Origin of the sequence: Streptomyces sp. NPDC057474 (genome assembly GCF_042802555.1) — a bacterium.
Classification (GTDB): Bacteria; Actinomycetota; Actinomycetes; order Streptomycetales; family Streptomycetaceae; genus Streptomyces.
Map to the genome: position 1 here is coordinate 1 of NZ_JBHVDX010000009.1, position 57,671 is coordinate 57,671.

A 57,671-nucleotide genomic window follows, 5' to 3' on the forward strand; every position below is an offset into this window, starting at 1 on the left:
GTGCGATGTTTCACGTGAAACATCGCACCGCGCTGCTGTCCACCAAAGGCGGCAGAGAACCCGCCGTCACGAATTCTGCGACGTCTGGGCCCACCACTCCTTGAGCGCTGTCACCGCCTCGTCGTGTTCCATCGGCCCGTTCTCCAATCGCAGCTCCAGCAGGAACTTGTACGCCTGCCCGATCACCGGCCCGGGTCCGACGCCCAGGACCTCCATGATCTGGTTGCCGTCGAGGTCCGGGCGGATGGCGTCCAGTTCCTCCTGCTCCTGGAGCTGGGCGATGCGCTCCTCCAGGCCGTCGTACGCGCGGGACAGAGCATTCGCCCTGCGCTTGTTCCGTGTCGTGCAGTCGGAGCGGGTCAACTTGTGGAGCCGGTCCAGGAGCGGGCCGGCGTCGCGCACGTAGCGGCGGACGGCGGAGTCCGTCCACTCGCCGATGCCGTACCCGTGGAAGCGCAGGTGGAGTTCGACCAGGCGCGAGACATCCTTGACGAGTTCGTTGGAGTACTTGAGGGCCGTCATGCGCTTCTTGGTCATCTTGGCGCCCACCACCTCATGGTGGTGGAACGAGACCCGGCCGTCCTTCTCGAATCGACGAGTGCGGGGCTTTCCGATGTCGTGCAGCAGAGCGGCAAGCCGCAAAGCGAGGTCCGGTCCGCTGTCTTCGAGCGCGATCGCCTGCTCCAGAACGATCAGCGTGTGGTCGTAGACGTCCTTGTGCCGATGGTGCTCGTCACGTTCCAGCCGCAGCGCCGGCAGCTCGGGCAGGACGTGCTCCGCGAGACCGGTGTCGACCAGCAGACTCAGGCCCTCGCGGGGGTGGGCGGACAGGATCAGCTTGTTCAGCTCGTCCCGTACCCGCTCCGCCGAGACGATCTCGAGACGGCCTGCCATGTCGCTCATTGCCGAGACGACCTCGGGGGCCACCTCGAAGTCCAGCTGGGCGGCGAAACGCGCGGCCCGCATCATCCGCAGTGGATCGTCGGAGAAGGAATCCTCGGGGGTGCCGGGGGTGCGCAGTACACGCGCCGAGAGGTCCTCGAGCCCACCATGGGGGTCGATGAACTCCTTCTCCGGAAGGGCCACCGCCATCGCGTTCACGGTGAAGTCACGGCGTACGAGATCTTCCTCGATCGAGTCGCCGTACGACACCTCGGGCTTGCGCGAGGTCCGGTCGTACGCCTCGGAGCGGTAGGTCGTGACCTCGATCTGGTAGCCGTCCTTCTGCGCCCCCACCGTGCCGAAGGCGATCCCTACCTCCCAGATCGCGTCAGCCCAGGGACGCACGATCTTCAGCACGTCTTCGGGGCGAGCGTCCGTCGTGAAGTCCAGGTCGTTGCCGAGCCGGCCGAGCAGCGCGTCCCTGACCGAACCGCCGACCAGGGCGAGCGAGAACCCGGCCTCCTGGAAACGGCGGGCGAGGTCGTCGGCGACAGGGGATACTCGCAGCAGTTCACTCACCGCGCGGCGCTGCACCTGGCTCAGGGCACTGATGTCTTCGTTGGCGTTCGGCACAACAGAAAAGGGTACGTGGCGCCGGTGGCAGCGGTCGCCTCCATTGAACGTACACAAGGGCCTCGCGCAGGTGACCCCATCGTCTACCCCTTTGATACGTGCACATACGGGGACAGCCCGGCCTCGTACCCGATCTTGTGGAGCGGACCGCGGCACTTCCCCTCAGCGCGCATCGTTACCATGCGTGGACGCACATTCCGACGACCACTGACGATGACTAGGGACGGGCGAGCGCGTGGCCGAGGCGGCAGACTTCCAGGGGACGAGTCCCTCAGCTGCCCGCCGGTGGCTGCTGCGCACCGGAGCGCTGTTCGCCGGGGCGCCCCTGCTGGCCGGTCTGTTCCAGTTGCCCGTGACCCCGCACGCACAGGCGGCGCCGAAGGCTTCTCTGGCCGAGACCACGGGGTCGAACACCGTCGAGGTCTCCCTGGACTCGCTCAGCCCCAGCGTGCCCACCGACGGCGACACGGTCACCGTCTCCGGCTCGGTCACGAACAAGGGCAAGCAGACGGTCACGGACGCCCATGTGGGCCTGCGCGTGGCCTCGGCGGCCGTGACAGGCCGCTCGGCCATCGATACCGCGGCCAAACGCACCGGCTTCGACCAGTTCGCCGACGGGACGGAGATCGGCGGGAAGTACGTGGAGAAGTTCTCCGAGCTCGCCTCCGGTGTGGCACAGCCCTTCACCATCTCGGTGCCCGTCAAGGAGCTGGACCTCGGCTCGGACGGTGTCTATCAGCTGAGCGTCTCGCTCTCGGGCAAGACCGCCGCCGCTCAATACGACCAGGTCCTCGGCATCCAGCGCACGTTCCTGCCGTGGCAGCCCGACGAGGCGGGTACCAAGACGAAGACGACGTACCTCTGGCCGCTGATCTCCACCACCCATCTGACGGCCGAGACCGGTCCCGGCGAGCAGCAGACGCCCTTCTTCCTGAACGACGACCTGGCCAAGGAGATCTCGGCCGGCGGACGCCTGGAGCAGATGCTGACGCTGGGCAAGGATCTGGACATCACCTGGGTGATCGATCCGGACCTGCTGGCGTCGGTCGTCGCGATGACGGAGAGCTACCGGGTCCGGAGCGGGGGCACCACCGTCGCGGGCACGAACCAGGCCGTCGCCAAGGAGTGGCTGGCGGAGCTGGAGACGGCGGTCCAGGGCGAGGAAGTGATCGCCCTCCCCTTCGCCGACCCCGACCTCGCGTCGTTGGCCCACAACGGCAAGACGATCACCGGCTCCCTCAGCCGGCTGAAGGACGCCACCGATGTGGCCTCGGACACCGTCCAGAACATCCTCCGAGTGGTACCGGACACGGACTTCGCCTGGCCCGTGAACGGCGCCATCGACCCGTCGATCGTCAAGGTAGCCATCTCCGCGGGCGCCGACAAGGTGATCGCCCGCAGCGACAGCCTGCAGGAAGGCAGCAGCCTGTCCTACACGCCCAACGCGGCCCGGCCCATCGGCGGCGGCACTACGGCGGTGGTCGCGGACGCCCGGCTGTCGACAGCGTTCCAGGGCGACATGACGAAGGCCGAGAGCTCAACGCTGGCGGTGCAGAGGTTCCTCGCCCAGAGCCTGATGACGGACCTCCAGAACAACAAGCAGCGAAGCGTCGTGATCGCCCCGCAGCGCATGCCGTCGGCGAGCCAGACGCAGACGATGGCGGAGGCTCTGACAGCGCTCCAGGGTGGAAACTGGTCGCAGCCCCAGGAGCTGACCGCAGCCGCCGCCGCGAAGCCCGATCCGAGCGCCAACACCAAGATCCCGTCGGACTCGGACCTCTCGTCGCTGCAAAAGCAGGCGCTGCCGAAGTCGGCGTTCGAGGAGATCCAGGCCGCGCAGGCCGACCTCGACCGCTTCAAGGTGATCCTCTCCGACCAGTCCCGCGTGGTCACGCCGTTCGGCAGGACCATGGACCGGGAGATGTCCACCTCCTGGCGGGGCCACTCAGTCGAGGCGGCCGTCTACCGCAACGACGTGCAGACGTACCTCGACTCGCTCACCGAACAGGTCCGGCTGATCGAGAAGTCCGAGACGAAGCTCTCGGGCCGCAGCGCGACGATCCCTGTAACCGTGCAGAACAACCTCGTGCAGGGTGTCGACAACCTGACACTGCGCCTCACGTCGAAGGCCCCGAAGCGTCTGAAGATCGGTGACGACGACTTCGACGAGCAGTCCGTCGACATCTCCGGTGGGCACAGCGAGTCGGTGAAGTTCACCACCAACGCCGAGGCCAACGGCAAGGTCGACGTCGTCGCCCAGCTCTACACGGCGGACGGCGAGAAGTACGGTGACGAGGTCAGATTCACGGTGAACGTCACCGAGATCACGCCCACGGTGATGTTGGTCATCGCCGGTGGCGTCCTGCTCCTCGTCCTCGCCGGATTCCGGATGTACACACAGCGCAAGCGCGCCGCCGCCCGGCTGGAGGCGGAGGGAATCTCGACGGACGACGACGCGTCGGAAAGCGCTCCGGCGGACGAGGACGCGAACGCCGAAGCGGCCTCAGTCGTACACACTGCCGAGGAGGAGGTCCCGGCGAAATCCGGGACGGACGAGCCGGAGCACCCGAGTGACCCGGCACCGGACACCGCTCCGGAAAGCGCCGACCCGTCCGGCACGGGTGAGAGAGTGGACCGTTGAGCGATTGTCGTGGCCGGTTGGCCCGGGGACGATGAGGTGGGGTAGCCATGAACGCGCCGTACGACGGTGACCGCGGCCAGGGCGCGGCCGACTCGGGGTATCCCGACGGCCCGCTGCCCGGGCCGGGCCAGGTCCCGCCGCAGCCTCCCGCGGACATGTACCTCCAGGACGCCTACGACCAGGACCCCTTCCGCGCGCGGGATCTCGCCGCCCAGGACCCGGTGGCCGAGGCTCTCTACGACCGTGCCGCGCACCCGCCGCCCGCTCCGGGCACGTACCAGCCGCAACAGCCGCTCTACTCCCAGCCGTCGGCGCCGCAGTACGCCCCCGACCCGCGCGTGTGGGCGCAGACGCCGGCGCCCGAGCCCGAAGGGCCGACACGGCATCTGCCGTACGGCGACGACGCACGAACGACCCAGTTCGTCGGCGTGGACGACCTGATGACCCAGGCCGGCGAGGAGCGCCACGAGCCGGACGCGTTCGCCCATCTCTTCCGCGACCAGCAGCAGAGCGGCCACACCCCCATGGGGCAGCCCTCCGTTCCCGGGCCGACCCCCGCCCCTGTCCCCGGTCCGGGTCGCCCGGCGTACGAGGAGCCCGCACCCGCTCCGACACCCGCGCCTGCCGCCAAGAAGGGCGGGCGGGCCTCGGGCCTGCTGAAGTCCAGCGCCGTGATGGCGGCGGGCACCATGGTTTCGCGCCTCACCGGCTTCATCCGCTCGGCGATGATCGTCTCGGCGCTGGGCCTCGCCCTCCTCGGTGAGTCCTTCCAGGTCGCCTACCAGCTGCCGACGATGATCTACATCTTGACCGTCGGCGGTGGTCTCAACTCCGTCTTCGTGCCGCAGCTCGTCCGTGCCATGAAGGACGACGACGACGGCGGAGAGGCGTACGCCAACAGACTGCTGACCCTGGTCATGGTGATCCTGGGCCTCCTCACCGCACTCGCCATGTTCGCCGCGCCACTACTCGTCCGCGCGCTGTCGACACCCCTCGCCACCAACGCCGAGGCCAACGACGTCGCCGTCACCTTCACCCGGTACTTCCTGCCCTCGATCTTCTTCATGGGCATCCACGTGGTGATGGGGCAGATCCTCAACGCCCGTGGCCGCTTCGGCGCGATGATGTGGACCCCGGTCCTCAACAACATCGTCATCATCGTCACCCTCGGCGCGTTCCTCTGGGTCTACGGCAGCGCGGCCGACTCCCATATGTCGGTCGAGAACATCCCGCCGGAGGGAGAGCGACTGCTCGGTATCGGCATCCTCCTGGGCCTTGTGGTCCAGGCCCTGGCGATGATCCCGTACCTGCGGGAGACCGGGTTCCGGATGCGGCTGCGCTTCGACTGGAAGGGTCACGGTCTCGGCAAGGCCGCGATGCTCGCCAAGTGGACGATCCTGTTCGTGCTCGCCAACCAGGCGGGTGCCCTCGTCGTCACCCAGTTGGCGACCGCCGCGGTCACGGAGACGAGGATCGCCGGCACCGGTTTCAGCGCCTACGCCAACGCCCAGCTCATCTGGGGCTTGCCGCAGGCCATCATCACCGTCTCGCTCATGGCCGCCCTCCTGCCGCGCATCTCGCGCTCGGCCGCCGAGGACGACCCGGGCGCCGTTCGTGACGACATCTCACAGGGCCTGCGCACCACGGCGGTCGCCATCGTGCCGATCGCCTTCGGCTTCGTCGCGCTCGGCATCCCGATGTGCACGCTGATCTTCGGTTCCTCCGGCACGGGCGCGGCCACGAACATGGGCTTCATGCTGATGGCCTTCGGGCTCGGCCTGATCCCGTATTCCGTGCAGTACGTCGTCCTCCGCGCCTTCTACGCATACGAGGACACCCGGACCCCGTTCTACAACACAGTCATCGTGGCCGCCGTCAACGCGAGCGCCTCCGCGGTGTGTTTCTTCGTGATCCCGGCCCGCTGGGCCGTGGTCGGCATGGCGGCCTCGTACGGTCTGGCGTACATGATCGGTGTCGGCGTCGCCTGGCGTCGGCTCAAGAAGCGGCTGGGCGGGGACCTGGACGGATCCAAGGTCATGCGGACGTACGCGCGGCTGTCCATCGCCTCGCTGCCCGCGGCGCTGCTCAGCGGCGCCGCCTGCTACGGCATCAGCCGGACCCTGGGACAGGGCGTCGGCGGCTCGATGCTCGCACTCGTCGGGGGAGGAATCGTTCTGCTCGGTGTCTTCTACGTCGCCGCGCGACGCATGCGCATCGAAGAGCTCAACTCGATGGTCGGCATGGTCCGCGGACGGCTGGGGCGCTGAGGCTGGGGTACGCGCACAACCATCGTCCGCCGCCGCGTGTCGCTCATAGCGGCGGACTGTGGGCACAATTGGCTTTGGCGTTTCAGAGCGCTCAACGGATGGGGAGGCAGGAACGACGGTGGCGGAACGGAGCACGGCTGCCGTCGACGTGGCAGACAACAGCGGCGACGAGCCGCTGACCGCACAAGCGGACCAGTCCACGGCCGACGGGGAGGCCCAGAACCGGGAGCGGGACACGGAAAGCTCGGCGAGCGAAGAGGCACAGGGGAGCGGCGGTACCGAGAGCCCTTCGAAGACGACACCGCCCGAACTGCACAGCGGCCACAAACTCGCCAGGCGCTACCGCCTCGAAGAGTGCGTCACCCGTCTGGACGGCTTCAGCAGTTGGCGTGCCGTGGACGAGAAACTGCGTCGCGCGGTCGGGGTGCATGTGCTGCCCGCCGACCACGCGCGCGCTCGTTCCGTGCTGGCGGCGGCCCGATCCTCAGCGTTGCTGGGTGACCCCCGCTTCGTCCAGGTGCTGGACGCGGTCGAGGAGAACGACCTCGTGTACGTGGTGCACGAATGGCTGCCCGACGCCACGGAGCTGACGGCTCTGCTGGCCTCCGGCCCGCTGGAACCGCATGACGCGTACCAGATGGTCACGCAGATCTCCCACGCCATGGCCGCTGCGCACCGCGAGGGCCTCTCGCATCTGCGGCTCAACCCGAGCGCCGTGCTGCGTTCCGCCTCCGGGCAGTGGCGCATCCGCGGTCTCGCGGTGAACGCCGCGCTGCGCGGCATCGGCTCGGACACCCCGCAGCGCACGGACACGGAGGCGATCGGCGCGCTGCTGTACGCGGCGCTCACCCAGCGCTGGCCGTACGAGAACGACGCGCACGGCCTCTCCGGGCTCCCCAAGGGCGTCGGGCTCATCGCGCCCGACCAGGTCCGTGCGGGAATCCACAGGGGGCTGTCGGAGCTCTCCATGCGCGCGCTCGTCAACGACGGTGCCACCGCCTCCCGCCACGAGTCTCCGTGCACGACGCCGGAGGAACTGGTGAAGGCGGTAGGTGAGATGCCACGCATTCGCCCGCCGGAGCCCGCGTTCACCGCGCCGCCCGACTACCAGCGCACGACGTACCAGCAGGGGACGTACGGCCGTCAGGCACCGCACCCCGGCGTCACCCAGCCGCTGCAGGCCCCGCCGCCCCCGCTGCAGAGCCGGACCGGCAAGGCCCTCAAGTGGGCCGTCTCGGCCCTGCTGATCGCCGCACTCGGTCTTGGCAGCTGGCAGCTGGCCGACGCGCTCATGAGCCGTGGGGACCAGTCCAGCGAGCCGGACACCAGCCAGACGACGGACGGCAACGACAAGGGCACCGACAAGGCCAAGCCCGTTACGGCGCTCAGCATCAACGGCGCCGCGGAGTACTACCCGGACGGGAAGCCCCAACACGCCAACGACGTGGGCCTGACGTACGACAAGAGCGCGTCGACGTACTGGCGCACCTACTCCTTCACCGGCGGCCCCACGCTGGCTCCGTACAAGCAGGGCGTCGGCATCGTCTACGACCTCGGCTCGGCGCAGGAGGTGTCGGCGGCCTCAATAGGGCTGTACTACTCCGGCGACCACACCACGGCCACGCTCTACGCGGCCGACTCCCTGTCGTCGTCCGCTCCGCTCAGCTCCATGACGAAGATCGCCACGAACAAGACGACCGGGACGGAACTGACGATCTCCGCCAAGAAATCGGTGAAGACCCGGTACGTTCTCGTGTGGCTCACCGATGTGCCCAGGGCGGACGCCGACCAGTTCAGTCGCGCCGGCTACAAGCAGGCGATCACCGATGTGAAGTTCACGGGCTGAGAGTTCACCGAGGGAGGGGGTCAATGGCGCACGGCGCTGATCACAGCGGGGTGAGCGATCAGGATCTCCTGGCCCGGCATGTCGAGGGCGACCCCGACGCCTTCGGTGAACTCGTACGGCGGCACCGGGACCGGCTGTGGGCGGTGGCGCTGCGGACTCTGGGAGACCGCGAGGAGGCCGCTGACGCCGTTCAGGATGCGCTGGTGTCCGCCTATCGGGCCGCCCACACCTTCCGGGGCCAGTCGGCCGTCACGACGTGGCTGCATCGCATCACGGTGAACGCCTGCCTGGACCGTGCCCGCAAGACTGCGTCCCGCAAGACGTCGCCCGTCGACGACACCGAGCGCCTGGAGCAGCTCCTGGAGCCGCACGAGTCGGCTTCCGCTCCGGCCGAGCGCAACGATCTGCACCGCCAGCTGCTGAAGGCTCTGGGCACCCTGCCGAAGGATCAGCGGGCGGCGCTCGTCCTGGTGGACATGCAGGGCTACCCGGTGGCGGAGGCCGCGCGAATCCTCGACGTGCCGACCGGCACGGTGAAGAGCCGCTGTGCCCGTGGCAGAGCCAGACTTCTGCCGCTCCTGACCCATCTCCGTACGGATGGCGAGGGTGACGGCGGCAAAAAGTCGGGGAGTGGAAGGAACCGGGCGCAGGGGACATCCGTCCCACCCGCAGCGGGACCACATGATGCAGGGCCAAGCGATTCAGCTGCTGTGAAGGGCGGAGGTGGGCGAGCGTGACATCCACGACCGACACGGCCGGGCACCCGGAAGTCGCGGAGATCTCCGACCTCAGCGAAGGTCTGCTCCCGCCGACCCGCACCGCGAATGTCCGTCAGCACCTGGACGAGTGCCCCCTCTGCGCCGACGTGTACGCCTCGCTGGAGGAGATCCGCGGTCTGCTCGGCACCCTGCCGGGCCCTCCCCGTATGCCCGACGACGTGGCGGGGCGGATCGATGCCGCCCTGGCTGCCGAGGCCCTGCTGAACGCCACGGCACCCGAGCGCGATACCGCCGAGGAGTCTGCCGCGGCCAGCGCCTCCCGCACGGCGGCGAGCGAGGACGGCGCGCATGTTTCACGTGAAACATCGTCCGTCGTGAATCGCCCCGCCGGTCATCCACGCGCGTCCACCGGCCCGGGCCGCACGAGCCAGAAGCGCCGCAACCGTCGTAGGACGGTCATCGGGGCCGTCTTCGCGATCGTAGCCCTGGGTTTCGGTGCTGTCCTTCTTCAGTCGATCGGTGAGAGCGACGGTCCCACGAGCGCGGCTCCGACACCGACCTCCGCCACTTTCTCCGGCGGCAAGCTGGAGACGCGGGTCAATGACCTCCTGGGCAAGGCCGAGACCCCGAGCTCGCCTGAGAAGGATCCCTTCGGGACTGCGGCGACACCGGACAAGAGTAAGAACACGGTCCTCAAGGCCGACGTGCCCGTCTGTATCGCAAAGGGTATCGGCGACACCACGGGCGCTCTCGCTTCCGAACAGGGCACCTACCGGGGAGCGGACGCCTATCTCGTGCTGGTGCCCGACCGCTCCGACGACTCGCGCGTCACCGCTTACGTCGTCGATGCGTCCTGCTTGGACAATGCTTCGGAGCCCGCCGGCGACATTCTCGCGAAGCACTCCTTCGCCCGCCCCTGAAGACCGTCTCTCGCACTGTGCCACCCTTGGCGCCACTGTGCGGCGCCTCGTCTCCGTGTGCCCGGACACACCGGGAATGTACGCCCCTTAGGATCCGTTGGGTCGGGTGAGAGTTCCGAGAGCAGCTCCCACCGGCAGTACCCAGCAGTCTCCAGAGACGAGGAATCAAGCCGTGAGCGACGTCCGTAACGTGATCATCATCGGCTCCGGGCCCGCCGGCTACACGGCGGCGCTCTACACCGCGCGCGCGTCGCTGAAGCCGTTGGTGTTCGAGGGCGCCGTCACCGCAGGCGGCGCGCTGATGAACACCACCGAGGTGGAGAACTTCCCCGGATTCCGAGACGGGATCATGGGCCCCGACCTCATGGACAACATGCGGGCCCAGGCCGAGCGCTTCGGTGCCGAGCTCATCCCGGACGACATCGTCGCCGTCGACCTGAGCGGCGAGGTCAAGACCGTCACGGACACCGCCGGCACAGTGCACCGTGCCAAGGCCGTCATCGTCACCACGGGCTCCCAGCACCGCAAGCTCGGGCTGCCCAACGAGGATGCTCTCTCCGGCCGCGGTGTCTCCTGGTGCGCCACCTGTGACGGGTTCTTCTTCAAGGACCAGGACATCGCCGTGATCGGTGGCGGTGACACCGCGATGGAGGAGGCCACTTTCCTCTCGCGGTTCGCCAAGTCCGTGACCATCGTCCACCGCCGGGACACGCTGCGTGCCTCCAAGGCCATGCAGGAGCGCGCGTTCGCCGACCCCAAGATCTCCTTCGTGTGGGACAGCGAGGTCGCCGAGATCCAGGGCGACCAGAAGCTCGCCGGACTGAAGCTGCGCAACATCAAGACGGGCGAGACCTCCGAGCTGCCGACGACGGGTCTGTTCATCGCGATCGGCCACGACCCGCGCACGGAACTCTTCAAGGGTCAACTCGACCTGGACGACGAGGGCTACCTGAAGGTGGCTTCCCCCTCGACCCGGACGAACCTCACCGGTGTCTTCGGCGCGGGTGACGTCGTCGACCACACGTACCGCCAGGCGATCACCGCGGCCGGCACCGGCTGCTCCGCCGCTCTCGACGCCGAGCGCTACCTCGCCGCCCTCGCTGACGGCGACCAGGCCGCCGAGCCCGAGAAGACCACCGTCTGACCCCCGTCCGCCCCACCGCACCAATCAGTTAGGAGCCCTCAGTGGCCGGCACTCTGAAGAATGTGACCGACGACTCCTTCGAGCAGGACGTCCTCAAGAACGAAAAGCCCGTCCTGGTGGACTTCTGGGCCGCCTGGTGCGGTCCGTGCCGCCAGATCGCGCCGTCCCTCGAAGCGATCGCCCAGGAGTACGGCGACAAGATCGAGATCGTCAAGCTCAACATTGACGAGAATCCGGCCACGGCTGCCAAGTACGGCGTCATGTCCATCCCGACGCTGAACGTCTACCAGAGTGGCGAGGTAGCCAAGACCATCGTCGGCGCCAAGCCCAAGGCAGCGATCGTGCGTGACCTCGAGGACTTCATCGCCGAGTGATGTTTCACGTGAAACACGAAGGGGCCAACCCGCTCGGGTTGGCCCCTTCGCTTTAGAGCGGTCGCAACGCGGGCTCCTTCTGAACGGCTCCCAGAAGCCGGTCCAAGGCCAGCTCGACGTCCTCCTTCCAGGAGAGCGTCGTCCGCAGCTCCAACCGCAGCCGGGGACAAGAGGGGTGAGAACGGACCGTCTTGAAGCCCACGGCCGTCAGATGGTCCGCGGGAAGGACACACGCCGGTTCCTCCCAGCGGGCGTCACCGAAGGCCTCGATCGCCTTGAAGCCCCGCCGCAGTAGATCCTTGGCAACCGTCTGGAGCATCACACGGCCGAGTCCCTGGCCCTGGTAGCCCTGCATGATGAAGGCGGTCATCAACTGCACCGCGTCGGGAGACACCGGACTCGTGGGGAACGCCATGGAGCGGGGCACATACGCCGGAGGCGCGTACAGCACGAAGCCCACCGGTACCTCGTCCACGTAGACGACTCGACCGCAGGACCCCCAGTCCAGCAGGACGGCGGAGATCCACGCCTCCTTCTCCAGGGCGGGGGTGCCCGCCTTTACCGCGGCCTCGCCGCTGACTGGGTCCAACTCCCAGAAGACGCACGAGCGACAGCGCTTGGGAAGGTCCTGAAGGTTGTCCAGCGTGAGCGGTACGAGCCGACGCCCCATGAAGGCTGTTCCTCGCTTCCTTCGCCCGCAGCGTCGCGAGCGGCTGTCAGAGCACTCCGCTCCCTGAGCAGACTGCCGACGAATCCGCCGACCGCTCCCAGTCCCAGTCCTGCGGTCACCAGTCCGGAACGGCTCACGGTTCGCATGGCCCCGCCTCTCCCAAGAAGATCCGCCAGGTCGATGCGCCATACCCGAACGCATCGTATCCACGATGCGATTGCCTAGATACCGCCTGAAAGCAAAGAGCGGGCTGTGTCCGGTATTCATCGGACACAGCCCGTTCATGCGGTCGACGAGCTGAAGGCCGTCCTACCAGTCGAAGGCTCAGGCCTCCGTCTCGTCCGAGTCGTCGTCCAGGAGACTCTTCTGTAGCGCCAACTTCTCGCCCGGGGCAAGCGTGCTCAGAATCCGCTCGAGGTCCTCCGTGGACGCGAACTCCACGGTGATCTTGCCCTTCTTCTGGCCCAGATCGATCTTCACCCGCGTCTCGAAACGATCCGAGAGCCGGGTCGCGAGTTCACCCAGTGCCGGAGAGGGCACGGAGCCGGCCCGTGGGCCCTTGGACCGTGCGGCGGCCTTCGGACCCGAGCCCATGAGGGTGACGATCTCTTCGACGGCTCGGACCGACAGCCCTTCGGCCACGATCCGATGAGCGAGCTTGTCCTGCTCCTCCGAGTCCTCGACGGAGAGCAGCGCCCGGGCGTGCCCAGCCGAGAGAACACCGGCAGCCACACGACGCTGGACCGCGGCCGAGAGCTTCAGCAGACGCAGAGTGTTGGAGACCTGAGGGCGGGATCGACCGATACGGTCCGCCAACTGGTCGTGCGTGCAGTTGAAGTCCTTGAGCAACTGGTCGTAGGCGAACGCCTCTTCCAGCGGGTTCAGCTGGGCACGATGCAGGTTCTCCAGAAGCGCATCGAGAAGAAGCTTCTCGTCGTCCGTGGCCCGCACGATCGCCGGGATCGCCTCCAGACCGGCCTCATGACAGGCTCGCCAGCGCCGCTCACCCATGATGAGCTCGTAGCGGGCCGGACCCACCTGCCGTACGACGATAGGCTGGAGAAGGCCGACCTCCTTGATGGAGGTGACGAGTTCTTGGAGCAGGTCCTCGTCGAACACCTCGCGCGGCTGGCGCGGGTTCGGGGTGATGGAGTCGAGAGGCAGTTCGGCGAAGTAGGCGCCGATGGGCGCTGCGGGAAGTTCCACCGCGCCGTTCGGCGACTGCTCCTCTGTTTCACGTGAAACAGGCGGGAGAGTGACCACCTTCGAGGCCACCACCCCACGCTCAGGGATGAAGACAGATGTCGCCGCCGGTGGTGCGGATGCGGGTGCTCCCGCTGCCGGGGATTCCTTCTCTCCTGTCGCGGCTGCTGGGATCAGTGCGGCGAGACCACGGCCCAACCCCCTCCGTCGATCACTCACTGGATCCCCTCCACCACGCTCGGATTGTCCTGAGCACCGATATGGGCGCGCGTCGGGTCGTACCCCACGCCCACGCCCCTCAGTGCGATTTCTCGTGCCGCCTCAAGGTAGGAGAGGGCACCGCTCGATCCTGGATCGTAAGTCAGCACCGTCTGCCCGTAGCTCGGCGCCTCGGAGATACGGACCGAGCGGGGAATGCTCGTCCGCAGCACCTCGTCGCCGAAGTGGGTGCGCACCTCGTCGGCTACCTGGGACGCCAGACGCGTCCGGCCGTCGTACATGGTGAGCAGGATGGTCGACACATGGAGGACGGGGTTGAGGTGTCCCCGCACCAGGTCGACATTGCGGAGCAGCTGGCCGAGGCCCTCCAGCGCGTAGTACTCGCACTGGATCGGGATGAGGACTTCCTGGCCGGCGACCAATGCGTTCACCGTCAGCAGGCCGAGCGAGGGCGGGCAGTCGATGAGGATGTAGTCCAAAGGCTGCTCGTACGCCTGAATCGCGCGCTGCAGCCGGCTCTCTCGTGCCACCAGAGACACCAACTCGATCTCCGCACCGGCGAGATCGATCGTGGCAGGTGCGCAGAAGAGACCCTCTACATCGGGAACGGGCTGGACGACTTCTGCCAGCGGCTTGCTGTCGATCAGCACGTCGTAGATGGACGGCACGTCGGCGTGATGGTCGATCCCCAGGGCGGTGGACGCGTTGCCCTGGGGGTCGAGGTCGATCACCAGGACACGGGCACCGTGCAGAGCCAGCGAAGCGGCGACGTTGACCGTCGTCGTGGTCTTGCCGACGCCGCCCTTCTGGTTGGCGACCACCATGACTCGGGTCCGCTCAGGCCGCGGCAGGCCCTCGCCGGCGCGGCCCAGAGCCTCTACCGCCAGTTGGGCAGCACGACCGATGGGAGTGTCGTCCATCGGGGGCGGTGTTTCACGTGAAACATCCTCCCCCATCGACTCGGTACGGGGACCGGGGACCGGATCGGTCATCGGTCCCGCGATGTTGGCGTCGGACCGCAAGGATTCACTCTCCTCGACTTCAGGCTCGCAATGAACAGAGCCTCCCATGTCTTCGGGGTCGTGAACCAGTGAGGCCTTGTGTTCTGTGGAGAATTCCACCTTTGTGGAAAACTCCGTTACCTCTCCGAGTGACCCGAGAGGCTTCCGGTCGCGCGGTTCGGCCGCGGCGCGGCCACGACTGATGATGCCGTGCAGCAGTGAGCGACGTTTCACGTGAAACACGATGCCTAGCGGCACAGGCCATGCTCGCGCGACACTCCGAGATGCATAGGTTTGGAAGCTTGTGTGGAGTACGACTCGTCGTCAGGACGGATCAGCGAACGTCCTAGTTCAATGCCTAGCGGCGTCGACGTGCTCGCCCTGCCTGAGCCGCCTTCGCCCGCTTCGCCGCGAAGCGCACGCCACCCGGGCTTTCCCCGACCTCCACGCGGACCACCGTGGACAGTGGATCGACCACCCCCTCGCCGACATGGAGGATAGAGGTCTCCACCGCGCCGAGCTTGCTCAGGGCCGTGCCAGAGCTCTTCAGCTCCTCCTCCGCGGTGTCGCCCTTGAGCGCCAACATCTCTCCGTACGGACGCAGCAGCGGAATGCCCCAGGCAGCCAGGCGGTCCAGCGGGGCCACGGCCCGAGCCGTCACCACATGGACCGGCTGCAGCGTTCCAAGAACCTCTTCGGCTCGGCCACGGACAACGGTCACGTGGTCGAGACCCAGGAGCTCGACAACCTCAGTCAGGAAGTTCGTGCGCCGCAGCAGTGGCTCCAGCAGCGTGATCTTCAGATCGTCCCGGACGAGGGCCAACGGAATGCCGGGCAGGCCGGCACCGGAGCCGACATCGCACACCGTCACCCCCTCGGGCACGACCTCGGAGAGCACCGCGCAGTTCAGCAGGTGCCTCTCCCACAGGCGGGGTACCTCCCGCGGGCCGATGAGCCCTCGCTGCACTCCCGCCTCAGCCAGGAGCTCGGCGTACCTAACCGCGTCGGCGTAGCGATCGCCGAATACGTCGCGCGCCTGCTCGGGCGCAGGGGGGAGCTCCGCTGCCTCCGTCACGGGGACCGTCCTTCCGTACCGCAAGAGCGCACTGGGCGCTGACATCAGAACAACAGGCTGACAAAGTTCGGCCCCGCCTGCGGGCAGACGGGGCCGGAGAAACGTACGTGCCGAATCAGGCGGGCAGCACGATGACGAAGCGCTGCGGCTCCTCGCCCTCTGACTCGCTGCGCAGGCCCGCGGACTTGACCGCGTCGTGCACGACCTTGCGCTCGAAGGGCGTCATCGGCTTCAGCTTCACGGGCTCACCGGTACTCTTGGCCTCGGCCGCCGCCTTGGCACCCAGTTCGGAGAGCTCGGCACGCTTCTGCGCGCGGTAGCCCGCGATGTCCAGCATCAGACGGCTGCGGTCACCGGTCTCGCGGTGCACGGCCAGACGCGTGAGCTCCTGGAGCGCCTCGAGCACCTCGCCCTCCCGGCCGACGAGCTTGCTCAGATCGCGGCTGCCGGAGTCGCTGATGATCGACACAGAGGCACGGTCGGCCTCGACGTCCATGTCGATGTCGCCGTCGAGATCGGCGATGTCCAGCAGACCTTCCAGGTAGTCCGCCGCAATCTCACCTTCCTGCTCCAGGCGGGTGAGGGTGTCGCCACCCTCGGAGGCGGTGGAGGTGGTGCCTTCCGTCACGGGATGGGCTCCTTCTTACTTCTTGGACGGGGACTTGGGGCGCTGCTGGCCCTTGCGCTGACCGGACTGGGCCTTGCTGCGGCCACCGGCACCGGGCTTGGGCGCGGCCTTCTTGGCAGCGGCCGCCGGCTTGGCATCCTCCGGCTGGTCGGACTTGATCAGCGAAGTGGGCTCGGTCTTGGGCTCGTCGTCGTCGGCGGTCTTCGCACCCCCGGACTGACGCTGGGCCTTGGTCTGGCGCTTGGGCTGCTGACGCTTGGGGGTGCCGGACGTCGGCGTACCGTCCTCGGCCATGGCGACGGCCGAGGCCTCGCTCTTGGCCACGGTGCCGTCGCTCTGGGCCGCGAGGCCCTCCTTGCCCAGGCCGGTGATGAACTTCCGCTCGTGCTCGTTGCGGTCACGGCCCTTGGCGACGATCGCCTTGACGATGGCGCGCTCACGGCGGTTGCGGGTCTTGCCGTGCCGCGTGACGTGCTTGAAGAGGCGCTCCAGGTAGGCGGCCTGGGCCTTGGACCCCGGGGTCGGGTTGTTGTGGATGACGTACATCTGCTGACCCATGGTCCACACGTTGGTGGTCAGCCAGTAGACGAGGACACCGACCGGGAAGTTGATGCCGAAGACGGCGAACATGACCGGGAAGACGTACATCAGCATCTTCTGCTGCTGCATGAACGGCGTCTTCACCGTGGTGTCGACGTTCTTCGTCATCAGCTGGCGCTGCGTGTAGAACTGCGACGCCGACATCAGGACGATCATGACCGCGGTCACGACGCGGACGGTGATCAGCGAGGCGTCGAGCGCGGCGACGTCCGAAGAGCTGTCGGTGAACTTCGCGGCCAGCGGAGCACCGAAAATGTGCGCCTTCTGCGCGCTCTGCAGCAGGCTCTCGTTGATGACACCAATGGTGTCGTTGTTCGCGATGCTGTTGAGCACGTGGTACAGCGCGAAGAAGAACGGGGACTGCGCCAGGATGGGAAGGCATGAGGAGAGCGGGTTGGTACCCGTCTCCTTGTACAGCTTCATCATCTCTTCGGACTGGCGCTGCTTGTCGTTCTTGTAGCGCTCCTGGATCTTCTTCATCTCGGGCTGGAGCGTCTGCATCGCCCGGGTCGCCTTGATCTGCTTCACGAAGAGCGGGATCAGGCAGATACGGATCAGGATCACCAAGGACACGATGGACAGGCCCCAGGCCCACCCGGTGTCAGCGCCGAAGAGGGCGCCGTACACCTTGTGGAACTGGACGATGACCCAGGAGACAGGTGTCGTGATGAAGCTGAAGAGACTGGCAATCGTGTCCACTAATCATGCTCCTTGGGCATGGGACGGGCTCTCGGCGGCCGGGCTCGAAGGAACGTGCCCCTCGGTGGCCGGTTCGGCGGCGGAGGACCCGCCCTTGCGTGCGCGCCACGTACCACGCAACATCTCGTGCCATCGCGGGCGCTTGCGCGGCGGGACGTGGTCCACACCGCCGAGCGACCACGGATTGCACCGCAGGATGCGCCAGGCGGTGAGTGCCGTTCCCTTAATCGCACCGTGCCGGTCGATGGCCGTGTAGCCGTAGTGGGAGCACGACGGGTAGTACTTGCACACCGGCCCGAGCAGCGGACTGATCGTCCACTGGTACAGCTTGATCAGCGCCAGCAGCGGGTACTTCATCGTGCGCCCCCTCCCAGCAACCGCCCTATGGCGGCATCCAGGTCTTGGGCCAGTTGTACGTGGTCGGCGTCACCCGCTCCGGGCAGCGCTCGTACCACTACCAGGCTACCGGGGGGCAACAGGGCGACTCGATCCCGCATCAGGTGGCGAAGCCTGCGCTTCACCTTGTTGCGTACGACCGCGCCGCCGACAGCCTTGCTCACGACGAAACCCGCACGCGTCGGGGGAGCGCTCTCCCCAGGCGCGTGCGGGTCCGTGGCACCGCTACGTAGGTGAACGACGAGGAGCGGGCGTCCGGCCCGGCGTCCTCGTCGTACCGCGGTCGCGAAGTCCTCGCGCCGCCTCAGCCGATGCTCGGTAGGCAGCACGACGTCATGACCTGATCGGGATCAGGCGGAAAGGCTGGCGCGACCCTTGCTGCGGCGGTTCGCGAGAATCGCGCGGCCTGCACGGGTACGCATCCGCAGGCGGAAGCCGTGGGTCTTCGCGCGACGACGGTTGTTCGGCTGGAAGGTGCGCTTGCTCACTCGGGGGCTCCAGAAAGAAATCGGTGTTTGCGGGTGCCGTCCTGGCTGTCACCGTGCGCCCACGAGTAGCTCGTATAAACGCCCGAGTGCACCGCTGTCCGATCACCTGACGCGATCTGTGCCCATCGGAGGCAGGCGGCAGCAGCCATCGACAACTCGACCTGGTTACGGTACGCGCGGCTACGCCATCCGGTCAAACCGGAGGTCGCAGGGAGACACTATCCACAGGCTGGGGACAACAACTTGAACCGTACCGGTCGCCGTGACTACCGTGACTGAACTCCGATTCGTTCCCTTTCCTTTGGCTGCTGGGCCCGAACCCACCCACCAGCACCTCGTTCCGAGCGCCCCACCCGAGTTCCAAACCGACCTGTCCCAGAACCACACGTTCGTGGGACCTGTGAGAGAGCGTGCCCTGTGGCTGACGTACCTGCCGATCTTGCCGCAGTGTGGCCACGAGTACTGGAGAAGCTCCTCGGTGAGGGCCGCGGTCAGGGCGTCGAGGTGAAGGACGAGCGCTGGATCAAGCGCTGCCAACCGCTCGCACTGGTCGCGGACACGGCTCTTCTCGCCGTCCCGAACGAGTTCGCGAAGGGCGTACTCGAGGGCCGTCTCGCGCCGATTGTCAGCGAGACCCTGAGCCGGGAGTGCGGCCGCCCGATCCGTATCGCGATCACCGTCGACAGCTCCGTCGGCGAGCCCTCGCCCCCGCCGGTCCAGCACCGCTTCGAGGAGCCCGAGCTCCCCTCCGTCCCGGCACAGAACCGCGACGCCTACGACAGCAGGAACACGTATGACGGCCAAGGCCGCGATGCGCGCGGCGGGTACGAGAACCAGAACGCGTATGAGGCCCAGAACGGCTATGACGGCCAGGCCCGCGATCCCTACGAGGGGTACGGCCGCCACCGGGCCGACGACCGCGGTCCGGGGCGCGGCGAACCCCTGAGCGGCGGGCCCGGTGACCAGCTTCCGCCCCCGCGTACGGACCAGCTCCCCACCGGCCGCTCGGACCAGCTTCCGACCGCGCGCCCCGCGTATCCGTCCGAGTACCAGCGGCCCGAACCCGGCGCCTGGCCGCGGCCGTCGCAGGACGACTACGGCTGGCAGCAGCAGCGGCTGGGTTTCCCGGATCGGGACCCGTACGCCTCGCCGTCGTCGGACTACCGCTCGCAGTCGCGGGATCGGCCGCCGTACGACCAGCCTCGCGGCGACTACGACCGGCCACGTGCCGACTCCGACTATGGGCGGCCGGACCGGCGTGAGCTTCCCGATCCGCCGCCGGGCTCGGGGCATGTGCACCGGGGCGGCCCGGCGAGCAGCGCGCCCGGCCCGCTGGCGGCGCAGCCCGCGCCGGCGCCCGGTCCTGGTGAGCCGACGGCACGCCTGAACCCGAAGTACCTCTTCGACACCTTCGTCATCGGCGCCTCGAACCGTTTCGCGCACGCGGCCGCCGTGGCCGTCGCCGAGGCGCCGGCGAAGGCGTACAACCCCCTCTTCATCTATGGGGAGTCGGGACTCGGCAAGACGCACCTGCTGCACGCGATCGGGCACTACGCGCGCAGCCTCTACCCGGGCACGCGGGTGCGGTATGTGAGCTCGGAGGAGTTCACCAACGAGTTCATCAACTCCATCCGCGACGGCAAGGGCGACAGCTTCCGCAAGCGGTACCGGGAGATGGACATCCTGCTCGTGGACGACATCCAGTTCCTGGCGGACAAGGAGTCGACGCAGGAGGAGTTCTTCCACACCTTCAATACGCTCCACAACGCGAACAAGCAGATCGTGCTCTCCAGCGACCGGCCGCCGAAGCAGTTGGTGACCCTGGAGGACCGGCTGCGGAACCGTTTCGAGTGGGGTCTGATCACCGACGTCCAGCCGCCCGAGCTGGAGACGCGTATCGCGATCCTCCGCAAGAAGGCGGTGCAGGAGCAGCTCAACGCCCCGCCGGAGGTACTGGAGTTCATCGCGTCCCGTATCTCGCGCAATATCCGCGAGCTGGAGGGCGCGCTGATCCGGGTGACGGCGTTCGCGTCGCTCAACCGGCAGCCGGTGGACCTCGGTCTTACCGAGATCGTGCTCAAGGACCTGATTCCGGGCGGCGAGAACGCGTCTCCCGAGATCACCGCCACCGCGATCATGGGCGCGACGGCCGACTACTTCGGGCTCACGGTCGAGGACCTGTGTGGCACCTCGCGCGGCCGCGCCCTGGTGACCGCCCGCCAGATCGCCATGTACCTGTGCCGTGAGCTGACCGACCTGTCGCTGCCCAAGATCGGCGCGCAGTTCGGCAACCGTGACCACACCACCGTCATGCACGCCGACCGCAAGATCCGCGCGCTGATGGCCGAGCGGCGCTCCATCTACAACCAGGTGACGGAGCTGACGAACCGCATCAAGAACGGCTGACAAAAGGGCCGTCGTAGTCGCTGAGGGCGCCCCGGGACGAGTTCCCGAGGGCGCCCTCTGTGTTTCGGAGAACTCTTCCGGTGGCCCAGGACCGCTTCTGCGGGCGCTTCCGAGGGCGCTTCCGGCGTGCCGCGCACACGTGCCGAGGGCTGCGTCCGTCGCCGGGCCGTCATCAGGTGTTCGAATTCCTGCCGCGTTACGGCCTCCCTCCACAGATTCGGGGACTTTCTCTCGTCCACACCCTGGGGACCGGGAAGTTATGCAGATCGTGTCCACAGGGCCGACTGTTCAGGGATCATCAGACCAGGTCATCTGCCTGTGGATCCGTGGACGAAAGATCTCCACAGGCTGTGGACAAAGCGGGGATCCACAGGCTGTGGACGGAGTTGTCCACCGACGCCCCACAGGCGGCGACCGGTTGTCCCCAGTGATCGTCGGCTTCTCCACATGCCTGTCCACTGTTCGGCAAGCCAACGCGCCTTCTCACCGTGTCGAGTGAAAGCCGTCACACGAAGTTGCCTGGTTGGGCTGTGGGAAAGGTGGGTAAACCTGGGGACGCCGCTGGGGAAAAGTGCCCCGGGGCTGTGCACGGTGTGTGCAGAACTTTCTGTTCTCCACAGATACCCCCGGTTGTCCACCGCCTCCACCCACAGGCACGGTGGACAAAATTTGCCGCCTGAGCTGCGAAAACGGGGTTATCCACGGTTTCCACAGGCCCTACTACTACTCCCAACTAGAGAGAGCTGGGAATCCGTTTCGAAGTGGGTCCTGTGCACAACTCGCTCCGGGCTGCTCGACCGCGCCTCGTCACGACTTGACCCCGAGAGGCTCCGAGTGTCAGTGGTGTGCGTCAGACTGTTCCCCGGTGTCCTTCCCCTCGCAGGAACCAGCGACACCGAGACAGACGACGAAGCCAGGCAGGGCGAGAAGCGCCGGCAACAGCAGGAGGCGGCAACAGTGAAGATCCGGGTGGAACGCGACGTACTCGCGGAGGCAGTGGCCTGGGCGGCACGCAGCCTCCCGGCCCGTCCGCCGGCGCCTGTCCTCGCCGGCCTCCTTCTGAAGGCCGAGGAAGGCCAGCTGAGCCTCTCCAGCTTCGACTACGAGGTCTCCGCGCGGGTTTCCGTGGAGGCGGAGGTCGACGAGGAGGGCACGGTGCTCGTCTCCGGTCGACTTCTCGCCGATATCTGCCGCGCCCTTCCCAACCGCCCGGTGGAGATCTCCACAGACGGTGTACGGGCGACGGTGGTCTGCGGCTCCTCGCGGTTCACGCTCCACACACTGCCTGTGGAGGAATACCCGTCCCTGCCGCAGATGCCGAACGCCACGGGCACCGTTCCTGGTGAGGTCTTCGCCTCCGCCGCCGCCCAGGTGGCCATCGCAGCCGGGCGCGACGACACGCTGCCCGTCCTCACCGGTGTGCGCATCGAGATCGAGGGCGACACGGTCACGTTGGCCTCCACCGACCGCTACCGCTTCGCGGTCCGCGAGTTCCTGTGGAAGCCGGAGAACCCCGAGGCGTCCGCGGTCGCCCTGGTGCCCGCCAAGACGCTCCTGGACACCGCCAAGGCCCTCACGAGCGGCGACAGCGTCATCCTGGCGCTCTCCGGCTCGGGCTCGGGCGAGGGCCTGATCGGTTTCGAGGGCGCGGGCCGTCGTACGACCACGCGGCTGCTGGAAGGCGACCTCCCGAAGTACCGCACGCTGTTCCCGACGGAGTTCAACAGCGTGGCCGTCATCGAGACCGCCCCCTTCGTGGAGGCAGTCAAGCGTGTGGCCCTGGTCGCCGAGCGGAACACCCCGGTGCGGCTGAGCTTCGAGCAGGGCGTGCTGATCCTGGAGGCCGGCTCCAGCGACGACGCACAGGCTGTGGAAAGGGTCGACGCCCAGCTGGAGGGCGACGACATCTCGATCGCCTTCAACCCGACGTTCCTGCTGGACGGTCTGAGCGCCATCGACTCCCCGGTCGCCCAGCTGTCGTTCACGACGTCCACCAAGCCCGCGCTGCTCAGCGGCAAGCCGGCCGTGGACGCCGAGGCTGACGAGGCCTACAAGTACCTGATCATGCCGGTGCGGCTCAGCGGCTGACCGGCCCGACGCCCCCGCGCCCGAGCCGCCGGAGGTCGTCCACAGCGCTGTGGGGCCCGGTGGATCACCGGGCCCTCTGCGCGAAGCCGCAGGTCGGGGCGTACGTATGAGCGGGTATGCCCACAAGTGTGCGTGAGCGTCCGGGTTTAGGCTCGTGCGTGGGTACGCAGGTGCCCTCATGCCACGTCGCAACCTAAGGAACAACTGATGGAGCTCGGTCTCGTCGGCCTCGGCAAGATGGGCGGCAACATGCGCGAGCGGATCCGCCGCGCGGGCCACACTGTCATCGGATACGACCGGAACCCGGATCTCGCCGATGTCCACAGTCTCGAAGAGCTTGTGCGCAAGCTCAAGGGCCCGCGGATCGTGTGGGTGATGGTCCCGGCCGGTGCCGCCACCCAGTCGACCGTCGACGAGCTGGCCGAGCTGCTCCAGCCCGGTGACGTCGTCGTGGACGGCGGCAACTCGCGCTGGACGGACGACGAGAAGCACGCCGAGGAGCTGGCGGCCAAGGGCATCGGCTTCGTCGACTGCGGTGTCTCCGGCGGCGTCTGGGGCCTGGAGAACGGCTACGCGCTGATGTACGGCGGCGACGCGGAGAACGTCGCCAAGGTGCGGCCGGTCTTGGACGCGCTGAAGCCCGAGGGCGATCTCGGCGCGGTGCATGCCGGCAAGGTCGGCGCCGGGCACTTCGCGAAGATGGTCCACAACGGCATCGAGTACGCGATGATGCAGGCGTACGCCGAGGGCTGGGAACTGCTGGAGAAGGTCGACTCGGTGACGGACGTCCGCGAGGTTTTCCGGTCCTGGCAGGACGGCACTGTCATCCGCTCCTGGCTGCTCGACCTGGCGGTGAACGCCCTCGACGAGGACGAGCACCTGCACGGGCTGAAGGGCTACGCACAGGACTCCGGCGAGGGCCGGTGGACCGTGGAGGCAGCCATCGACCACGCCGTGCCGCTGCCCGCGATCACGGCCTCCCTCTTCGCGCGGTTCGCGTCGCGCCAGGAGGACTCTCCGCAGATGAAGATGATCGCGGCGCTGCGGAACCAGTTCGGCGGCCACGCGGTCGAGAAGAAATAGCCCACCCGCACAGCAGACAAGATCGAACGTACGAACGGTCGACGAGAAGTCGTCCGCAGGGCCGCACGGCGGTCCACAACCCTGGGGAGGTCGGCACCCGACCATGCACGTCACGCATCTGTCGCTGGCCGACTTCCGCTCGTACGCCCGGGTCGAGGTCGCTCTCGACCCGGGCGTCACCGCGTTCGTGGGACCCAACGGGCAGGGCAAGACGAACCTGGTCGAGGCGGTCGGCTATCTCGCGACCCTCGGCAGTCACCGGGTGGCGTCCGACGCGCCCCTGGTCCGCATGGGCGCCGACCGCGCGGTGATCCGGGCGCAGGTGCGGCAGGGCGAGCGTCAGCAGCTGGTCGAGCTGGAGCTGAACCCCGGCAAGGCCAATCGCGCGCGCATCAACAGGTCCTCGCAGGTCAGGCCACGTGATGTGCTCGGCATCGTGCGGACGGTGCTGTTCGCGCCGGAGGATCTCGCGCTGGTCAAGGGCGACCCCGGTGAGCGGCGGCGCTTCCTCGACGAGCTGATCACCGCCAGGGCCCCGCGCATGGCGGGCGTGCGCTCCGACTACGAACGGGTCCTCAAGCAGCGCAACACGCTTCTCAAGACGGCCGCGCTGGCCCGTCGGCACGGCGGCCGCTCCATGGACCTGTCCACGCTCGACGTGTGGGACCAGCACCTCGCGCGCGTGGGCGCCGAGTTGCTCGCCCAGCGCCTGGACCTGGTCGCCGCGATCCAGCCACTCGCCGACAAGGCCTATGAGCAGCTGGCACCCGGCGGTGGCCCCGTGAGTTTGGAATACAAACCTTCTTCGCCCGGCATCGTCGGCCACGCGCGCGAGGAGCTGTACGAGCAGCTGATGGCCGCTCTCGGCGAGGCCCGCAAGCAGGAGATCGAGCGGGGCGTCACCCTCGTAGGGCCCCATCGAGACGATTTGGTTCTCAAACTCGGTCAGCTGCCCACCAAGGGATACGCCTCCCACGGCGAGTCCTGGTCGTACGCCCTGGCGCTGCGGCTCGCCTCGTACGACCTGCTGCGGGCCGAAGGCAACGAGCCGGTGCTGATCCTCGACGATGTCTTCGCCGAGTTGGACGCCCGTCGGCGGGAGCGCCTGGCGGAGCTGGTCGCGCCGGGCGAGCAGGTCCTGGTGACCGCCGCGGTCGACGACGACGTACCGGACGTACTGACGGGGACGCGGTACTTCGTGTCCGACGGGACGGTGGAGCGCGTATGAGCGGATCCGAAGGAACCCCGAAGCCTCCCGAGCCCTCCGGCGTGGACCTCGCGCGTGTGGCGCTGCGCGCCGCGAAGGAAGCCGCACGCGCGCGTGGCGAAGCCACCCAGCAGCGAAAGCAGGCCAGGCGTGGCGGCGGACTGCGCTCCGGCGCGCGTGCCGACGGCCGTGACCCGATGCCCCTCGGCCCCGCGATCAACCGCCTGATCACCGAGCGGGGCTGGGAGACGCCGGCCGCCGTCGGCGGGGTCATGGGCCGCTGGCCGCAGATCGTCGGCGACGACCTGGCCAGAAGATGCGTACCGGAGCGGTACGACGAGGACGAGCGGGTCCTGCATGTGCGGTGCGACTCGACGGCGTGGGCGACGAACGTGCGGCTGCTCGCTCCGCAGTTGATCGCCCGGCTCAACGAGGACCTCGGGCACGGCACCGTGCGGCTGCTGAAGGTCCACGGCCCCGCCGGATCCACCCGTCGCTACGGGCCTCTGCGAGCCCCGGGCAGCACCGGTCCCGGCGACACCTACGGGTGACCGTAGTCACATTCCCGGGCGCTTCCGTGCCCATGGCCGGGGGTCCTCCGCTGCCTGGCGAACGGTCGTGTGCCCCGGCGCGCGCGTTCGCATGCGGTTGCGAACGGCGACCTGACCCGGGAGTAGCAAAGGGTTGACACCCGGAAGCGCTGAGTGGCGCTGTGAGCCTCTTGGAGCCCCGCTCCGCATATGGGGAGTCGGGAGAGACCGGTTCAGGGCGGCACATGCGGACTCAGGTACCGGCAAACCCCCATCACTGTCGGCGCTACCGGTAGACTGGAAGCTAATCCCGCCCCATTCGTGGGGACCGCTTCGGAAACACTGTTCAAACGCTGACAAAGGCTTCCACCGCAACACGCCGCAGCCGCTCCGGCAATCCGCCGGGAGCCTGGCTTGTGCTGTGCCAGAAAGGGCGCTTCGTGGCCGATTCCGGCAACCCCAACGAGAACATCCCGTCCACCGACGCCGGCGCCAACGGCGAGGTCACAGCCTCGTACGACGCCAGCGCCATCACCGTCCTCGAAGGGCTGGACGCGGTCCGCAAGCGGCCCGGCATGTATATCGGCTCGACCGGCGAGCGCGGTCTGCACCACCTCGTGCAGGAGGTCGTCGACAACTCCGTGGACGAGGCCCTGGCCGGGCATGCGGACACCATTGATGTGACGATCCTCGCCGACGGTGGCGTCCGGGTCGTCGACAACGGCCGCGGCATCCCGGTGGGCATCGTCCCTTCGGAGGGCAAGCCGGCCGTCGAGGTCGTGCTGACGGTGCTGCACGCGGGCGGCAAGTTCGGCGGCGGCGGCTACGCGGTCTCCGGCGGTCTGCACGGCGTCGGTGTCTCCGTGGTGAACGCCCTGTCCAGCAAGGTGGCCGTCGAGGTCAAGACCGAAGGCCACCGCTGGACGCAGGACTACAAGCTGGGTGTCCCGACGGCTCCGCTGGTCAAGCACGAGGCGACGGACGAACACGGCACGTCGGTGACCTTCTGGGCCGACGGCGACATCTTCGAGACCACGGAGTACTCCTTCGAGACGCTCTCGCGGCGCTTCCAGGAGATGGCGTTCCTCAACAAGGGCCTGACGATCAACCTCACCGACGAGCGTGAGTCCGCGAAGGCCACCGCGGGGGCGGACGAGGCCGGCGAGGACGAGAAACACGAGGTCAAGGCCGTCTCGTACCACTACGAGGGCGGCATCGTCGACTTCGTGAAGCACCTCAACTCCCGTAAGGGAGAGGTGGTTCACCCGTCCGTCATCGACTTCGAGGCCGAGGACAGGGACAAGCTCCTGTCCATCGAGGTCGCGATGCAGTGGAACAGCGGTTACAGCGAGGGTGTGTACTCCTTCGCCAACATCATCCACACGCATGAGGGCGGTACGCACGAGGAGGGCTTCCGCGCGGCGCTTACCGGTCTGATCAACCGCTACGCGCGCGACAAGAAGCTGCTGCGCGAGAAGGACGACAACCTCACGGGTGACGACATCCGCGAGGGTCTGACCGCGATCATCTCGATCAAGCTGAGCGAGCCGCAGTTCGAGGGCCAGACCAAGACCAAGCTGGGCAACACCGAGGCGAAGACCTTCGTACAGAAGGTCGTGCACGAGCACCTCACCGACTGGCTGGACCGCAACCCGGTCGAGGCCGCGGACATCATCCGCAAGTCCATCCAGGCGGCCACCGCGCGCGTGGCGGCCCGCAAGGCCCGTGACCTGACCCGTCGCAAGGGCCTGCTGGAGACGGCGTCCCTGCCGGGCAAGCTGAGCGACTGCCAGTCGAACGACCCCGTCAAGTGCGAGATCTTCATCGTCGAGGGTGACTCCGCCGGCGGCTCGGCCAAGTCAGGCCGCAACCCGCAGTACCAGGCGATCCTCCCGATCCGCGGCAAGATCCTCAACGTCGAGAAGGCGCGGATCGACAAGATCCTGCAGAACCAGGAGATCCAGGCGCTGATCTCCGCCTTCGGTACGGGCGTGCACGAGGACTTCGACATCTCCAAGCTCCGCTATCACAAGATCATCCTGATGGCGGACGCCGACGTCGACGGCCAGCACATCAACACCCTGCTGCTGACCTTCCTGTTCCGCTTCATGCGGCCGCTGGTCGAGGCCGGACATGTCTTCCTGTCGCGTCCCCCGCTCTACAAGATCAAGTGGGGTCGCGACGACTTCGAGTACGCCTACTCGGACCGTGAGCGCGACGCCCTGATCGAGCTCGGCCGGCAGAACGGCAAGCGCGTCAGGGAGGACTCGATCCAGCGCTTCAAGGGTCTCGGCGAGATGAACGCCGAGGAGCTGCGCGTGACGACCATGGACCAGGACCACCGCGTCCTCGGCCAGGTCACGCTCGACGACGCCGCCCAGGCCGACGAGCTGTTCTCCGTCCTCATGGGCGAGGACGTCGAGGCCCGGCGCCAGTTCATCCAGCGCAACGCCAAGGACGTCCGTTTCCTCGACATCTGAGTCGGTCTCAGCTGACCGCACCAGGAAGGATCCCCACCAGCAATGGCCGACGAGACCCCCAATCTTTCTTCTGGCCCCGTCACGCCTGACGAAGGCGGCGAGACGACCCTGCGCATCGAGCCCGTCGGGCTCGAGACGGAGATGCAGCGCTCGTACCTGGACTACGCGATGTCCGTCATCGTGTCCCGCGCGCTGCCCGACGTACGCGACGGTCTCAAGCCCGTTCACCGCCGCGTCCTGTACGCCATGTACGACGGCGGCTACCGGCCCGAGAAGGGCTTCTACAAGTGCGCCCGTGTCGTCGGTGACGTCATGGGCACCTACCACCCGCACGGCGACTCCTCGATCTACGACGCGCTGGTCCGCCTCGCGCAGCCGTGGTCGATGCGGATGCCGCTGGTGGACTCCAACGGCAACTTCGGCTCCCCGGGCAACGACCCGGCCGCCGCCATGCGGTACACCGAGTGCAAGATGATGCCGCTGTCCATGGAGATGGTCCGGGACATCGACGAGGAGACCGTCGACTTCCAGGACAACTACGACGGCCGCAACCAGGAGCCGACGGTTCTGCCGGCGCGCTTCCCGAACCTGCTGATCAACGGTTCGGCGGGTATCGCGGTCGGCATGGCGACCAACATTCCCTCGCACAACCTGCGCGAGGTCGCCTCCGGAGCCCAGTGGTACCTGGAGAACCCGGAGGCCTCGCACGAGGAGCTCCTGGACGCGCTGATCGAGCGCATCAAGGGCCCCGACTTCCCGACCGGTGCCCTGGTGGTGGGCCGTAAGGGCATCGAGGAGGCCTACCGCACGGGTCGTGGCTCCATCACGATGCGCGCGGTCGTCGAGGTCGAGGAGATCCAGAACCGCCAGTGCCTGGTGGTCACGGAGCTGCCGTACCAGACCAACCCCGACAACCTCGCGCAGAAGATCGCCGACCTGGTGAAGGACGGCAAGATCGGCGGAATCGCCGACGTCCGCGACGAGACGTCGTCCCGTACGGGCCAGCGCCTGGTCATCGTCCTGAAGCGCGACGCGGTCGCCAAGGTCGTGCTGAACAACCTGTACAAGCACACCGACCTGCAGACGAACTTCGGCGCCAACATGCTGGCGCTGGTCGACGGTGTGCCCCGGACCCTTTCCCTGGACGCGTTCATCCGCCACTGGGTGACGCACCAGATCGAGGTCATCGTCCGCCGTACGAAGTTCCGGCTGCGCAAGGCCGAGGAGCGGGCGCACATCCTGCGCGGCCTGCTGAAGGCCCTGGACGCCATCGACGAGGTCATCGCGCTGATCCGGCGCAGCGACACCGTCGACATCGCGCGCACGGGGCTGATGGGCCTCCTGGAGATCGACGAGATCCAGGCCAACGCCATCCTCGAGATGCAGCTGCGGCGGCTGGCCGCCCTGGAGCGCCAGAAGATCATCCAGGAGCACGACGAACTCCAGGCCAAGATCCGCGAGTACAACGAGATCCTCGCTTCCCCGGTCCGCCAGCGCGGCATCGTCAGCGCGGAACTCGCAGCGATCGTCGAGAAGTTCGGCGACGACCGCAAGACGATGCTGGTGCCCTACGACGGTGATATGTCCATCGAGGACCTCATCGCCGAGGAGGACATCGTCGTCACCGTCTCGCGCGGCGGCTACGTCAAGCGGACCAAGGCGGTCGACTACCGTGCGCAGAAGCGCGGCGGCAAGGGCGTGCGTGGCACGAAGCTCAAGGAAGACGACATCGTCGACCACTTCTTTGTGTCCACGACCCACCACTGGCTGCTGTTCTTCACCAACAAGGGCCGCGTCTACCGGGTCAAGGCCTACGAGCTGCCGGACGCCGGACGTGACGCGCGTGGCCAGCACGTCGCCAACCTGCTGGCCTTCCAGCCGGACGAGGCGATCGCCGAGATCCTCGCGATCCGCGACTACGAGGCCACGCCCTACCTGGTGCTCGCGACCAAGGGTGGTCTTGTGAAGAAGACGCCTCTGAAAGATTACGATTCGCCCCGTTCCGGTGGCGTCATCGCGATCAACCTCCGTGAGAAGGAGGACGGTTCCGACGATGAATTGATCGGAGCCGAACTCGTATCGGCAGAGGATGACATCCTTCTGATCAGCAAGAAGGCACAGTCGATCCGCTTCACGGCGACGGACGAGGCACTGCGGCCCATGGGCCGTGCCACCTCGGGTGTCAAGGGCATGAGTTTCCGTGAGGCGGACGAGCTGCTCTCGATGAATGTTGTTCGACCCGGTACGTTCGTGTTCACTGCCACAGACGGCGGGTACGCGAAGCGGACCGCCGTCGACGAGTACCGCGTCCAGGGTCGCGGCGGCCTCGGCATCAAGGCCGCCAAGATCGTCGAGGACCGCGGTTCGCTCGTCGGCGCGCTGGTGGTCGAGGAGACCGACGAGATCCTCGCCATCACGCTGTCGGGCGGTGTGATTCGTACGCGAGTCAACGAGATCAGGGAAACCGGCCGTGACACCATGGGCGTTCAACTGATCAACCTGGGCAAGCGCGATGCCGTGGTCGGCATCGCTCGTAACGCCGAGGCGGGGCGGGAGGCGGAGGAGGTCGACGGCGACGACGCCGTGGACGAGACCGCCGAGGGTGCCGCGACGGTTGGTACGGACGAGGGTGAGGCGCCCTCGTCCGAGTAGGCACGAGGAGTGAGTCAGCGTGAGCGGAGCCACGGGCGCCGGATCGTCCGGTACTTCGGCCGGCACTTCGACCGGGTCGGAGGCGGACGGCGGCGGCCGTGGCTCCGCCGCGCGTGCGATGGACACGCACACGACCCAACTGAAAGCGATCAAGCCGAACACGACCGATCCGGCTGCGCCCTCGCCCGAAAAGCCTGAATCCCAGGGGGGAACCGTGACGGACACCCGTGGTCCGCAGACCCAGCAGCCCGCGCCGGGCAGTCCGGCCGCGGCTCCGGGCGGGCCCGGCGGCCGGGCTCCGGCGCAGCCCCAGCCCCAAGCCCAGGCCCAGGCTCAGGCTCAGGCCGGTGGCTCCGCACTGCCCGGTGAGCGGCAGTCGCAGCAGCAGGGCGGTCCGTACCACCCGCCGCAGGCCTACCAGCCGGCTCCGGAGGGTTCGTCCCGCAAGCCGCGTACGGGAGCGCGCACGACGCCTCGTACGCGCAAGGCGCGGCTGCGGGTGGCCAAGGCCGACCCGTGGTCCGTGATGAAGGTCAGCTTCCTGCTCTCCATCGCCCTCGGCATCTGCACGGTCATCGCGGCCGCGGTGCTGTGGATGGTCATGAACGCGATGGGTGTCTTCTCCACGGTCGGTGCCACCATCTCCGAGGCCACCGGCTCGAACGAGTCCAACGGATTCGATCTGCAGTCGTTCCTGTCGCTGCCCAACGTGCTGATCTTCACCACGGTCATCGCGGTCATCGACGTCGTCCTCGCCACCGCCCTTGCCACCCTCGGTGCCTTCATCTACAACCTCTCCGCGGGCTTCGTGGGGGGCATCGAGCTGACGCTCGCCGAGGACGAGTGAGCAGCGTGACGGCATAGGGGATGGCCCACGGGGACGGCGCCGAACGCCATCCCCTACGGGGCGCACTCCGCGTCGTGGTCCCCCTCCAGGTATCGATTTTGGGACTGCCCACGTCGTGCGCTAATCTTCAGGAGTCAGCGCGCGGGACACACACCGCAGAGCGCGGCGGGGCTATAGCTCAGTTGGTTAGAGCGCATCCCTGATAAGGATGAGGCCACAGGTTCAAATCCTGTTAGCCCCACCAGCATGAAGGCCCTCAGCCGATATCGGCTGAGGGCCTTTGTCGTTCACGGTTGATGTCGGTCGACATCGGTTCCATCGGTCGATGAGTGACCGGTCGGTGAGTGCGGGAGCCGACGAGTGCGAATGTGAGAAACCCCCGGCCATCCCGGCCGGGGGTTTCCCTTTGTTCTGTGAGGCTGTTCCGCGGGGCGTACGCAAGATCGCCACTGTTGTTGTGCGGGAGTACCTCCTGGTCTGGATCAGCGCTGGAGGGGTGCGGCGGGCCGCTCGGCTTGCGGGTGAGGTGGTTCCAGGGCGGCGGCGTCCGTGGCTGCCGTGTCCAAGGCTGTGCGGTGGCGGCAGGAAGGTGAGGAGCCGTGGGCCTCGGCGCGGATGCGTTGCTTCATCGTGGGGGGCAGGGCGCGGTCGTGGGGCCGGGCCGATAGGGACATCGCCGGTGTCGTCGTGTGGGCCGCGCAGTTGCGGGTGGTTTCGGTCTGCGGTACCGCGGCGGAGGCCGCGGTCGTGACGAGTCCGAGCGCCGTGCACAGCGCGAGCAAGGCGGTGACGATGGCGGTCCACAGCTTCATGACCTTGTTCTGGGCCATGGCCCCTCACTTTCGGGTTGGGCGATTTGCGTACTTTCCTCATGATGTGTATGTGGGCTCCGAAATCACGGACCGACGCCGATGGCTCGTGGATCTTCAGATGAACACCACTCGGATGGGCGCAAGGGGCCCTGAAAGCCCCAGGGAGTCGCAGCAAGCCGCAGGAAGGGGAAGGAATAGGCAGGCGCGGGCTGGGGTGGAGCCCATGAGGTCCGTCGGAGGTGTGCGAGATGTGATGGATCTGTGTGATGAACCTGCGATCGGAACAGTGGCGTCCGGTTCTACTGCGGCCTTCCCGGCGGGAGTTGAGGGGCCGACGCAGGTCACCGATCGGTATCGGTCGGTGTGTATAGTCGGGCGCCAGAGGTCCCCTACGTCAAGGAAAGACGAGGTCGCGCGGTGAAGAAGCTTCTCCTGGTCGCACTGGCCGCCATCGGCGGGCTCCTCGTGTACCGCCAGATCCAGGCGGATCGCGCCGAGCAGGATCTGTGGACGGAGGCGACTGACTCCGTGCCCACGGGTTCGTGAACATCGACATCAGTCTCAGAGCAGACCCCGGCCGCGTTCGCGGTCGGGGTTTTGTGTCGCTCGGGCATATCGTCTCGGACATTTGCGCGTATTCCATCGGGCTCGACTTCGCTATGGCGAACGATGCGCTTGCGGCAGCAAAGCAGCGGTCTATGTAGGGGCCGTTTTCGGCCGCTTCTCCCCAGGAACGGGGGCATCGGCGCGTACGGCCCGGCAGGATGGGCGCGTTCGAGGCCGCGACCTCCGGGACGCGACTGAGGAATCGCGACCGCCGGACGGGGACTGCTGGGCCTGTTTCCGGGCATCGACTGCCTGAACTTCCTGCGGGCTTCGACTTCGGAGCCGCGACTTCGGGTCTACGACGAGGGGTGGCGCTTGATGGGGCGGCGCACGGTCTGGTGGCGAGCTGCGGCAGCCGTGGGAGCGGCCCTGTGCGCGACGACGGCGCCGGCCGCACCCGCCGTGGCGGCCGACGCGCCCACCCCGTACTCCTACGCCGAAGACGCGAGGACGGTCGAGGGTGCCACGAGCAGCACGGGCGCCGTGCGGCTGGCGGCCGGCGAGACCTACCGGAGCTCCATCGGTCCGGGCGGCAAGCTCTACTACCGCCTCGATCTCGGCACCGTCGCCAACGCGTACGTCTCGGCCACGGCCGTACCCCGGGCGGGAGCGGCGGTCGCCTCCGCGGACGGCGTCAGGGTGTCCCTGCAGGACGCCGACGCACATCGCTGCTCCCACGAGACCGCCCGCTTCGGCCCGACCCGCAGCGCGCACCCCGTCACCGCCTGGGCCTCGCGCGAGGTCGGCAGCGACGAGTACATGTGCCAGGGGGCCGGGGCGTACTACGTCGTCGTCGAACGGGTCGGCTCGGCTGCGGGAACCGGTACGGGGACGAGTACGGGCTCGGCTGCCGGATCGGTATCGGGCTCGCCCTCGGAGGGCTCGTCGGAAGAGTGGGGGCTGGAACTCGGCTTCGTGTCGGAGCCGGCTGTGACGAAGGGCGGTTCGACGAGTGCCCCCGAGAGCTGGAACTCCGCATCGCCCGAAAGCCTGTCCGGCGACCCCGAGCGTCGTCGCGGCGGGAGCGGCTTCGCCACGGCGAGCCCCGTGGCGCAGGGTGTCTGGCAGGACGAGGCCGGGATCAGAGCCGGGGGGACGCTCTTCTACAAGGTGCCCGTCGGCTGGGGACAGCAGCTCTACGCCACCGCCGAACTGGGCAGCACGACCGGCGGCGACGGGTACGTGGGGAATGCCTTCGCCATGTCGCTCTACAACCCCGTACGAGGCTTCGTGGACGACAGAACTGCCAACTACGGGGGCGAACAGCGATCCACCACCCTGGACCCGCTCCCGCCTGTCGCCTACGAGAACCGTTTCTCCCTCGATGACCAAGTGAGCGGGATGCGGTTCGCCGGCTGGTACTACCTGGTGCTGCATCTCGGGACGGCGGTCGCCGATCGATACGGCGACGAGCCTCTCGGGTTGACCCTGCGGGTACGGCTGGAGGGCAAGGCCGGGGCCGGGCCGGGATATCTGGGCACCTCCGAGCCACGTGGGGTCTTCGAGGTCACCGAGAAGGACCAGGAGGCCGCGGAGAGCGGGGCCACGGGGGACACTCTGGACGGTGCTGGGGACAGCGGCGGTGGCGGGGACCCGGAGACTTCCGGCGGTGGGGAGGGCTCCAGGGACTCCTCGGGCATCGGAGACCGGCGTCTCGCCATGACGGTTGTCGCGGCGGGCGGCATCGGCACGGGGAGTCTGCTGGTGCTCGGGCTCGTGGCGTGGACACTCGTGGCGCGCAGGCGGGCGTCCGCCGGCGCGGAGCCGGACCGGCCGAGGGCGGGCACGGCACCGCGGGGACGGCATGGGGCGTCCCGGGGGTGGTAGAGCGGTCGGCCGCGCCGGGGCCAGGCGTCGGTGGGGATGGTGAGGTCGGTGCTGGGCTCAGGGCGAGCTGGTGGCAGGTACAGGCCCGTGCATGGTCTTCGCCTCGCGGCGGTTGCCGCGGCTGATGAGCTGGTGGTGGCCGGGCGCTGACGGATGGGCCTGGGGTGATGGGAGCTGTGCCCACGGCCGCGGCTGAACCAGCGGGCGGGTGCGGCCGCACGGATACAGAGTCGGCCGAGGGGCGTCGTTGGGCGTCGAGCAAAATCAGAGTTGGCTCAGTGCCCAGAACCCCACCGCGAAGCAGGCCAGTGCGAGCAGCAGGACCGGAACGACCACCTTGGCGGGCGGGCCAGGACGGCGCCGGGGAAGCGCTCTCGATCGATGTGGAACCTGCGAGGGCCGAGCGGTGTATGAACCAGTAGAGGCGTACGCGTGCTGCTGCACCGCCGAGATCGGGGTCCGAGAGAGGCCCAGCGGCGGGTGCGACTGGGGGGAGGGCACATGCGCGGGTTCGGAGTGTTGCGCTGGGGCAGCTTGGACGGGCGTCGCGGCGGGGGGAGTGGCCTGGTGCTCGAGTTGATGCTGTGGGTAGCCCGGGGTGGGGGTCTGCTGCTCCGTCTGGCGCGACGGTGCGTGGGCGGCGAGCACCTGGGGCGGCGGCAGATGGAAGCTGCCGGTGTCCGACATCGTGGACGACCGCGGTGGTACGGGGTCGCGGTCGGGCCGCGGTGGTACGGCGGCGGGGGGCGACTCGGGCGATATGTGACCGGTGTGCGTCGAAGATACGGAAGACGTGGAGCCGGAATTCTGAGACCACGACCCAGTGCCGGAGTGGGCACCGGTGCTTGGGCCTGTGGCGGAGCCAGAGCCGGTGGAGCCGGTCTGGGGCGGGGCGTTGATGGGCATGGGCGGCGGCGATATGGAGCCCGTGTACGGGGGCTGGGGCACGGAGTCCGTGGGCGGTGCCGGTAGCGCGGTGCCTGCGCCGGGCTGGGGCGGCGGGTCCTGGGGCGGCGAGCTGTATGTCGGCGGATTGTGAGGCGGCGGTGGTGTCGCCTCCGCGCCGGTCGGTGAGACACCCTCCACGGCCGGCCCTGAGGTCGTAGACGAGGACGAAGGCGCGGTCGGGGAGGGCGGTGACGCAGCGGACGGGGAGGAGACGGGGGCCCAGGGAGCGGCGGGAACCGAAGGCGATGAAGGGGTCTGCCGACCGGGCGAGTTGGAAGGAGCGTCCGTCCCCGAGTTGGGAGATGGTGAGGACGTGCCGCCGGTGCTCGAGCCCGTCTTGTCCAGCCCCGATGCCCTCTGCAGGGGACCTTCGAGGGCGAACCCCTTGGGCAGTGGGCCGAGTTGGTCGAAGACCTCAACCAGCTCGTCGTCGGGACCCGTCTCCGGCAGGAGCTCCATGGCCGCGGCAAGGGCCTTGCGGGCGCCTGTGGCGGTGCGGAAACGGGAGTTGGGGTCGGGCTGGAGCAGCGTGGCGATGACCTGCCACAGCGGCTCGGGGATGCCTCGCGGTGCGTTCGGTGTGCCGTGGGCGGCGAAGTGCTCGATGAGGGCCTTGGCGTCGGGTTTCGCGCCCTCCAGGAGGTACAGGGCGACGAGGCCCACCGCGAAGAGGTCGGCCGGGAAGTCCGGGTCGGCGCCCAGCATCTGCTCGGGAGCGAAGTAACCCGGCGTTCCCACCACGTAGTTGGTCTCGGTCAGGCGGGGCTCGCCCAGGCGCATGGCGATGCCGAAGTCGGACAGGCGCAGGCGGGGCCGGGCCGTGCCGGTGGCTTCCAACAGCACGTTGGCGGGCTTGATGTCGCGGTGGATGACGCCCTCGGCGTGTACGGCGGCGAGGCCGGACAGCAGTTGGTCGAGCAGGCCGCAGACGTAGACGGGCGGAAGGGGACCGTAGTCGTTGACGAGGTTGACCAGGGAGCCCCCGGCCACCAGGTCCATGGTGAACAGGACCTTGTCGTCGTCGGCGGCCCAGCTGGCGGGCGCGAGCACATGGGGATGGTCGATCCGCACGGCCTGCTCGCGGACGAAGCGCAGCAGGGCGTGCGCGTCACGCTGTTGCAGGACCTTGGCGGCCACATAGCGGCGGCGGCGATGGTCCCAGGTGCGCCAGACCGCGCCGACTCCCCCGCGCCCGATCGGGTCGACCAGTTCGTACCGGCCGGCGAAGACCTCACCCATGGCTGCGCGTCGTTCCCCCTTCGGCTCCCCCCTGGCTGCCCGTCGGCGGAGGACACGGCGCGTGCGCCGCCCTCCGCAAAGCCGGCTCGCACGTGCCCGGCTTCTCTCGGAGCTTGCTTCCCGCCTCTGTCCCCCTGCCGCTCTGTTCCGCTGCGCTTCCCCGCTCTCCTGGAGCCTACGTCCACGTCTCCGTGGCTCACGAGGGGCCCGCAGGCCCCTCGTCCCCCTCATTGCCTCGGCCCGGCCGCCGAACCCCCTTTCGGGGACCGGGCCTTGGGCTCAGTTCTGGTGGGACTGGTAGTGCGCCACCGCGTCCGAGGTGCGGCCCGCGCCGTACACCCGGAGGAACTCTGCCAGTTCCGGGTGGGTCGGGGCGAGGGTGTCCGCCGCCTCGATGATGTCGCCCGCGGCCGCCACCGAGCGAAGCAGTGACTGGATCTCGCGGACGACCCGCTTGACCGTGGGCGCCCCCGAACTCGTCGTCGACTGCGTGGTGTTGCTGAGCACCGATCCCCCCTGTGACTTCTTGATCTCGTCCATGCGCTCGGTCGCCTCGGCGGCGCTCACGCTGCCGTCCGCGACCTGACCCGCCAGGTCCTGCAGCAACTGCACCCGCTGGACCACTGCCGGGTTGCCGATCTTGGCACGCTGACCGCTCATCAGCTGCGACAGCATCGGTGCGGACAGGCCCAGCACCCCCGCGAGACGGGCCTGGTTGAGACCCAGGTCCTCGATGAGCCTACGGAAGAGCGCCCCCAACGGCTCTCCGTACCAGTTCCGCTGCAGCTCCCGGGCTCTTGCGGTCGCTTCCTGTTGTGCGGCGTCCATTGCGTCTCCCCATCGCTTCCCCAAATACCGTGGTTCGCTGTAGCGAACCACGACGAGCATCTTACGGAGAGTGGTCGTTCACGGGGACCCCCAATCTTTTTGCGAGATCCCGGGGGTGACCCGGTACTCTGGTCTGCGAAGCCTCCCGGTGGTCGGTTGTTCCGGGTGGATGCTTCCCTTCCGGGGCCTTAGCTCAGTTGGTAGAGCGCTGTCTTTGCATGGCAGATGTCAGGGGTTCGACTCCCCTAGGCTCCACAGCGGACTGACCGGTCCGGATGTCTTAGGACATCCGGACCGGTCTTTTTTGTTGCCTCCGGCGCTGGGGTCGTCGTGGCACTTCGGGCGGAGATCGTCGCGATCGCTATCTGTGCACTCCGTGATGAGAGGGCCGCTGGAACGGGGCGACGGATGATGGTGCGTGTCGACGTGCGCATATGCGAAACCAGTGCTCTGGATCACAGGATGTGCGGCGGAATGTGTACATCACCCTTCGCAACCGGATCAATACATTCCGGTCGCTGGGGTCCCGTGGTCCTGGCGGGCGATGCGTTTCACGTGAAACAGCCCTGTGGGGCAGAAGACTCGAAGTCTTCTGCCCCACAGGGCTGTTGAAAGGTGTCCCGCCGAACGCGCTCTCGGGCAAGAGCGAGCCGGGAGGGGATGCGTCCTGGGAGCGACAGCAGCCTCGGAGAGAGTGACCTCCGCTGCCGGTTCTCAGTGGCGGTTGTCGCGGTCGGCGGCCTCCTCCTCGGCCTGCTTGGCCTGGACCTCGGGATCGAGGGCGGACTGGCCGCTGCCGTCGACGGAGGACAGGCGACCGGCGTCGGAGACCTCGGTGGCGGCGGGGGGCTCGACCAGCCAGTCGGGGTTGGCCTGCTTGTCCCACCACTTCCAGGCGGCGAAGGCGCCGCCCGCCAGGACGCCCAAAACAGCCAGGCCCTTGACGGCGCTGCCGAGCCTCGCGCGGCGCTGCTGCCTGCGGACCAGCTTCTGGATCTGCTGGGGCGAGACCTGCCCGCGCAGCGCGGCCAGCGCCGCGACACTGCGGGCGGTGGCCTCCTCACGGACGGGGCTGGCGGCGGCCACGGCCTGTTCGATGCGTGGACGGGAGTAGTCGGCGGCCTGGCGGGCCGCCTTGCGGGTGCGTACGGCGGCTTCGTGGGCCGCGTGGTCGACTTTCGGCGGCACATGCGTGCGGGCCTGCTCCAAGCGCGGGACGACATGGGCGCCGTACTGGACGCGTGCCTGTTCCGCGGCCTGCGACACCTTCGGCGCGAGTCGTACGCGTGCCTCTTGCGCGTAGTGCGAGGCCTTGTCCTTGGCCGTGTCGGCGTAGGGCGCCACCACTTCCGCGGCGTGCAGCACGCTGTCCTTCGCCGAGCCGGTCGCGGCGCGCACGCTGTCGATGCGGGTCACGGGATCCTCCTCCTCGGTGGCGTACGTAATTCGACTTTCCACCCTTTTGGGGATCATGCCTCCCGGAGCGATCCGGGGCATGTGCGGGCGGGCATCCGGGTCATGGGCACCGGCTCCGGCTGATCATCGAGCAGGAGCCGCTCATGAACCGGCACGTGCAATAGAGGATGAATGTGGGGCAACGGGAACTTGTCCACGACAGTGCCGACAATGCCACGGATCGTCGCGAAGCGCGCCGGTACCGGGGGTACTCGACCGGTTTTCCGCGCGCTCGCCGTACAAGAGCGTGGGCGTCGGGGGACGGAGGGCGTCGTCCGTGCGAGGATCAGGAGAGTCACAGAGGACAACGGAAGGCAGATCGTGGCAGAGCAGCTGTACGCCACCCTGAAGACCAACCACGGCGACATCGAGGTGCGGCTGCTGCCGAACCACGCGCCCAAGACGGTCCGTAACTTCGTCGAGCTCGCCCAGGGCGAGCGTGAGTGGACCAACCCGGCCACCGGCCAGAAGTCCACGGACAAGCTCTACGACGGCACGGTCTTCCACCGGGTGATCAGTGGATTCATGATCCAGGGCGGTGACCCGCTGGGCAACGGCACCGGTGGTCCCGGCTACAAGTTCGCGGACGAGTTCCACCCGGACCTCGCCTTCGACAAGCCCTACCTGCTGGCCATGGCCAACGCCGGCCCGGGCACCAACGGCTCGCAGTTCTTCATCACCGTCTCACCGACGGCGTGGTTGACCCGTAAGCACACCATCTTCGGTGAGGTCGTCGACGCGGCCAGCCAGAAGATCGTGGACGCCATCGCCGGTGCCCAGACGAACCCGCGCACCGACCGCCCGGTCAACGATGTCGTCATCGAGTCGGTCGTCGTCGAGACCCGCCAGGGCTGACCCCGCCGGGATCCACTGCGAAGGCCGAGCACGCAGGGTTCGCCGCGAGGACCGGACCCGTAAAGGTTCACAAGGTCCCGAAGGGAACCAATCGCCCCGCTCATCCGTAAGGATGGGCGGGGCGACGCGTTCCACACACGAGATGGAGGGGACCCGATGGACCAGGTGCCGAGCAGCTCGCAGGACGCGCAGAGCCTGCCCACCTGCTACCGGCACCCGGACCGCGAGACGGGTATCCGCTGCACCCGCTGCGAGCGCCCCATCTGCCCCGAGTGCATGGTGAGCGCCTCGGTGGGGTTCCAGTGCCCCGAATGCGTCCGCGGTGACTCCGGCACGGGCCATGCGCCCTCCGCCTCCGCCCCCCGCACCCTCGCGGGCGGCACGGTCACGGCCGACCCCCGGCTCCTCACCAAGATCCTGGTCGGCGCGAACCTGTTGTTCTTCCTGGTGCAGATGTCGGCGGGCGACACCTTCACAGACCGGTTCAGCCTCATCGGGCGGGCCTGGGTTCCGGAACTGGGTTCTTCGGTGCAAGGCGTCGCCGAAGGCCAGTGGTACCGGCTGATGACGTCGATGTTCCTCCACGGCAGCGTGATGCACATCGCCTTCAACATGCTCAGCCTGTGGTGGATCGGCGGTCCGCTGGAATCCGCCCTCGGCCGCGCCCGTTACCTGGCTCTCTACTTCGTCTCAGGTCTCGCGGGCAGCGCGCTCACCTATCTCCTTGCCGAGCCCAACCAGGCGTCCCTCGGCGCCTCGGGCGCCATCTTCGGTCTCTTCGGTGCGACAGCCATCCTCATGCGCTGGCTGAGGTACGACATGCGCCCGGTCATCATCCTGCTGGTCATCAACCTGATCATCACCTTCGGCTGGTCCAGCATCGCCTGGGAGGCCCACGTCGGCGGCCTCGTAGGCGGTGTGCTGATCGGCTACGCGATGGTTCACGCGCCGCGTGAGCGGCGGGCGCTGATCCAGTACGGCGTGTGTGCTCTGGTACTGGCCGCCGTGGTGGTCATGACGCTGATCAGGACCGCGCAGCTGACCTGAGATGATGTCGGACCGTCACCGGTTCGGCGCTCGGTCGGCACCGTTACAGCACTGTTGTCCACAGACCGTGGCGGATCTTGTGCATAGGGTGCGGGAACACGTGTGCCCCCTGTCGCTCACCTGCGTTTCCGCAGGTCAGGCAGGGGGCGAACATGTTTGCGGATGTCGGTAGGTCAGTCATACCGGCGTCAACGTCCAGTGAGTTATCCACAGATCGTCGTTCTTTTTCCCCACTGTGGAAAACACCTGTGGATAACTCCGTGGATAGCTCTGGGGAGAGCTACTTCCTCCGGGCGGAGACCACTACTTCCACTGGGTCGAGACGCCGAATCCAGCGGCGATGAAGCCGAAGCCGACCACGATGTTCCAGTTGCCGAGCGAGTCGATCGGCAGCGAGCCGTCGGTCACATAGAAGACGACGATCCAGGCCAGCCCGATGAGGAACATGGCCAGCATGACCGGGGCCACCCAGCCGCGGCTGTTCAGCTTGATGTTCGTGGCCTGCTTGGACGGCGGCGGCGTGTAGTCGGCCTTCTTGCGGATACGTGACTTCGGCACGAGGGTCTCTCCTGTCGATGCGCTGCGTGGCCGCGCAGGGAACTGTGGCGGGCTCCGGGGCAGCGTACAAGGGGACACTGATTGCTCCCCCGGGCGTCCGTTAGCGTAGTGCTTCCGCGGCGCCTAAGGAGATAAGGGTACGTTGAGCAATTCAGCCGACTCCCCCAAGGCTGGTTCCGGCACCTCCCCGGAGGCCGGGTCCGGTGACTCCTCCGGGACCGGCTCCGAGCCTGCCGCCCGGAACGGGGACACCTCCACCCGCGGCGGGATCCGCCCCGTGCGCGTGCTCACGGTCGGGGTCTTCGCCCTCGCCGGACTGATCTTCTTCACCAGCTTCGACACGGCCAAGGGCACCAACATCCGTACGGACGCCTCGCTGCTGAAGCTCTCCGACCTGATCCAGGAGCGCAGCCACAAGAACGGGCAGCTCGACGAGTCCAACGCGGTGCTCCGGGACGATGTCGAGGCCCTCGCCGAGGGGGACGACGGCAGCACCAAGGCCGAGGACGCCCGGCTCAAGGCTCTGGAGAAGAACGCCGGCACCCAGAAGCTCAAGGGCGACGCCCTCACGGTCACCCTCAACGACGCTCCGCCGGACGCCACCGCCAAGCTCCCCGGTTACCCCGAGCCGCAGCCCGACTATCTGGTCATCCACCAGCAGGACCTGCAGGCTGTGGTGAACGCCCTGTGGCTGGGCGGCGCCGAGGGCATCAAGGTCATGGACCAGAGGCTGATCTCCACCAGCGCCGTCCGCTGCGTCGGCAACACCCTGATCCTCCAGGGCCGCGTCTACTCGCCCCCGTACAAGATCCAGGCCGTCGGTGACCCGGAGAAGTTGCAGAAGGCGCTCGCCGCGAGCGAGGCGATCCAGAACTACATGGTGTACGTCAACGTCTACGGGCTGGGCTGGAAAGTCACCGAGGACGGGCCGGTGACTCTTCCCGGCTACTCGGGCACAGTGGATCTGAAGTACGCGAAGCCTGTGGAGTAACGGCAGCCGGGGGACCCGTGTCGGTGCGCGTGATCGTGAGGACCGTCAGCGAACTCTGCATCACCGTCGGCACCCTGATCGTGCTCTTCGTGGTCTACATCCTGTTCTGGACCGGCGTGAAGGCCGACACCGAGATGGATCACCAGGTCGAGCTGCTCCAGGACCAGTGGGCGAAGCAGCCGGTGAAGCCGACGTCCGGCCCGGGCGCCTCGGCGGCTCCGGAGCCGCCCGCCCCGTACAGGGACGGAAAACCTTTCGCCCTCATGTACATCCCGCGTCTTGGTTTCACGTGGAACAAACCCGTCCTCGAGGGCACGAAGACGGACACTCTCAAGAAAGGGCTCGGGCACTACGCGAACACCACGCAGCTGGGACAGAAGGGAAACTTCTCGGTTGCCGGCCACCGCCGTACGTACGGTGATCCCTTCAAAGATTTTTCCAAGCTGCGCCACGGCGACGCGGTCGTCCTGACCAACGGCGCGGACTGGTTCACGTACGTCATCGACAAGGGGCCCTATCGGACATTGCCCACGGACGTCCAGGTCATCGACCCCGTGCCGACGAAGTCGGGGTACACGCGCGCGGGGCGCTATCTGACGCTGACGACGTGCGACCCGGAGTGGGGACACAGCCATCGGCTCATCGTCTGGGGCCATCTGGAATCCACACAGCCTGTGGAGTCAGGGAAACCGGAGGCACTACGCCGTTAGTCTGGTGCCGGTACGGCGTGAGTCCGGTGCCGTGGTGTGAAGGAAGGGACGGCATGTACGGCTGGATCTGGCGGCATCTGCCGGGTAACGCGTGGCTGAAGGCGCTGATGTCCCTGGTGCTGACCCTGGCCGTGGTCTATGCCCTTTTCCAGTACGTCTTTCCCTGGGCGGAGCCCCTGCTCCCCTTCAACGATGTGACGGTGAACGACCAGTGAGTGCCGCCCGACCCGCCCGGGTCCTCGTCGTCGACAACTACGACAGCTTCGTCTTCAACCTGGTCCAGTACCTGTACCAGCTGGGCGCCGAGTGCGAGGTGCTGCGCAACGACGAGGTGGCGACCACCCACGCCCAGGACGGCTTCGACGGCGTGCTCCTGTCCCCCGGGCCGGGCACCCCCGAGGAGGCAGGTGTCTGCGTCGACATGGTCCGCCACTGTGCCGCGACCGGCGTCCCGGTCTTCGGCGTCTGCCTCGGCATGCAGTCCATGCAGGTGGCGTACGGCGGTGTCGTGGACCGCGCTCCCGAACTGCTGCACGGCAAGACGTCGCTGGTGGAGCACGAGGGCAAGGGCGTCTTCGCGGGCCTGCCCACCCCCTTCACCGCGACCCGCTACCACTCCCTGGCCGCCGAGCCGGCGACCGTACCGGCCGAGCTGGAGGTCACGGCGCGCACCCAGGACGGGATCATCATGGGCCTCAGGCATCGTGAACTGCCCGTCGAGGGCGTGCAGTTCCACCCCGAGTCGGTGCTCACCGAGCACGGCCACCGCATGCTCGCCAACTGGCTGGCGGAATGCGGTGACCAAGGGGCCGTGGCGAGGTCGACGGGGCTCGCCCCCGTGGTGGGCAGGGCCACGGCGTGACGGCCCTGCGCCCCGAGCGCGAGAGTGCCCCCTACGGCGGCGAGGCCGCGTACGGGGGCGCCGAGTCGTTCGAGGCGGAGGCCTTCGAGCCCGGGGCGCCGTTCGGCGACACGGCCGAACCCCAACCGTGGGCGGCTCAGCAGGCCCCGCAGTACGCCCAGGGCGACTGGTACGGGCAGCAACAGTCTTACGCGAGGTCCTCGTTCGAGCAGTACGAGGCCTACGAGCCGCGTCCCCAGGCCCCGTACGACGGTCCGTACGACGGTCCGTACGACGCCTATGCGACGGCGGGCGTCCATGAGGGCCTGTCTTCCGACACCGCCCAGGAGCACCCTCCGATCGACGAGGAGACCGTGGCGCTCCGGGTGGAGGAGGCCCGGCGTATAGCCGCCGCGGCCGAGCCGATACCCGCTCCCCCCGCTCCCGGAGGCCGTGCGGCCCGCCGTAAGGCCGCGAGACGGCACGGGAGGCACGGGGGCACCCTAGGCGCCCACGCGGGCTCCGGAGTCGCTCAGGGGCCCGAGGAGGCCTTAGGGGCGGACGGGGTGACATCGCCCCGCTCCCGGATCGAGGCGCGGCGGGCGGCGCGGGCGCGGAAGCCCGGCGTGGGAGTGATCGCGAGCCGGGCCATCGGCGAGGTGTTCATCACCACCGGTGTGGTGATGCTGCTGTTCGTCACCTACCAGCTCTGGTGGTCGAACATCCGGGCCCATCAGCAGGCGGGCCGGGAGGCGACGAGCCTCCAGGAGGAGTGGAAGAACGGCAAACGTGCGCCCGGCGCGTTCGAGCCGGGTCAGGGCTTCGCCATCCTGCACATTCCGAAGCTGGACGTCGTCGTGCCGATCGCCGAGGGCATCAGCAAGTCGAAGGTCCTGGACCGCGGAATGGTCGGGCACTACGACCAGAACAGCATCAAGACGGCGATGCCCGAGGACAGGACGGGCAACTTCGGCATCGCGGGTCACCGCAACACCCATGGTGAACCGTTCCGATACATCAACCGGCTCAAGCCGGGCGACCCGATCGTCGTGGAGACGCAGGACAAGTACTACGTCTACGACATGGCCTCGATCCTGCCGGTGACACCGCCGTCGAACGTCAGCGTGCTCAATGCCGTGCCCCCGGGGTCGGGGTTCACCGAGGCGGGCCGCTACATCACGCTGACCACGTGCACGCCGGAGTTCACGAGCAAGTACCGCATGATCGTGTGGGGCAAGATGGTGGAGGAACGGCCGCGCAGCGAGGGGAAGCCCGACGCGCTCGTCCAGTAGGGGCTCGACCAAGGGCGGAAGAACTGTGGCAGTGACCACCGACGACACCGAAGAGAAGACGGGTGCGCCCGAGACCGCGCCTCGCCGCCGCCGCATGAGCCGGCTCGCCATGGCGGTCAGTGTCTTCGGTGAACTCCTCATCACCGCGGGCCTGGTGCTCGGACTGTTCGTCGTCTACTCGCTGTGGTGGACGAACGTGCTCGCCGACCGCGAGGCGGACAAGGAAGCGAACAAGGTCCGTGACAACTGGGCGTCGGACGGCAGCCCGGGCGCCCTGGACACGAAGGACGGCATCGGCTTCCTGCACGTCCCCGCCATGGAGAACGGTGAGGTCCTGGTGAAGAAGGGCACCTCCACCAAGATCCTCAACGGTGGCGTCGCCGGCTACTACACCAACCCGGTCAAGGCGACCCTCCCCAGCTCCGACAAGGACGGCAACTTCACGCTCGCCGCCCACCGGGACGGTCACGGCGCGAAGTTCCACAACATCGACAAGCTCGGGAAGGGCGACTCGATCGTCTTCGAGACCCGCGACAACTGGTACGTCTACAAGGTCTACGACACCCTCACCGAGACCTCGAAGTACAACGTCAAGGTCCTGTCGAACGTCCCCAAGGAGTCCGGCAGGAAAAAGGCCGGCAAGTACATCACCCTCACCACCTGCACGCCCGTCTACACGTCCCGGTACCGGTTCGTCGTGTGGGGCGAGCTGGAGCGGGTGGAACGGGTGAACGCGGAGCGGACGTTGCCGAAGGAGCTGCGGTGAGGTGACTGAGGTCCTCACAGGACCTCAGTCACCGCTAGTATGACGGAGGCCCGAAGCCGCAACTTTCTCTTGCGGCTTCGGGCCTCTCGTATGTATCTGCCGCTTGCCGAACTGCTCAGCGCAGTGCGCTGAGATGGACTCCTGCGCTCCATGCCTCCAACTCGTCGCCATTCACCGTGACGATGCCACTTAGCTTCGCGACCGCCTGGGCCTCGTGGCTGAAGTTGCAGGTGGCGACGAACAGGGCGACATCCGCGGGGTCGATGGCGCGTGCGGCGCCCGCGAACTTCTGCATGTCGGCGCTGGGGACGACCCAGCGGCCAGCTCGGTTCTTGCACTGCACGGCGACTGTGCGTCCGTCGGCGGTGCGTGCGGTGACGTCGATGCCGCGGTCGCTGCGGGCCTGCCGTACGACGACGTCCGTGCAGCCGTCCCGGCGCAGTAGATCGGCGACGTGGCGTTCGAACGCCTGCCAGGTCATGGCCTTGAGGGAAGACCTGACCTGATCTGTCGGAGCGTCTCCTTCGAGAGCGTTGATCCGCTGGTGGTGCCAGCAGAGTTTGCGCTCGATGTTCTGGATGTCCTCCCGGAGTGTGATGAGTTCGCGGCGGTGTTCGCTGGACGAGGCGATCAGAGCGTTGAACATTGGGACGACGGTTTGGCCGAGGATGCGGGCGATGCGTTGGTCGATGTGGTCATCGAGTGAGGTGACGTCTGTGTGGACAGAATTGTCCACAGGCTGGGTGCGCGCTACATACTCCACGTCGAGGAGGTACACACGCACTTGACGTGCGATCTCGCTGTCCTGGAGCAGCATGCCGACGTTGAGCACAGCTCGGCGAGGGAAGAGGGCGAGTGCTCGGGAGCGTGACTGGATTCCACTGAGTTCCTTGAAGGAAGTCAGTTCTGTACCTGCCAATACTCGGTAGCCGCTGGCTTTCAGTTCTTCGCGGTGATCATGTACGAGCGAGGTGATGGCAGTGATGCCCACCTCGAAGTACGCCGCCACCATAGCCGTCGTCACATGCATCCCGTCTGGTAGCAGTGACAGTGCCTTGACCCGGTCTAGTGTGTCTGTGCGGTCAAGCATGTTGCTGCGTAGGGCCTTTGATTCGAGCAGTGCTGTTTGATCGATCACTCTCTGGTTCCACCTGTTCGGCTGTGAGGGTTCTTCGCGCCGGGGGGAGACGCTATTCTCCGCCCCATCCCTTCAACGAGCCGAGCAGTATGAAGATGTGGCCGAATCTCGCACTGAAGGGCGCATGCAAGATGAGTAGTTGCTGGGAGGCGCAGACGACAAAGCCCTGGTCTCCCCTTTCAGGGGGGGGATACCAGGGCTGAAACCTGCACAAGAGACTGGGGTAATACAGCATCAGATCGTGATGCTTGGTGAGCCAGTGAGCGGCCAAGCGTAACCACCCACGCCGTCGTTGTTGAGGTTGTAGATCACTTCTCCGTCGGTGGTCCACTTACCTGAGGAAGGCTTCCGCCGCCATCGGGAATGAGGGGGCCGATTTCTGCCGATAAAGTCTCATTGTCGTTATTGTTGATCTTGTGCGAGCTGCAGGGCCTCGTTGTTTGAGTATGTCTTTTGGTTCCGCTCACGGAACAGGCGTATTTCGAAGCCGTCGAACTTGTCTATTCAAGAGGGCCCCCGCCGTTCTTCCAGGTACCTTCAACCTTAGTGAACCCATGTCCTGCAGTATCAATCCGGATGCAGACTTTTCCCGGTAAACGCTAGCTGATAACCCGCTGCGTGGGCGGGTGCTCTCAGTGTCAGTGGGCTGGCTATTACGAGGGTTGCTGCGCCGAGGAGTGTCGAGGCCTTGAATATTAGGCGCGGCATTCTGGGTAAAGATCGAGCCTCCGACACCTCATCAAAGGGTGTCGGAGGCTCTTTTGCGTCAGGCGAGGTCAGTGCTCGTCGCGGGAACCGGTGAAGCTATCCGAAGAAGCCTCCGCTGTCGTTTCCGCCGTTGTTGTTGTTGCCGTTGTTGCCGAAGCCGACCGAAGCGAGGGTGATCGTTGTCTGGGTCGGGTCGGCTTCGTTGCCGCCGTCCGGGTCCTGGTCGGTGACGAGCGCGGTGTCGCTCTGGTCGCTGCCGTTGGCGAACTGGATGTTGGTGAAACCGGACGCCTGCAGGATCTGCTTGGCCTGGCCCACGGTCCGGCCGACGACGTTCGGGACCTCGACGCCCTGCGGCTCCTCCTCCTCGGCCGCCTTGCCGATCTGGATGGTGACCGTGTCGCCCTTGTTGAGCTCGGAGCCCGCCTCTGGGTTGGTCGCGATGACCTTGCCGACGAGGTTGTCGTCGTCGGTCTCGACTTCGGTGCAGGTGCCGACGAGGTTGTTCGCCGTCATTTGGGCCTTGGCGGCGTCACAGCTCTGATTGGACACGTCCGGGACGGTTTCCTTGTCCGGCGCCTTGGCGACCGTCAGCGTGACCGTGGAGCCCTTTTCGATCTTGCCGCTGGCCGGGTCCTGGTCGATCACGATGCCTGCGGTGCGGTCGGACTCCTCGGTCTTCCTCTCCACGACGAAGCCCTTGTCCTCGAGCTCGGCCTGGGCCTCGTCGAACTGAATGCCCTGGACGTCGGGAACCGTGACCTTCGGAGCACCCGTCGAGATGACCAGGGCGATGGTGTCGCCCTTCTTGACATCGGTGTCGGCCTTCGGGGTCTGCTTGCAGACGTTGCCGGTCTTCTCGTCCTCGCACTCGTCCTTGGTGGTCGTCACCTCGAGGTCGACGTTTTCGGCTGTCTTTTTCGCCTCCGCCTCGCTCTGGCCCACGAAGTTCGGTGCCTTGAGGGTGTCGTTGCCCGTGTCGTTGCCCGTGAACATCCACTGGCCGATGAGGACTGCGCCGATCAGCACCAGGACACCCGCGACGACCAGGAGGATCGTCGAGATGTTGTTCTTCTTCTGCTGGCGGCGGCGGCCCTGGCGGTCGTCGTAGCCGTAGCCGTCGTCCGGGCCGACCGGTGGCAGCATCGTCGTGGCACCGGCATCGGCGCGCAGGGCGGTGGTCGGCTGGTCGTCGGGGTAGCCGCCGTAGCCGACCGAGCCCATGGCCGCCGTGGCCGCGACGGGCTGGCCGTCGAGGCAGGCCTCGATGTCGGCGCGCATCTCGTCGGCGGACTGGTAGCGATAGTCCGGGTCCTTGACCAGCGCACGCAGGACGATGGCGTCCATCTCCGGCGTGATCTCCGGGTCGAAGACGCTCGGGGACTGCGGCTCCTCCCGCACATGCTGGTAGGCGACCGCCACGGGGGAGTCACCGATGAACGGCGGGCGGACCGTCAGTAGCTCGTAGAGCAGACAGCCCGTCGAGTACAGGTCGGAACGGGCGTCCACCTGCTCACCCTTGGCCTGCTCCGGGGAGAGGTACTGGGCGGTGCCGATGACCGCGGACGTCTGCGTCATCGTCATACCGGAGTCGCCCATGGCGCGGGCGATGCCGAAGTCCATGACCTTGACCTGGCCGTTGCGCGTCAGCATGACGTTGGCCGGCTTGATGTCGCGGTGGACGATCTGGTTGCGGTGGGCGTACTCCAGTCCCTGGAGGATGCCGATGGTCATCTCCATGGCCCGCTCCGGCAGCAGCTTGCGGCCGCTGTGGAGAAGCTCACGGAGGGTGGAACCCTCGACGTACTCCATGACGATGTACGGGATCGAGACCCCGTCGATGTAGTCCTCGCCCGTGTCGTAGACCGCCACGATCGCGGGGTGGTTGAGCGAGGCGGCCGACTGGGCCTCTCGGCGGAACCGGGCCTGGAAGGTGGGGTCGCGCGCGAGGTCAGCTCGCAGCGTCTTCACCGCCACGGTGCGGCCGAGGCGGGTGTCCATCGCGAGGTAGACCTCCGCCATGCCACCACGGCCGAGCACCTGGCCCAGCTCGTACCGGCCGCCGAGGCGACGCGGCTCTTCCATAGCTTCCTACCAGCCCTCTCCGTCGGTCCCGACCGCACCCATGTGTGGTCCGGCGGCTGTGCTCCGGGCATACGGTACCCGGCTCGCCTTCTGTGACCTGGCCAACCGCGTCACCCGATACAGGACCGGTATCGCAACGTGCACCGATGTGAAGGCGACGTGAGCGGGGTCACTTCTTGCTGTTGATGACTGCCTGCATCACGCTCTTCGCGATCGGGGCGGCGAGTCCGCCACCGGAGATGTCACCGCGGTCGGCCGCACCGTCCTCGACGACCACGGCCACGGCGACCGGCGAGCTGCCGTCGCTGAGCTTGGCGTACGAGATGAACCAGGCGTACGGCTTCTCCTTGTTGTCGAGGCCGTGCTGGGCGGTACCGGTCTTGCCGCCGACGGTGACGTCGTCGATCTGCGCGTTCTGGCCGGTGCCCGTCTTGACGACGCTCTCCATCATGTCCTGGAGCTTCTGGGCGGTCTCCGGCGAGACCGCCTGGGACAGCGACTCGGGGTCGTGCGTCTCGACGACGTCGAGGTTGGAGGCGCGCAGCTGGTCGACCATGTACGGCTTCATCAGCTCGCCGTCGTTGGCGACGGCCGAGGCGACCATGGCCATCTGGAGCGGGGTGGCACGGTTGGAGGCCTGCCCGATACCGGCCATGGCGTTCTGCGGGCGGTTGTCCTCGGGGTAGACGCTCTCGGCGGCGCGTACCGGTACGTCGAGCTTGTCCTCGTCGAAGCCGAACTTCGCGGCCTGCTCGCGCATCTTCTCGTTGGTGACGGTGTCGGAGAGCTTGCCGAAGACCGTGTTGCAGGACTGCTCGAGCGCGTAGCGGAGCGTGGCGTTCTTGCACACACCGTGCTCGTTGGTGAGGTCGGTCCTCGTTCCGGGAAGCTGGTACGGATCCGGGGAGTCCGTCTTGTCGTCGATGTCCGTGACAACCTCGTTCTCCAGCGCTGCGGCGGCCGTGACCACCTTGAACGTGGAGCCCGGCGGGTAGGTCTCGCGCAGCGCGCGGTTCAGCATCGGCTTGTCGGAGTCCTTCTCCAGCTTCGAGAAGGCCTTGCTGTCCTTGGTGCTGATGCCGGCGAAGACCGACGGGTCGTACGACGGGGTGGAGGCCAGGGCGAGGATCGCGCCGGTCTTCGGGTCGAGCGCGGCGACGGCGCCCTTCTTGTCGCCGAGGCCCTCGAAGGCCGCCTTCTGCGCGGCGGCGTTGAGGGTGGTGACGACGCTGCCGCCCTCCTTCTTCTTGCCGGTGACCATGTCCAGCGTGTTCCGGAAGAAGAGCCGGTCGTCGTTGCCGGTGAGGATGCCGTCCTCAAGGCTCTCCAGCTGGGTGGCGCCGATGATCTGGGAGGAGTAGCCGGTGACCGGCGCCCACATCTCGCCGTTCTTCCAGGTGCGCTTGTACTTGTAGTCGAGGCCCTTGGAAGCGATGGACCCGGTGATGGCCTTGCCGTCGACGATGATGTCGCCACGAGGCGTGGCATAGCGCTCGATGGCGACGCGCCGGTTGTTCTTGTCGGTGGCAAGGGAATCCGCCTGGACGTACTGGAGCCAGTTGGTGCGGACGAGCAGGGCGAGGACCAGGAGCCCGCAGAAGATCGCGATGCGGCGCAGGGGTTTGTTCATGACGGGCGGACCACCTGGGTCATCTCGGCATCAGGGTTGGGAGCGGGGGCGGGAGCGGGCCGGCGCGCGGTGTCGCTGATTCTGATCAGAATGCCGATGAGTGCCCAGTTGGCGATGACGGAGGAACCGCCGTACGCCAGGAAAGGCATCGTCATACCGGTCAGGGGGATGAGGCCCATCACGCCGCCGGCGACGACGAAGACCTGGAGGGCGAACGCGCCGGACAGACCGATGGCGAGCAGCTTGCCGAACGGGTCGCGGGCGGCGAGGGCGGTGCGGATACCGCGCTCCACGATCAGCCCGTAGATCAGCAGGATCGCCATCACGCCGGCCAGTCCCAGCTCCTCACCGAAGGTGGCGAGGATGAAGTCGGAGTTGGCGGCGAACCGGATGAGCTCGGAGTGGCCCTGGCCCAAGCCGGTGCCGAGGGTGCCGCCGGAGCCGAAGGCCCACAGGGCCTCCATGGACTGCGCGGAGTGGCCGACCACGGTCTTGGAGAGTTCCCACTCGCCCATGGGGTCCAGCCAGGCCTGGACGCGCTGCTGCACGTGGATCTCGAAAGAGGCCACGCCGACGGCGCCGACGGCGGACATCAGCAGACCGAAGACGATCCAGCTGGTCCGCTCGGTGGCGACGTACAGCATGATCACGAACATGCCGAAGAACAACAGCGAGGTACCGAGGTCTGTCTCGAAGACCAGGATGAGGATCGAGATCGCCCAGACGACGATGATCGGACCGAGGTCGCGGCCACGCGGCAGGTACAGCCCCATGAAGCGGCGGCTGGCCAGCGCGAGCGCGTCGCGCTTGACCATCAGGTAGCCGGCGAAGAAGACGGCCAGCACGATCTTGGCGAACTCGCCGGGCTGGATGGTGAAACTGCCGACCTGGATCCAGATCTTGGCACCGTAGGTGAGCTCGGCGCCGAGGCCCGGGACCAAGGGGAGCAGCAGCAGGACCAGCGCACCGGCCATGGAGATGTAGGTGTAGCGCTGGAGGGTGCGGTGGTCCTTGAGGAAGATCAGCACGGCGATGAGGAGCGCGATGCCCATCGCTGTGTAGATCAGCTGGTTGGTTGCCTTTCCACCGGCTTGGCCGATGCTTCGCAGGAGGCTCGACTGGTCCAGCCGCCAGATGGCCACCAGCCCCAGGCCGTTCAGCAGCGTGGCCAGTGGCAGCAGCAGCGGGTCCGCGTACGGCGCGAACTTGCGGATGACGAGGTGGCCGATGGCGGCAAGTACGCCGAGGCCGATGCCGTAGGCGGCCAGACCGGCCGGAACCTCGTCGTTCAGGGCGAGGCCCACGTTGACGTAGGCGAACACCGGGATGACGACCGCGAACGCCAGCAGCGCCAGCTCGGTGTTGCGTCGGCTCGGGGTGCCGATCGCGCCGATCGTGGACGTGTGCTGCGTCGATGGGTTGGTAGTACTGCTCATCGTGTGAGTGGCCCCTCGCGGCTTGCCTACTGCTCACCGCACCGTGAGACCAGTTCCTGCTCCTCCTCCGAGAGGCTGGGGCCGGTCGACGGTGTGGGTGCGGTCTGGGTCGGGGTCGGGGACGTCGACGGTGCCGACGACGTCGGGGACGGTGTGGCCTTGGACGTGAGGGAGGTCTTCGTGGTTCCTGTGACTCCGCCGGCCTCGCCCTCGCCGGTCTTGGCGTTGTTGTCCGCCGCCTCGCGGCGCTCGGCGTTCTTCTTGCACGCCGACGCCTGGGTGGACAGCTCCGTGATCTTCTTCTCGGCGTCGCTCAGACCGCCCTCGGCGATCGTGGCCTCGACCAGTTTCTGCTGATAGGACGGCAGGTACTTGAGTTCGATCTCGGGATGGTCCTTCTCGACCTTCGAGAGCGAGATCCAGGCAAGGTCCTGGCTGATGCCGCGGTACAGCGCCACATGGTCGTCGTTGGAGCCGACGTAGTACTGCGTCTGCGTCCAGCGGTAACCGCTGTACAGGCCTCCGCCGACCACGGCGAGGGCGAGGATGCCGAAGAAGGATCTCTTCAGCCACCTGCGCTTCGTGCGGGGCTTGACGAAGTCGTCGTCGGAGTAGTCGCCGAAGCTGCCCACCGCCGGCGTGTACCCGGTCGTGTCGCCGGATCCGGGCGGGCCGAACTCGCCGCCGCCCTGTCCGTGCCCCTGACGGCCGAGACCGGAGGCGCGGCCGGCCGGGGTCTGCATGATGCCGTTGTCCTGCAGGTGGAGCTGGTTCTCGGCGACCGCGCCGACCACGACCGGCGTGTCGGAGAGCTGCCCGGCGAGGGTGTCCCCGGTGTCGAGATCGAGGACGTCGGCGATGATGACGGTGATGTTGTCCGGGCCGCCACCGCGCAGCGCGAGCTGGATCAGCTCCTGCACGGTCTCCTGCGGGCCCTGGTAGCTGGCGAGTGTGTCCTCCATCGTCTGGTGGGACACGACGCCGGACAGGCCGTCGGAGCAGATCAGGTACCGGTCGCCGGCGCGGACCTCGCGGATGGAGAGGTCGGGCTCGACGTGGTCGCCGCTGCCCAGCGCGCGCATCAGCAGGGAGCGCTGCGGGTGGGTGGTGGCCTCCTCCTCGGTGATGCGGCCCTCGTCGACCAGACGCTGCACCCAGGTGTGGTCCTGGGTGATCTGGGTGAGGACGCCGTCCCTGAGGAGGTAGGCACGGGAGTCGCCGACATGCACGAGGCCGAGTCGCTGGCCGGTCCACAGCAGGGCGGTGAGCGTGGTGCCCATGCCCTCCAGCTGGGGGTCCTCCTCGACCATCGCGCGCAGCTGGTCGTTGGCGCGCTGCACGGCGGTGCCGAGGGAGGTGAGGATGTCGGAGCCGGGAACGTCGTCGTCGAGCGTGACGAGGGTGGAGATCACCTCGGAGGAGGCGACCTCGCCGGCCGCCTGGCCGCCCATGCCGTCGGCGATCGCGAGCAGCCGGGGACCGGCGTAGCCCGAGTCCTCGTTGCCCTCGCGGATCATGCCTTTGTGCGATCCGGCGGCGAAGCGCAGTGACAGACTCATGCGCACCTCGCCCGTCGGCTCCGGGTACATCCGCACGGTGCCCACCCTCCGGTCGGGAGCGCGCCGGGAACCCTGGTCGGGGTTACCACTGCGTGCTCGCTCCGCTCGCGCCTATTCATGATGTAGCACTACTTCCGCAGCTCGATGACGGTCTTGCCGATGCGGATCGGCGCGCCGAGCGGAATCGGCGTGGGAGTCGTCAGTCGGTTCCGGTCGAGATACGTGCCGTTGGTGGACCCCAGGTCCTCGACGATCCACTGGCCGTCGCGGTCCGGGTAGATCCGGGCGTGCCGGCTGGAGGCGTAGTCGTCGTCCAGCACGATCGTGGAGTCGTGCGCGCGGCCCAGGGAGATGGTCTGGCCCTGCAGCGCCACGGTCGTACCCGTCAGCGTGCCCTCGCTGACGACGAGTTTGGTCGGGGCGTTGCGCCCGCGGCGCCCGCCGCCGGTGGCGGGCGCGGGCTGCTGGCCGCGCTGTTGCGGGGGCGCGGCGGCCTGGCGGGCGGCCTGCTGTGGTCGCGCGGCCTCGCGGCGCGCCCCCCGCTGGGTGACGCGCGTACCGAACAGATCGCTGCGGATGACCTGCACGGCCACGATCACGAACAGCCACAGTACGGCCAGGAAACCCAGCCGCATGACCGTGAGGGTCAGCTCTGACATTGCCCCCGCTTCACCCTTCGGCTTGCCGGTAAATGATGGTGCTGCTGCCCACGACGATCCGCGAGCCGTCGCGGAGCGTAGCGCGGGTGGTGTGCTGCCCGTCCACCACGATGCCGTTGGTGGATCCGAGATCCTGGATCGTCGAGGGCGTTCCGGTCCGGATCTCGCAGTGCCGGCGGGATACGCCGGGGTCGTCGATCCGCACGTCGGCTTCCGTGCTGCGGCCCAGCACCAGCGTCGGGCGGGAGATCTGATGGCGGGTGCCGTTGATCTCGATCCAGTAGCGCATGCGCCCACCGGCCGCAGGTGCGGCGGGCGGCCGTTGGCCGAGCGGCGCGGCGCCGGGGCGGCCGCCACCGGGCGGCGGCGTGGCCGGCATGGGCGGCGCGCCCGAGGGCGCTGCCGTGGGCGGGTACCCGTAGCCGCCGGGGCGGCCCGCGGCGGGGCTCGCCGGGGCGCCCGAGGGGGCCTGCTGGTTGGTGGAGGAGGCGAGCGTACGGCTGCGCACCCGGTACAGACCGGTGTCGAGGTCGTCGGCCTTCTCCAGATGGACCTTGATGGCGCCCATGAAGGTGTAGCGCTGCTGCTTGGCGTAGTCGCGCACCATGCCGGCGAGCTCGTCGCCGAGCTGGCCGGAGTAGGGGCTGAGGCGCTCGAAGTCGGGCGTGCTCAGCTCCACGATGAAGTCGTTGGGGACGACCGTCCGGTCGCGGTTCCAGATGGTCGCGTTGTTGTCGCACTCCCGCTGGAGTGCTCCCGCGATCTCCACGGGCTGGACCTCGGACTTGAACACCTTGGCGAAGGTGCCGTTGACCAGACCTTCGAGACGTTGCTCGAACTTCTTCAGGACTCCCATGGGGCACCTCCTCCGTCGTCACCGCTCTGCGTACCGCGTCGGTACTGCTTACTGATCGTATCCACGCGCCGGGGAATCGGCTGGTTCCCCCTGTCGGCCCGGTCGATCGGTGTCACCCGGTGTCGACGCCCACTGAAGTCCCTTCCCGGATTCCCGCCGGGGCTCCTTTTCGAACTACCCAGTCCGAACTCTGCCAAGGATCGTAGAGGCGGCGCGAGACCAGTGTCCCGCACCGGACTGTGCACCCCGTCCCTCTCCAGTAGAGATGGCCGGGACCGGTACGAGGTTGATACGTGAACCAGCACTCGTTGATACGTGCCCGCAGGAGCCGTGTGTTCGGTCCGTGCTGGTCGGCTGGGTCACGTAGCCGTGGAGCCGGTCGGCTGCCGTTAAGGGATGTGAAGCCACCCTCTCCAGCGTGCTAATCTTCTCGATGTCGGAAGGCGCCAACTCCGCGAGGGGCGGGGCTCGAAGACACACCCAATGCGCGGGTGGCGGAATAGGCAGACGCGCTGGATTCAGGTTCCAGTGCCCGCAAGGGCGTGGGGGTTCAACTCCCCCCTCGCGCACAGCGAAGCGGTCCCATCGTGATCACGATGGGACCGCTTCTTTTTTGTCTGTTCACCCAGTGTGCGGAGGGGGCGGTCGCCGACTTCCGGGCTCTGGAGTGTGAGGAGTCTCTCAGGAGATTCAGTAAGGGCTTTCGGCTTCCGGTGGCGCGGGACGGCGTGGGGGCGTGCCGCATCCCGCGTGTGCGGTTGGGTGCGGCGTCGGGGTCGGCGTCACGTGAATTGCCGCAGATGCGGATTCAAACGATGTTTCACGTGAAACGGTGCTGAGTGAGCCCGTGCGGCGGCTCTTCTGGAGGTTTGCCTCGGGAAACCTGTCAGTACCGTTGACGCTCGCCCGCCTCATACCTATCTTCTGGTCGGAAATTCGCACAACGTTCGTAATTTCGAACGTTGCTCTCGCTTTGTCCGACCCCCCACACCTGCCAGAGACGAGGCGCACATGGCACCGCCCCTCTCCAGACGCTTCCTCCTCCAGTCCGCGATGCTCGCCGCGGCCGTTCCCGGAGTTTCCTTCACGGCGGGTGGCGGCCGTGCGGTCGCCGCTGCTGTTCCGAC

The 57,671-nt window shown here is 67.6% G+C and carries 48 protein-coding genes and 3 tRNA genes (1 of these 51 running past the window's edge); 29 read left to right on the top strand and 22 right to left on the bottom strand.

Annotated elements, in window-relative coordinates:
• Positions 1 to 66: 66 nt before the first annotated feature.
• Positions 67 to 1,515 (bottom strand): CCA tRNA nucleotidyltransferase, encoded by a 1,449-nt coding sequence (locus tag ACFU53_RS03970; protein ID WP_383985784.1) that lies wholly within the window; start codon positions 1,513 to 1,515, stop codon positions 67 to 69.
• Positions 1,516 to 1,750: 235 nt separating this feature from the next.
• Between ACFU53_RS03970 and ACFU53_RS03975 the strand changes: the two genes are divergently transcribed.
• From ACFU53_RS03975 to trxA, 7 genes are all read left to right on the top strand, one after another.
• Complete coding sequence (locus ACFU53_RS03975; RefSeq protein WP_383985786.1) at positions 1,751 to 4,156, top strand: DUF6049 family protein; 2,406 nt, start codon at positions 1,751 to 1,753, stop codon at positions 4,154 to 4,156.
• A 47-nt stretch (positions 4,157 to 4,203) separates the two neighbouring features.
• A complete protein-coding gene (gene murJ / locus ACFU53_RS03980; protein WP_383985788.1) occupies positions 4,204 to 6,423 on the top strand; it encodes a murein biosynthesis integral membrane protein MurJ in 2,220 nt (739 codons plus the stop codon).
• 118 nt (positions 6,424 to 6,541) lie between these two features.
• On the top strand, positions 6,542 to 8,269 hold the full coding sequence (locus ACFU53_RS03985) for a protein kinase family protein (protein ID WP_383985790.1): 1,728 nt from the start codon (positions 6,542 to 6,544) through the stop codon (positions 8,267 to 8,269).
• 23 nt (positions 8,270 to 8,292) lie between these two features.
• Positions 8,293 to 9,006 carry an RNA polymerase sigma factor SigM gene (gene sigM, locus ACFU53_RS03990; RefSeq protein ID WP_383985791.1) on the top strand — a complete coding sequence of 238 codons (714 nt, stop codon included), beginning with the start codon at positions 8,293 to 8,295 and terminating at the stop codon, positions 9,004 to 9,006.
• Positions 9,003 to 9,908 (top strand): anti-sigma factor family protein, encoded by a 906-nt coding sequence (locus ACFU53_RS03995; protein WP_383985793.1) that lies wholly within the window; start codon positions 9,003 to 9,005, stop codon positions 9,906 to 9,908. The genes sigM and ACFU53_RS03995 overlap by 4 nt, the downstream gene beginning before the upstream one ends.
• Positions 9,909 to 10,080: 172 nt before the next feature.
• Positions 10,081 to 11,052 (top strand): thioredoxin-disulfide reductase, encoded by a 972-nt coding sequence (gene trxB, locus ACFU53_RS04000; protein ID WP_383985795.1) that lies wholly within the window; start codon positions 10,081 to 10,083, stop codon positions 11,050 to 11,052.
• A gap of 41 nt (positions 11,053 to 11,093) precedes the next feature.
• Positions 11,094 to 11,426, top strand: coding sequence for a thioredoxin (trxA, locus tag ACFU53_RS04005; protein WP_383985797.1), 333 nt, complete (start codon positions 11,094 to 11,096; stop codon positions 11,424 to 11,426).
• A gap of 52 nt (positions 11,427 to 11,478) precedes the next feature.
• Here trxA and ACFU53_RS04010 read toward each other — a convergent pair whose 3' ends face one another.
• The 9 genes from ACFU53_RS04010 to rpmH form a co-directional block, all read right to left on the bottom strand.
• Complete coding sequence (locus tag ACFU53_RS04010; RefSeq protein WP_383985799.1) at positions 11,479 to 12,096, bottom strand: GNAT family N-acetyltransferase; 618 nt, start codon at positions 12,094 to 12,096, stop codon at positions 11,479 to 11,481.
• A gap of 324 nt (positions 12,097 to 12,420) precedes the next feature.
• The gene (locus tag ACFU53_RS04015) at positions 12,421 to 13,518 is read right to left on the bottom strand and encodes a ParB/RepB/Spo0J family partition protein (protein ID WP_383985800.1); all 1,098 of its coding nucleotides are present in this window, start codon (positions 13,516 to 13,518) and stop codon (positions 12,421 to 12,423) included.
• Positions 13,515 to 14,588, bottom strand: a complete 1,074-nt coding sequence (locus tag ACFU53_RS04020) for a ParA family protein (RefSeq protein WP_383985914.1) — start codon at positions 14,586 to 14,588, stop codon at positions 13,515 to 13,517. Before ACFU53_RS04020 ends, ACFU53_RS04015 begins: the two co-directional genes overlap by 4 nt.
• A 289-nt stretch (positions 14,589 to 14,877) precedes the next feature.
• Positions 14,878 to 15,594: a 16S rRNA (guanine(527)-N(7))-methyltransferase RsmG gene (gene rsmG, locus ACFU53_RS04025; RefSeq protein WP_383985802.1), complete on the bottom strand. Its 717-nt coding sequence runs from the start codon at positions 15,592 to 15,594 to the stop codon at positions 14,878 to 14,880.
• A 115-nt stretch (positions 15,595 to 15,709) separates the two neighbouring features.
• The gene (locus ACFU53_RS04030) at positions 15,710 to 16,222 is read right to left on the bottom strand and encodes a protein jag (protein ID WP_383985804.1); all 513 of its coding nucleotides are present in this window, start codon (positions 16,220 to 16,222) and stop codon (positions 15,710 to 15,712) included.
• 15 nt (positions 16,223 to 16,237) lie between these two features.
• A complete protein-coding gene (yidC, locus tag ACFU53_RS04035; RefSeq protein ID WP_383985806.1) occupies positions 16,238 to 17,521 on the bottom strand; it encodes a membrane protein insertase YidC in 1,284 nt (427 codons plus the stop codon).
• Between the two features lie 3 nt (positions 17,522 to 17,524).
• On the bottom strand, positions 17,525 to 17,878 hold the full coding sequence (gene yidD, locus ACFU53_RS04040) for a membrane protein insertion efficiency factor YidD (protein WP_257543242.1): 354 nt from the start codon (positions 17,876 to 17,878) through the stop codon (positions 17,525 to 17,527).
• On the bottom strand, positions 17,875 to 18,246 hold the full coding sequence (gene rnpA / locus ACFU53_RS04045; RefSeq protein WP_383985808.1) for a ribonuclease P protein component: 372 nt from the start codon (positions 18,244 to 18,246) through the stop codon (positions 17,875 to 17,877). The genes yidD and rnpA overlap by 4 nt, the downstream gene beginning before the upstream one ends.
• 21 nt (positions 18,247 to 18,267) lie before the next feature.
• Positions 18,268 to 18,405 carry a 50S ribosomal protein L34 gene (gene rpmH, locus ACFU53_RS04050; protein ID WP_005482975.1) on the bottom strand — a complete coding sequence of 46 codons (138 nt, stop codon included), beginning with the start codon at positions 18,403 to 18,405 and terminating at the stop codon, positions 18,268 to 18,270.
• Between the two features lie 417 nt (positions 18,406 to 18,822).
• On the opposite strand from rpmH, the gene dnaA reads away from it, so the two are divergent.
• The 9 genes from dnaA to ACFU53_RS04095 all read left to right on the top strand — a co-directional run bounded on the left by dnaA (position 18,823) and on the right by ACFU53_RS04095 (position 31,942).
• Positions 18,823 to 20,811: a chromosomal replication initiator protein DnaA gene (dnaA, locus tag ACFU53_RS04055; protein ID WP_383985810.1), complete on the top strand. Its 1,989-nt coding sequence runs from the start codon at positions 18,823 to 18,825 to the stop codon at positions 20,809 to 20,811.
• A 957-nt stretch (positions 20,812 to 21,768) separates the two neighbouring features.
• Positions 21,769 to 22,899 (top strand): DNA polymerase III subunit beta, encoded by a 1,131-nt coding sequence (gene dnaN / locus ACFU53_RS04060; protein ID WP_037689673.1) that lies wholly within the window; start codon positions 21,769 to 21,771, stop codon positions 22,897 to 22,899.
• Positions 22,900 to 23,106: 207 nt separating this feature from the next.
• Entirely contained in the window at positions 23,107 to 23,982 is an 876-nt protein-coding gene (gene gnd, locus ACFU53_RS04065; RefSeq protein ID WP_383985812.1) for a phosphogluconate dehydrogenase (NAD(+)-dependent, decarboxylating), read from the top strand.
• Positions 23,983 to 24,085: 103 nt separating this feature from the next.
• Positions 24,086 to 25,210, top strand: coding sequence for a DNA replication/repair protein RecF (gene recF, locus ACFU53_RS04070; protein WP_383985814.1), 1,125 nt, complete (start codon positions 24,086 to 24,088; stop codon positions 25,208 to 25,210).
• Positions 25,207 to 25,740 (top strand): DUF721 domain-containing protein, encoded by a 534-nt coding sequence (locus tag ACFU53_RS04075; protein ID WP_383985816.1) that lies wholly within the window; start codon positions 25,207 to 25,209, stop codon positions 25,738 to 25,740. The genes recF and ACFU53_RS04075 overlap by 4 nt, the downstream gene beginning before the upstream one ends.
• A gap of 395 nt (positions 25,741 to 26,135) precedes the next feature.
• Entirely contained in the window at positions 26,136 to 28,199 is a 2,064-nt protein-coding gene (gene gyrB / locus ACFU53_RS04080; RefSeq protein ID WP_383985818.1) for a DNA topoisomerase (ATP-hydrolyzing) subunit B, read from the top strand.
• A gap of 42 nt (positions 28,200 to 28,241) precedes the next feature.
• A complete protein-coding gene (gyrA, locus tag ACFU53_RS04085) occupies positions 28,242 to 30,851 on the top strand; it encodes a DNA gyrase subunit A (RefSeq protein WP_383985820.1) in 2,610 nt (869 codons plus the stop codon).
• Between the two features lie 19 nt (positions 30,852 to 30,870).
• Entirely contained in the window at positions 30,871 to 31,698 is an 828-nt protein-coding gene (locus ACFU53_RS04090) for a DUF3566 domain-containing protein (protein WP_383985822.1), read from the top strand.
• Between the two features lie 167 nt (positions 31,699 to 31,865).
• Positions 31,866 to 31,942, top strand: a tRNA-Ile gene (locus tag ACFU53_RS04095).
• Positions 31,943 to 32,180: 238 nt separating this feature from the next.
• Here ACFU53_RS04095 and ACFU53_RS04100 read toward each other — a convergent pair.
• Positions 32,181 to 32,528, bottom strand: a complete 348-nt coding sequence (locus ACFU53_RS04100; RefSeq protein ID WP_383985824.1) for a DUF6344 domain-containing protein — start codon at positions 32,526 to 32,528, stop codon at positions 32,181 to 32,183.
• A 399-nt stretch (positions 32,529 to 32,927) separates the two neighbouring features.
• On the opposite strand from ACFU53_RS04100, the gene ACFU53_RS04105 reads away from it, so the two are divergent.
• Both ACFU53_RS04105 and ACFU53_RS04110 read left to right on the top strand, forming a co-directional pair.
• Positions 32,928 to 33,056, top strand: a complete 129-nt coding sequence (locus tag ACFU53_RS04105; protein WP_003999697.1) for a DLW-39 family protein — start codon at positions 32,928 to 32,930, stop codon at positions 33,054 to 33,056.
• Between the two features lie 378 nt (positions 33,057 to 33,434).
• Complete coding sequence (locus ACFU53_RS04110) at positions 33,435 to 34,943, top strand: hypothetical protein (protein WP_383985826.1); 1,509 nt, start codon at positions 33,435 to 33,437, stop codon at positions 34,941 to 34,943.
• Between the two features lie 264 nt (positions 34,944 to 35,207).
• Here the strand turns inward: ACFU53_RS04110 and ACFU53_RS04115 are convergent, their stop codons facing one another.
• Positions 35,208 to 37,130 (bottom strand): protein kinase, encoded by a 1,923-nt coding sequence (locus ACFU53_RS04115; protein ID WP_383985828.1) that lies wholly within the window; start codon positions 37,128 to 37,130, stop codon positions 35,208 to 35,210.
• A gap of 279 nt (positions 37,131 to 37,409) precedes the next feature.
• Complete coding sequence (locus ACFU53_RS04120) at positions 37,410 to 37,958, bottom strand: transcriptional regulator (protein WP_033530590.1); 549 nt, start codon at positions 37,956 to 37,958, stop codon at positions 37,410 to 37,412.
• A 182-nt stretch (positions 37,959 to 38,140) separates the two neighbouring features.
• Here ACFU53_RS04120 and ACFU53_RS04125 point away from each other — a divergent pair.
• A tRNA-Ala gene (locus ACFU53_RS04125) sits at positions 38,141 to 38,213 on the top strand.
• Between the two features lie 459 nt (positions 38,214 to 38,672).
• On the opposite strand, the gene ACFU53_RS04130 is transcribed toward ACFU53_RS04125, so the two are convergent.
• On the bottom strand, positions 38,673 to 39,374 hold the full coding sequence (locus ACFU53_RS04130) for a DUF5324 family protein (RefSeq protein WP_383985831.1): 702 nt from the start codon (positions 39,372 to 39,374) through the stop codon (positions 38,673 to 38,675).
• Between the two features lie 360 nt (positions 39,375 to 39,734).
• Here ACFU53_RS04130 and ACFU53_RS04135 point away from each other — a divergent pair, with 360 nt between their 5' ends.
• A complete protein-coding gene (locus ACFU53_RS04135) occupies positions 39,735 to 40,268 on the top strand; it encodes a peptidylprolyl isomerase (protein ID WP_383985833.1) in 534 nt (177 codons plus the stop codon).
• Between the two features lie 156 nt (positions 40,269 to 40,424).
• Positions 40,425 to 41,315 carry a rhomboid family intramembrane serine protease gene (locus ACFU53_RS04140; protein ID WP_383985835.1) on the top strand — a complete coding sequence of 297 codons (891 nt, stop codon included), beginning with the start codon at positions 40,425 to 40,427 and terminating at the stop codon, positions 41,313 to 41,315.
• Positions 41,316 to 41,618: 303 nt separating this feature from the next.
• Here ACFU53_RS04140 and crgA read toward each other — a convergent pair whose 3' ends face one another.
• Positions 41,619 to 41,873, bottom strand: a complete 255-nt coding sequence (gene crgA / locus ACFU53_RS04145) for a cell division protein CrgA (protein ID WP_045558527.1) — start codon at positions 41,871 to 41,873, stop codon at positions 41,619 to 41,621.
• 142 nt (positions 41,874 to 42,015) lie between these two features.
• Between crgA and ACFU53_RS04150 the strand changes: the two genes are divergently transcribed.
• From ACFU53_RS04150 to ACFU53_RS04175, 6 genes are read left to right on the top strand one after another with little or no spacing between them, the layout of a single operon-like run.
• The gene (locus tag ACFU53_RS04150; RefSeq protein ID WP_383985837.1) at positions 42,016 to 42,864 is read left to right on the top strand and encodes a DUF881 domain-containing protein; all 849 of its coding nucleotides are present in this window, start codon (positions 42,016 to 42,018) and stop codon (positions 42,862 to 42,864) included.
• Positions 42,865 to 42,881: 17 nt separating this feature from the next.
• Complete coding sequence (locus ACFU53_RS04155) at positions 42,882 to 43,574, top strand: class E sortase (RefSeq protein WP_383985839.1); 693 nt, start codon at positions 42,882 to 42,884, stop codon at positions 43,572 to 43,574.
• Between the two features lie 53 nt (positions 43,575 to 43,627).
• Positions 43,628 to 43,789: a hypothetical protein gene (locus ACFU53_RS04160; protein ID WP_383985841.1), complete on the top strand. Its 162-nt coding sequence runs from the start codon at positions 43,628 to 43,630 to the stop codon at positions 43,787 to 43,789.
• Positions 43,786 to 44,436, top strand: coding sequence for an aminodeoxychorismate/anthranilate synthase component II (locus tag ACFU53_RS04165; RefSeq protein WP_383985843.1), 651 nt, complete (start codon positions 43,786 to 43,788; stop codon positions 44,434 to 44,436). Before ACFU53_RS04160 ends, ACFU53_RS04165 begins: the two co-directional genes overlap by 4 nt.
• Positions 44,433 to 45,707, top strand: a complete 1,275-nt coding sequence (locus ACFU53_RS04170) for a class E sortase (protein ID WP_383985845.1) — start codon at positions 44,433 to 44,435, stop codon at positions 45,705 to 45,707. The genes ACFU53_RS04165 and ACFU53_RS04170 overlap by 4 nt, the downstream gene beginning before the upstream one ends.
• A gap of 25 nt (positions 45,708 to 45,732) precedes the next feature.
• Positions 45,733 to 46,473 (top strand): class E sortase, encoded by a 741-nt coding sequence (locus ACFU53_RS04175; protein ID WP_383985847.1) that lies wholly within the window; start codon positions 45,733 to 45,735, stop codon positions 46,471 to 46,473.
• Between the two features lie 115 nt (positions 46,474 to 46,588).
• Here the strand turns inward: ACFU53_RS04175 and ACFU53_RS04180 are convergent, their stop codons facing one another.
• From ACFU53_RS04180 to ACFU53_RS04210, 7 genes are all read right to left on the bottom strand, one after another.
• A complete protein-coding gene (locus ACFU53_RS04180; protein ID WP_383985849.1) occupies positions 46,589 to 47,611 on the bottom strand; it encodes a restriction endonuclease in 1,023 nt (340 codons plus the stop codon).
• 804 nt (positions 47,612 to 48,415) lie between these two features.
• Entirely contained in the window at positions 48,416 to 50,404 is a 1,989-nt protein-coding gene (gene pknB, locus ACFU53_RS04185) for a Stk1 family PASTA domain-containing Ser/Thr kinase (RefSeq protein WP_383985851.1), read from the bottom strand.
• Positions 50,405 to 50,573: 169 nt separating this feature from the next.
• Positions 50,574 to 52,034 (bottom strand): peptidoglycan D,D-transpeptidase FtsI family protein, encoded by a 1,461-nt coding sequence (locus tag ACFU53_RS04190; RefSeq protein WP_383985852.1) that lies wholly within the window; start codon positions 52,032 to 52,034, stop codon positions 50,574 to 50,576.
• Positions 52,031 to 53,470, bottom strand: a complete 1,440-nt coding sequence (locus ACFU53_RS04195) for an FtsW/RodA/SpoVE family cell cycle protein (RefSeq protein ID WP_383985854.1) — start codon at positions 53,468 to 53,470, stop codon at positions 52,031 to 52,033. Before ACFU53_RS04195 ends, ACFU53_RS04190 begins: the two co-directional genes overlap by 4 nt.
• 26 nt (positions 53,471 to 53,496) lie before the next feature.
• A complete protein-coding gene (locus tag ACFU53_RS04200; protein ID WP_383985856.1) occupies positions 53,497 to 55,029 on the bottom strand; it encodes a Stp1/IreP family PP2C-type Ser/Thr phosphatase in 1,533 nt (510 codons plus the stop codon).
• A 128-nt stretch (positions 55,030 to 55,157) separates the two neighbouring features.
• The gene (locus ACFU53_RS04205; RefSeq protein ID WP_383985858.1) at positions 55,158 to 55,688 is read right to left on the bottom strand and encodes an FHA domain-containing protein; all 531 of its coding nucleotides are present in this window, start codon (positions 55,686 to 55,688) and stop codon (positions 55,158 to 55,160) included.
• 10 nt (positions 55,689 to 55,698) lie between these two features.
• On the bottom strand, positions 55,699 to 56,544 hold the full coding sequence (locus tag ACFU53_RS04210) for an FhaA domain-containing protein (RefSeq protein ID WP_383985860.1): 846 nt from the start codon (positions 56,542 to 56,544) through the stop codon (positions 55,699 to 55,701).
• 485 nt (positions 56,545 to 57,029) lie between these two features.
• Between ACFU53_RS04210 and ACFU53_RS04215 the strand changes: the two genes are divergently transcribed.
• Together ACFU53_RS04215 and ACFU53_RS04220 are read left to right on the top strand one after the other, a co-directional pair.
• Positions 57,030 to 57,113: transfer RNA gene (locus ACFU53_RS04215), tRNA-Leu, on the top strand.
• A gap of 442 nt (positions 57,114 to 57,555) precedes the next feature.
• A protein-coding gene (locus ACFU53_RS04220) for a beta-L-arabinofuranosidase domain-containing protein (RefSeq protein ID WP_383985861.1) crosses the window boundary here: on the top strand, positions 57,556 to 57,671 show its 5' end (the start). The gene runs 2,695 nt beyond the window's last position; the window shows 116 of its 2,811 coding nt (coding positions 1-116); the start codon lies at positions 57,556 to 57,558; the stop codon falls past the right edge of the window.

What these genes read in the sequence shown, in the direction of transcription:
- murJ (WP_383985788.1), top strand. Translation starts at nt 4,204, where the DNA reads ATGAACGCGCCGTACGACGGTGACCGCGGCCAGGGCGCGGCCGACTCG.
- sigM (WP_383985791.1), top strand. Translation starts at nt 8,293, where the DNA reads ATGGCGCACGGCGCTGATCACAGCGGGGTGAGCGATCAGGATCTCCTG.
- ACFU53_RS04010 (WP_383985799.1), bottom strand. Translation starts at nt 12,096, where the DNA reads ATGGGGCGTCGGCTCGTACCGCTCACGCTGGACAACCTTCAGGACCTT.
- ACFU53_RS04020 (WP_383985914.1), bottom strand. Translation starts at nt 14,588, where the DNA reads ATGGGAGGCTCTGTTCATTGCGAGCCTGAAGTCGAGGAGAGTGAATCC.
- yidD (WP_257543242.1), bottom strand. Translation starts at nt 17,878, where the DNA reads ATGAAGTACCCGCTGCTGGCGCTGATCAAGCTGTACCAGTGGACGATC.
- gnd (WP_383985812.1), top strand. Translation starts at nt 23,107, where the DNA reads ATGGAGCTCGGTCTCGTCGGCCTCGGCAAGATGGGCGGCAACATGCGC.
- recF (WP_383985814.1), top strand. Translation starts at nt 24,086, where the DNA reads ATGCACGTCACGCATCTGTCGCTGGCCGACTTCCGCTCGTACGCCCGG.
- ACFU53_RS04075 (WP_383985816.1), top strand. Translation starts at nt 25,207, where the DNA reads ATGAGCGGATCCGAAGGAACCCCGAAGCCTCCCGAGCCCTCCGGCGTG.
- gyrA (WP_383985820.1), top strand. Translation starts at nt 28,242, where the DNA reads ATGGCCGACGAGACCCCCAATCTTTCTTCTGGCCCCGTCACGCCTGAC.
- ACFU53_RS04100 (WP_383985824.1), bottom strand. Translation starts at nt 32,528, where the DNA reads ATGGCCCAGAACAAGGTCATGAAGCTGTGGACCGCCATCGTCACCGCC.
- ACFU53_RS04110 (WP_383985826.1), top strand. Translation starts at nt 33,435, where the DNA reads ATGGGGCGGCGCACGGTCTGGTGGCGAGCTGCGGCAGCCGTGGGAGCG.
- ACFU53_RS04115 (WP_383985828.1), bottom strand. Translation starts at nt 37,130, where the DNA reads ATGGGTGAGGTCTTCGCCGGCCGGTACGAACTGGTCGACCCGATCGGG.
- ACFU53_RS04120 (WP_033530590.1), bottom strand. Translation starts at nt 37,958, where the DNA reads ATGGACGCCGCACAACAGGAAGCGACCGCAAGAGCCCGGGAGCTGCAG.
- ACFU53_RS04140 (WP_383985835.1), top strand. Translation starts at nt 40,425, where the DNA reads ATGGACCAGGTGCCGAGCAGCTCGCAGGACGCGCAGAGCCTGCCCACC.
- ACFU53_RS04160 (WP_383985841.1), top strand. Translation starts at nt 43,628, where the DNA reads ATGTACGGCTGGATCTGGCGGCATCTGCCGGGTAACGCGTGGCTGAAG.
- pknB (WP_383985851.1), bottom strand. Translation starts at nt 50,404, where the DNA reads ATGGAAGAGCCGCGTCGCCTCGGCGGCCGGTACGAGCTGGGCCAGGTG.
- ACFU53_RS04190 (WP_383985852.1), bottom strand. Translation starts at nt 52,034, where the DNA reads ATGAACAAACCCCTGCGCCGCATCGCGATCTTCTGCGGGCTCCTGGTC.
- ACFU53_RS04195 (WP_383985854.1), bottom strand. Translation starts at nt 53,470, where the DNA reads ATGAGCAGTACTACCAACCCATCGACGCAGCACACGTCCACGATCGGC.
- ACFU53_RS04200 (WP_383985856.1), bottom strand. Translation starts at nt 55,029, where the DNA reads ATGAGTCTGTCACTGCGCTTCGCCGCCGGATCGCACAAAGGCATGATC.
- ACFU53_RS04205 (WP_383985858.1), bottom strand. Translation starts at nt 55,688, where the DNA reads ATGTCAGAGCTGACCCTCACGGTCATGCGGCTGGGTTTCCTGGCCGTA.
- ACFU53_RS04210 (WP_383985860.1), bottom strand. Translation starts at nt 56,544, where the DNA reads ATGGGAGTCCTGAAGAAGTTCGAGCAACGTCTCGAAGGTCTGGTCAAC.